Annotated in this window: 54 protein-coding genes and 4 pseudogenes (2 of these 58 only partly in view); 43 read left to right on the top strand and 15 right to left on the bottom strand. The window is 61.7% G+C overall.

The genetic code is table 11. From position 1 onward, the window contains the following. On the top strand, positions 1 to 417 hold the 3' portion of the coding sequence (locus L4923_RS10695; protein WP_239364622.1) for a thiamine phosphate synthase. It extends 189 nt beyond the left edge of the window; only the last 417 of its 606 coding nucleotides appear in the window; its start codon lies beyond the left edge, outside the window; its stop codon occupies positions 415 to 417. Continuing rightward, positions 408 to 1,259 carry a hydroxymethylpyrimidine/phosphomethylpyrimidine kinase gene (locus L4923_RS10690; RefSeq protein ID WP_239364621.1) on the top strand — a complete coding sequence of 284 codons (852 nt, stop codon included), beginning with the start codon at positions 408 to 410 and terminating at the stop codon, positions 1,257 to 1,259. The genes L4923_RS10695 and L4923_RS10690 overlap by 10 nt, the downstream gene beginning before the upstream one ends. Before the next feature lie 2 nt (positions 1,260 to 1,261). Here L4923_RS10690 and L4923_RS10685 read toward each other — a convergent pair whose 3' ends face one another. The 4 genes from L4923_RS10685 to L4923_RS10670 all read right to left on the bottom strand — a co-directional run bounded on the left by L4923_RS10685 (position 1,262) and on the right by L4923_RS10670 (position 4,478). After that, complete coding sequence (locus L4923_RS10685; RefSeq protein WP_239364665.1) at positions 1,262 to 1,957, bottom strand: metallophosphoesterase; 696 nt, start codon at positions 1,955 to 1,957, stop codon at positions 1,262 to 1,264. Between the two features lie 193 nt (positions 1,958 to 2,150). After that, positions 2,151 to 2,369 carry a hypothetical protein gene (locus L4923_RS10680; RefSeq protein ID WP_239364620.1) on the bottom strand — a complete coding sequence of 73 codons (219 nt, stop codon included), beginning with the start codon at positions 2,367 to 2,369 and terminating at the stop codon, positions 2,151 to 2,153. 139 nt (positions 2,370 to 2,508) lie between these two features. Continuing rightward, positions 2,509 to 3,645: an alpha-hydroxy acid oxidase gene (locus tag L4923_RS10675; protein WP_239364619.1), complete on the bottom strand. Its 1,137-nt coding sequence runs from the start codon at positions 3,643 to 3,645 to the stop codon at positions 2,509 to 2,511. Continuing rightward, positions 3,642 to 4,478, bottom strand: a complete 837-nt coding sequence (locus tag L4923_RS10670) for an FCD domain-containing protein (protein ID WP_239364618.1) — start codon at positions 4,476 to 4,478, stop codon at positions 3,642 to 3,644. The genes L4923_RS10675 and L4923_RS10670 overlap by 4 nt, the downstream gene beginning before the upstream one ends. A gap of 204 nt (positions 4,479 to 4,682) precedes the next feature. Here L4923_RS10670 and L4923_RS10665 point away from each other — a divergent pair, with 204 nt between their 5' ends. From L4923_RS10665 to glcF, 6 genes are all read left to right on the top strand, one after another. Continuing rightward, positions 4,683 to 6,005 (top strand): DUF3422 family protein, encoded by a 1,323-nt coding sequence (locus L4923_RS10665; RefSeq protein WP_239364617.1) that lies wholly within the window; start codon positions 4,683 to 4,685, stop codon positions 6,003 to 6,005. A gap of 158 nt (positions 6,006 to 6,163) precedes the next feature. Continuing rightward, positions 6,164 to 7,660, top strand: coding sequence for an FAD-linked oxidase C-terminal domain-containing protein (locus L4923_RS10660; protein WP_239364616.1), 1,497 nt, complete (start codon positions 6,164 to 6,166; stop codon positions 7,658 to 7,660). A 2-nt stretch (positions 7,661 to 7,662) separates the two neighbouring features. Continuing rightward, on the top strand, positions 7,663 to 8,247 hold the full coding sequence (locus L4923_RS10655) for an ASCH domain-containing protein (RefSeq protein ID WP_239364614.1): 585 nt from the start codon (positions 7,663 to 7,665) through the stop codon (positions 8,245 to 8,247). A gap of 74 nt (positions 8,248 to 8,321) precedes the next feature. Next, positions 8,322 to 8,768 carry an endonuclease domain-containing protein gene (locus L4923_RS10650; protein ID WP_239364663.1) on the top strand — a complete coding sequence of 149 codons (447 nt, stop codon included), beginning with the start codon at positions 8,322 to 8,324 and terminating at the stop codon, positions 8,766 to 8,768. Between the two features lie 253 nt (positions 8,769 to 9,021). Continuing rightward, positions 9,022 to 10,224, top strand: coding sequence for a glycolate oxidase subunit GlcE (gene glcE / locus L4923_RS10645; RefSeq protein WP_239364612.1), 1,203 nt, complete (start codon positions 9,022 to 9,024; stop codon positions 10,222 to 10,224). A 2-nt stretch (positions 10,225 to 10,226) separates the two neighbouring features. Continuing rightward, the gene (glcF, locus tag L4923_RS10640; protein WP_239364609.1) at positions 10,227 to 11,546 is read left to right on the top strand and encodes a glycolate oxidase subunit GlcF; all 1,320 of its coding nucleotides are present in this window, start codon (positions 10,227 to 10,229) and stop codon (positions 11,544 to 11,546) included. 36 nt (positions 11,547 to 11,582) lie between these two features. Here the strand turns inward: glcF and L4923_RS10635 are convergent, their stop codons facing one another. Continuing rightward, positions 11,583 to 12,491 (bottom strand): SDR family oxidoreductase, encoded by a 909-nt coding sequence (locus L4923_RS10635; protein WP_239364606.1) that lies wholly within the window; start codon positions 12,489 to 12,491, stop codon positions 11,583 to 11,585. Positions 12,492 to 12,572: 81 nt separating this feature from the next. On the opposite strand from L4923_RS10635, the gene L4923_RS10630 reads away from it, so the two are divergent. The 3 genes and pseudogenes from L4923_RS10630 to L4923_RS31085 form a co-directional block, all read left to right on the top strand. Further along, on the top strand, positions 12,573 to 13,136 hold the full coding sequence (locus tag L4923_RS10630) for a TetR/AcrR family transcriptional regulator (protein WP_239364604.1): 564 nt from the start codon (positions 12,573 to 12,575) through the stop codon (positions 13,134 to 13,136). A gap of 182 nt (positions 13,137 to 13,318) precedes the next feature. Further along, complete coding sequence (locus L4923_RS10625; RefSeq protein ID WP_239364602.1) at positions 13,319 to 14,014, top strand: hypothetical protein; 696 nt, start codon at positions 13,319 to 13,321, stop codon at positions 14,012 to 14,014. Positions 14,015 to 14,156: 142 nt separating this feature from the next. Then, a pseudogene (locus L4923_RS31085) lies at positions 14,157 to 14,282 on the top strand (putative quinol monooxygenase); the annotation flags it as partial. 294 nt (positions 14,283 to 14,576) lie between these two features. Here the strand turns inward: L4923_RS31085 and L4923_RS10615 are convergent. Together L4923_RS10615 and L4923_RS10610 are read right to left on the bottom strand one after the other, a co-directional pair. Then, positions 14,577 to 15,503 (bottom strand): bifunctional 5,10-methylenetetrahydrofolate dehydrogenase/5,10-methenyltetrahydrofolate cyclohydrolase, encoded by a 927-nt coding sequence (locus L4923_RS10615; protein WP_239364599.1) that lies wholly within the window; start codon positions 15,501 to 15,503, stop codon positions 14,577 to 14,579. Between the two features lie 298 nt (positions 15,504 to 15,801). Further along, a complete protein-coding gene (locus L4923_RS10610) occupies positions 15,802 to 16,602 on the bottom strand; it encodes a L,D-transpeptidase (protein WP_239364596.1) in 801 nt (266 codons plus the stop codon). A gap of 226 nt (positions 16,603 to 16,828) precedes the next feature. Here L4923_RS10610 and L4923_RS10605 point away from each other — a divergent pair, with 226 nt between their 5' ends. After that, on the top strand, positions 16,829 to 17,503 hold the full coding sequence (locus tag L4923_RS10605) for a DNA-3-methyladenine glycosylase I (protein WP_239364593.1): 675 nt from the start codon (positions 16,829 to 16,831) through the stop codon (positions 17,501 to 17,503). A gap of 184 nt (positions 17,504 to 17,687) precedes the next feature. Here the strand turns inward: L4923_RS10605 and L4923_RS10600 are convergent, their stop codons facing one another. Both L4923_RS10600 and L4923_RS10595 read right to left on the bottom strand, forming a co-directional pair. Continuing rightward, positions 17,688 to 18,665 carry a DUF389 domain-containing protein gene (locus L4923_RS10600; RefSeq protein ID WP_239364591.1) on the bottom strand — a complete coding sequence of 326 codons (978 nt, stop codon included), beginning with the start codon at positions 18,663 to 18,665 and terminating at the stop codon, positions 17,688 to 17,690. Between the two features lie 112 nt (positions 18,666 to 18,777). Further along, a complete protein-coding gene (locus tag L4923_RS10595) occupies positions 18,778 to 18,981 on the bottom strand; it encodes a hypothetical protein (protein WP_239364589.1) in 204 nt (67 codons plus the stop codon). A 331-nt stretch (positions 18,982 to 19,312) separates the two neighbouring features. On the opposite strand from L4923_RS10595, the gene hisS reads away from it, so the two are divergent. The 5 genes from hisS to L4923_RS10570 all read left to right on the top strand — a co-directional run bounded on the left by hisS (position 19,313) and on the right by L4923_RS10570 (position 24,837). Beyond that, positions 19,313 to 20,812 carry a histidine--tRNA ligase gene (gene hisS, locus L4923_RS10590; RefSeq protein WP_239364587.1) on the top strand — a complete coding sequence of 500 codons (1,500 nt, stop codon included), beginning with the start codon at positions 19,313 to 19,315 and terminating at the stop codon, positions 20,810 to 20,812. Continuing rightward, positions 20,809 to 21,177 carry a VOC family protein gene (locus L4923_RS10585; protein WP_239364585.1) on the top strand — a complete coding sequence of 123 codons (369 nt, stop codon included), beginning with the start codon at positions 20,809 to 20,811 and terminating at the stop codon, positions 21,175 to 21,177. Before hisS ends, L4923_RS10585 begins: the two co-directional genes overlap by 4 nt. Beyond that, entirely contained in the window at positions 21,174 to 22,292 is a 1,119-nt protein-coding gene (locus L4923_RS10580; RefSeq protein ID WP_239364582.1) for an ATP phosphoribosyltransferase regulatory subunit, read from the top strand. Before L4923_RS10585 ends, L4923_RS10580 begins: the two co-directional genes overlap by 4 nt. Further along, a complete protein-coding gene (gene hisG, locus L4923_RS10575) occupies positions 22,289 to 22,990 on the top strand; it encodes an ATP phosphoribosyltransferase (RefSeq protein WP_239364579.1) in 702 nt (233 codons plus the stop codon). The genes L4923_RS10580 and hisG overlap by 4 nt, the downstream gene beginning before the upstream one ends. 98 nt (positions 22,991 to 23,088) lie before the next feature. Next, positions 23,089 to 24,837: an AMP-binding protein gene (locus tag L4923_RS10570; RefSeq protein ID WP_239364577.1), complete on the top strand. Its 1,749-nt coding sequence runs from the start codon at positions 23,089 to 23,091 to the stop codon at positions 24,835 to 24,837. A gap of 228 nt (positions 24,838 to 25,065) precedes the next feature. On the opposite strand, the gene L4923_RS10565 is transcribed toward L4923_RS10570, so the two are convergent. Beyond that, entirely contained in the window at positions 25,066 to 25,503 is a 438-nt protein-coding gene (locus L4923_RS10565; RefSeq protein WP_054309499.1) for an Lrp/AsnC family transcriptional regulator, read from the bottom strand. Between the two features lie 141 nt (positions 25,504 to 25,644). On the opposite strand from L4923_RS10565, the gene rocF reads away from it, so the two are divergent. Genes rocF through L4923_RS10550 form a run of 3 tightly spaced genes read left to right on the top strand, consistent with a single transcriptional unit; the run spans position 25,645 to position 28,048 of the window. After that, positions 25,645 to 26,565, top strand: a complete 921-nt coding sequence (gene rocF / locus L4923_RS10560) for an arginase (RefSeq protein ID WP_239364575.1) — start codon at positions 25,645 to 25,647, stop codon at positions 26,563 to 26,565. Next, entirely contained in the window at positions 26,565 to 27,626 is a 1,062-nt protein-coding gene (locus L4923_RS10555; RefSeq protein WP_486389243.1) for an ornithine cyclodeaminase, read from the top strand. The genes rocF and L4923_RS10555 overlap by 1 nt, the downstream gene beginning before the upstream one ends. A gap of 29 nt (positions 27,627 to 27,655) precedes the next feature. Continuing rightward, complete coding sequence (locus L4923_RS10550; protein ID WP_239364573.1) at positions 27,656 to 28,048, top strand: RidA family protein; 393 nt, start codon at positions 27,656 to 27,658, stop codon at positions 28,046 to 28,048. Here the strand turns inward: L4923_RS10550 and L4923_RS10545 are convergent. Beyond that, a complete protein-coding gene (locus L4923_RS10545; protein WP_239364554.1) occupies positions 28,041 to 28,973 on the bottom strand; it encodes a hydrogen peroxide-inducible genes activator in 933 nt (310 codons plus the stop codon). The two genes, L4923_RS10550 and L4923_RS10545, sit on opposite strands and share 8 nt — an antisense overlap. Positions 28,974 to 29,203: 230 nt before the next feature. On the opposite strand from L4923_RS10545, the gene katG reads away from it, so the two are divergent. Continuing rightward, positions 29,204 to 31,387: a catalase/peroxidase HPI gene (katG, locus tag L4923_RS10540; protein WP_239364547.1), complete on the top strand. Its 2,184-nt coding sequence runs from the start codon at positions 29,204 to 29,206 to the stop codon at positions 31,385 to 31,387. A gap of 104 nt (positions 31,388 to 31,491) precedes the next feature. Here the strand turns inward: katG and L4923_RS10535 are convergent, their stop codons facing one another. Continuing rightward, entirely contained in the window at positions 31,492 to 32,169 is a 678-nt protein-coding gene (locus L4923_RS10535) for an MIP family channel protein (RefSeq protein ID WP_239364535.1), read from the bottom strand. 343 nt (positions 32,170 to 32,512) lie between these two features. On the opposite strand from L4923_RS10535, the gene L4923_RS10530 reads away from it, so the two are divergent. From L4923_RS10530 to L4923_RS10510, 5 genes are all read left to right on the top strand, one after another. Continuing rightward, positions 32,513 to 33,802 (top strand): RsmB/NOP family class I SAM-dependent RNA methyltransferase, encoded by a 1,290-nt coding sequence (locus L4923_RS10530; protein ID WP_239364532.1) that lies wholly within the window; start codon positions 32,513 to 32,515, stop codon positions 33,800 to 33,802. Between the two features lie 199 nt (positions 33,803 to 34,001). Further along, on the top strand, positions 34,002 to 34,460 hold the full coding sequence (locus L4923_RS10525; RefSeq protein ID WP_239364530.1) for a PaaI family thioesterase: 459 nt from the start codon (positions 34,002 to 34,004) through the stop codon (positions 34,458 to 34,460). A gap of 100 nt (positions 34,461 to 34,560) precedes the next feature. Continuing rightward, positions 34,561 to 35,211, top strand: coding sequence for a 5'-methylthioadenosine/S-adenosylhomocysteine nucleosidase (locus L4923_RS10520; RefSeq protein WP_239364528.1), 651 nt, complete (start codon positions 34,561 to 34,563; stop codon positions 35,209 to 35,211). A 54-nt stretch (positions 35,212 to 35,265) separates the two neighbouring features. After that, entirely contained in the window at positions 35,266 to 36,822 is a 1,557-nt protein-coding gene (gene guaA / locus L4923_RS10515) for a glutamine-hydrolyzing GMP synthase (protein ID WP_239364521.1), read from the top strand. 291 nt (positions 36,823 to 37,113) lie between these two features. Continuing rightward, the gene (locus L4923_RS10510; protein ID WP_239364518.1) at positions 37,114 to 38,370 is read left to right on the top strand and encodes a tyrosine-type recombinase/integrase; all 1,257 of its coding nucleotides are present in this window, start codon (positions 37,114 to 37,116) and stop codon (positions 38,368 to 38,370) included. Here L4923_RS10510 and L4923_RS10505 read toward each other — a convergent pair. Beyond that, positions 38,324 to 38,620: a helix-turn-helix transcriptional regulator gene (locus L4923_RS10505; protein WP_239364515.1), complete on the bottom strand. Its 297-nt coding sequence runs from the start codon at positions 38,618 to 38,620 to the stop codon at positions 38,324 to 38,326. The two genes, L4923_RS10510 and L4923_RS10505, sit on opposite strands and share 47 nt — an antisense overlap. An 845-nt stretch (positions 38,621 to 39,465) precedes the next feature. Here L4923_RS10505 and L4923_RS10495 point away from each other — a divergent pair. From L4923_RS10495 to L4923_RS10475, 5 genes and pseudogenes are all read left to right on the top strand, one after another. After that, positions 39,466 to 40,295, top strand: a pseudogene (locus L4923_RS10495) (ISL3 family transposase); the annotation flags it as partial. A 40-nt stretch (positions 40,296 to 40,335) separates the two neighbouring features. Next, complete coding sequence (gene tnpA, locus L4923_RS10490; RefSeq protein ID WP_239364513.1) at positions 40,336 to 40,767, top strand: IS66-like element accessory protein TnpA; 432 nt, start codon at positions 40,336 to 40,338, stop codon at positions 40,765 to 40,767. Continuing rightward, positions 40,764 to 41,120 carry an IS66 family insertion sequence element accessory protein TnpB gene (gene tnpB / locus L4923_RS10485; protein ID WP_239364511.1) on the top strand — a complete coding sequence of 119 codons (357 nt, stop codon included), beginning with the start codon at positions 40,764 to 40,766 and terminating at the stop codon, positions 41,118 to 41,120. Before tnpA ends, tnpB begins: the two co-directional genes overlap by 4 nt. A gap of 48 nt (positions 41,121 to 41,168) precedes the next feature. Next, positions 41,169 to 42,701: an IS66 family transposase gene (gene tnpC, locus L4923_RS10480; protein WP_425530932.1), complete on the top strand. Its 1,533-nt coding sequence runs from the start codon at positions 41,169 to 41,171 to the stop codon at positions 42,699 to 42,701. A gap of 15 nt (positions 42,702 to 42,716) precedes the next feature. Continuing rightward, a pseudogene (locus L4923_RS10475) lies at positions 42,717 to 43,489 on the top strand (ISL3 family transposase); the annotation flags it as partial. 89 nt (positions 43,490 to 43,578) lie between these two features. Here L4923_RS10475 and phnF read toward each other — a convergent pair. Continuing rightward, positions 43,579 to 44,331, bottom strand: coding sequence for a phosphonate metabolism transcriptional regulator PhnF (gene phnF, locus L4923_RS10470; RefSeq protein ID WP_239364508.1), 753 nt, complete (start codon positions 44,329 to 44,331; stop codon positions 43,579 to 43,581). A 230-nt stretch (positions 44,332 to 44,561) separates the two neighbouring features. Between phnF and L4923_RS10465 the strand changes: the two genes are divergently transcribed. From L4923_RS10465 to phnN, 12 genes and pseudogenes are all read left to right on the top strand, one after another. Then, a complete protein-coding gene (locus tag L4923_RS10465; RefSeq protein WP_239364506.1) occupies positions 44,562 to 45,701 on the top strand; it encodes an alpha-D-ribose 1-methylphosphonate 5-triphosphate diphosphatase in 1,140 nt (379 codons plus the stop codon). Then, positions 45,698 to 46,183, top strand: a complete 486-nt coding sequence (phnG, locus tag L4923_RS10460; protein ID WP_275448351.1) for a phosphonate C-P lyase system protein PhnG — start codon at positions 45,698 to 45,700, stop codon at positions 46,181 to 46,183. The genes L4923_RS10465 and phnG overlap by 4 nt, the downstream gene beginning before the upstream one ends. Next, positions 46,180 to 46,773 carry a phosphonate C-P lyase system protein PhnH gene (phnH, locus tag L4923_RS10455; protein WP_239364502.1) on the top strand — a complete coding sequence of 198 codons (594 nt, stop codon included), beginning with the start codon at positions 46,180 to 46,182 and terminating at the stop codon, positions 46,771 to 46,773. The genes phnG and phnH overlap by 4 nt, the downstream gene beginning before the upstream one ends. Next, positions 46,773 to 47,888: a carbon-phosphorus lyase complex subunit gene (locus L4923_RS10450; protein ID WP_239364500.1), complete on the top strand. Its 1,116-nt coding sequence runs from the start codon at positions 46,773 to 46,775 to the stop codon at positions 47,886 to 47,888. The genes phnH and L4923_RS10450 overlap by 1 nt, the downstream gene beginning before the upstream one ends. Then, positions 47,881 to 48,750 carry an alpha-D-ribose 1-methylphosphonate 5-phosphate C-P-lyase PhnJ gene (locus L4923_RS10445; protein WP_239364498.1) on the top strand — a complete coding sequence of 290 codons (870 nt, stop codon included), beginning with the start codon at positions 47,881 to 47,883 and terminating at the stop codon, positions 48,748 to 48,750. The genes L4923_RS10450 and L4923_RS10445 overlap by 8 nt, the downstream gene beginning before the upstream one ends. After that, on the top strand, positions 48,747 to 49,529 hold the full coding sequence (gene phnK, locus L4923_RS10440; RefSeq protein WP_239364496.1) for a phosphonate C-P lyase system protein PhnK: 783 nt from the start codon (positions 48,747 to 48,749) through the stop codon (positions 49,527 to 49,529). The genes L4923_RS10445 and phnK overlap by 4 nt, the downstream gene beginning before the upstream one ends. A gap of 3 nt (positions 49,530 to 49,532) precedes the next feature. Next, positions 49,533 to 50,333, top strand: coding sequence for a phosphonate C-P lyase system protein PhnL (gene phnL, locus L4923_RS10435; protein ID WP_239364494.1), 801 nt, complete (start codon positions 49,533 to 49,535; stop codon positions 50,331 to 50,333). A gap of 106 nt (positions 50,334 to 50,439) precedes the next feature. Further along, entirely contained in the window at positions 50,440 to 51,339 is a 900-nt protein-coding gene (locus L4923_RS10430) for a PhnD/SsuA/transferrin family substrate-binding protein (protein ID WP_239364492.1), read from the top strand. Between the two features lie 5 nt (positions 51,340 to 51,344). Further along, entirely contained in the window at positions 51,345 to 52,145 is an 801-nt protein-coding gene (locus L4923_RS10425) for a phosphonate ABC transporter ATP-binding protein (RefSeq protein ID WP_275448350.1), read from the top strand. After that, a complete protein-coding gene (gene phnE / locus L4923_RS10420; RefSeq protein WP_239364490.1) occupies positions 52,138 to 52,950 on the top strand; it encodes a phosphonate ABC transporter, permease protein PhnE in 813 nt (270 codons plus the stop codon). The genes L4923_RS10425 and phnE overlap by 8 nt, the downstream gene beginning before the upstream one ends. 3 nt (positions 52,951 to 52,953) lie before the next feature. Continuing rightward, positions 52,954 to 53,672 (top strand): annotated as a pseudogene (locus L4923_RS31205) (DUF1045 domain-containing protein). Further along, entirely contained in the window at positions 53,663 to 54,241 is a 579-nt protein-coding gene (gene phnN / locus L4923_RS10410) for a phosphonate metabolism protein/1,5-bisphosphokinase (PRPP-forming) PhnN (protein WP_425530931.1), read from the top strand. The pseudogene L4923_RS31205 and the gene phnN overlap by 10 nt, the downstream one beginning before the upstream one ends. Positions 54,242 to 54,651: 410 nt before the next feature. Here phnN and L4923_RS10405 read toward each other — a convergent pair whose 3' ends face one another. After that, positions 54,652 to 55,731, bottom strand: partial view of a penicillin acylase family protein gene (locus L4923_RS10405; RefSeq protein WP_239364482.1) — the 3' portion only. The gene runs 27 nt beyond the window's last position; only the last 1,080 of its 1,107 coding nucleotides appear in the window; its start codon lies off the right edge, out of view; its stop codon occupies positions 54,652 to 54,654.

Genomic DNA, 55,731 nt, shown 5'->3' with positions numbered 1-55,731 from the left:
CGGCTCGCCATCGATGAGGGCTGCGATTTCGTCCATCTCGGCCAGGAGGACCTGGCCGAGGCCGATCTTGAGGCCATCCGCCGGGGCGGGCTGAGGCTGGGGTTGAGCACGCATGACCACCTCGAGCTGGAAACCGCACTGGCGGCGGAGCCCGATTATGTCGCGCTGGGGCCGGTCTATCCGACCATCCTGAAGGCCATGAAATGGGCGCCGCAAGGCCTCGACCGCATCGCCGAATGGAAGCGCCGGGCTGGTGATACGCCGCTTGTCGCCATCGGCGGATTGACCGTCGAGCGTATCCCGGGTGTCTTCGCCCAAGGCGCCGACAGCGCCGCCGTCGTCACTGACATCACCCGTAATGCCGAGCCGGAAGCCCGCACCCGCGAATGGCTGGCGGCAACCGCACAATGGCGATGATGCCTGACAGGCAGGTCCTGATCGTCGCCGGTTCGGACTCCAGCGGTGGCGCCGGCATCGCGCGTGATGTCGAAACGGTCGCGGCCTTCGGCCTGCGTGCCTGTCTCGCGGTCACTGCTGTCACCGTACAAACCCATGACGCGGTCGAACGGGTCGAGCAGATGCCAGCCGATCTGATCGCCGCGCAGATGCGGGCTGCTTTTGCCTCCAACGCGATCGCCGCGGTCAAGATCGGCATGCTGGGCACTTCAGATGCCATAAATGCCGTCGCCTCCGTTCTGGCCAGCCGCTTGCCGTTGCCGGTGGTGCTCGATCCGGTCCTCGCCTCGACGTCAGGTCGCGCCCTGCTGGCGATGGATGCAGTCGAGGTCCTCAAGCGTCGCTTGATGCCGCTCTGCACGCTCGTCACGCCCAATTTGCCGGAACTGGCGCTGTTGAGCGGCAAACCGGCCGCGGTGGACGAAGCCGGCATCATCGATCAGGCCGGACCGCTGTTGGAAGGCGGCGCGCCGGCCTTGCTGGTCAAGGGGGGGCATGCCGAAGGCGATCGTTCGGTCGACCTTTTTCTACGCATTGGCGCGAAGCCGTCCCGCTTCGAGGCGCCACGTCTCGATGCCCGCTTGCGCGGCACCGGCTGCATGCTCGCCAGCGCCACCGCTGCCGGGCTCGCCCTGGGTGGTGATCTGGAAGCGGCTATCGGCAAGGCCAAGGACCATGTTTTCGAAAAGCTGCGCCGGGCGATGCGGCAAGGGTTCCCCTCTCCCTCAGAGGGAGAAGGGGAGGCCTCGCGATGCGCGATCACTCAAGAGATGGGGCAAGGAAGGCGAGGAGGCCCACTCTAAGCCTACACCGTCTCCGTCAGGATACGCTTGTCGGCACCATCGACGACCAATGCGGTCAGCCGGCCGCTCTGGAAGGCGCCCGTGTCGACATTGACGCGATTCGGCAAGAGCTCGGCCTCCACCTGCGGTGTATGGCCGTGCACGATCACCTTCTCATAGAGTCCCGGATGATCGTGGAAGATGGTGCGGACCCAGATCAGGTCGTCATGCGACTGCCGTTCCAGCGGAATGCCGGGTCGGACGCCAGCATGGCAAAAGAAGAAATCACCGAACGAAACCGAATAGGGCAGGTCGTGCAGGAACTGTTTCTGCGCGGACGGTACGGCGCTGACCAGATTTTTCCAGCCTTGCTCGACCGAGACCGGGTCGGCGAAGTCGATCGCCACACCGTAGGACAGCGCGGTCTCGCGGCCGCCATAGCGCGCGAACAGCCCGTCGGCCGCTGGCATCGCGAGGAAGTCGCGGAAGCCGATATCATGATTGCCGGCCAGCGCGATGATGCGCGCATCGCGCTGTTGCGCGGCAATCAGGAAATCGATGACGCCTTTCGAATCCGGGCCGCGGTCGACATAGTCACCGAGATGAATGATGCGCCAGTCGGCGGGTTTGTCGTGCTCGATCTCGGCCGCGATGGTTCTGTGCATACCGGAAAGCAGGTCGAGGCGGCCATGCACGTCGCCGATGGCGTAAAGGCGCATGCCGTCCGGCGCGTGGGCGTCGATAAAATGGATGCCGTCGGTCAAAGGAGAAGCTGCTTTCAGATCGGTTCGGGAGTGCTGAACTATGATCCCGAACCGAAGGTCAGCGAAGCGAAAAGTCGCGGAACTTTTGGACAAGGATGCGGTAAAAGGGAGATAACTAATCTTGGGCGGGAGGCTTTGTGACGCTTCGTTAGATGACGTTCCGGTTGCCTTCGTCATCTACGAGCACGAGCGCGCTGCCGCGGACTTGGCCGCGGTATTTTTCGAAGAATGCATCGCGGCGTTCACGACCTTTTTTGGTCTTTGGTTTCAAGAAGGCCTGCGCCTTTTCAAACCGCGCTTCGTGATGTGGCGAGCCCGAGTTGGCCATCCAAGCCAGTTTACGGAACACGAACTCGATTCGCCCCATCAGCATGTTTCCATTGTCCGTCGAAACCCTAGCAAATCGGCGTCCGGGAGGCCACTGCTGATCAGAGATATTCGGACCAGGATGCGCCAAAGCAGCAAGATAGCGTTCGGTTCGGTGGTTTGAAGATAGCGGAAGCGCGCTAGCGGTAAAGCATATCCTTGCCGACATCCTTGATATCGCGCTTGCCGCACAGGGCCAGCGTCAGGTCGAGCTCCTTGCGGATGATCTCCAGTGCCAGCGTGACGCCTTTTTTGCCGGCCGCGCCAAGTCCGTAGAGGAATGGCCGACCGATATAGGTGCCCTTGGCGCCGAGACACAAAGCCTTCAAGACATCCTGGCCTGAGCGGATGCCGCCATCCATATGGACTTCTATTTTGTCGCCCACGGTGTCGACGATCTGTTCCAGCACTGCGATGGAGGAGGGCGCGCCGTCGAGCTGGCGGCCGCCATGGTTGGAGATGATGATGGCGTCCGCGCCCGTCTTGGCTGCCAGTGCCGCATCTTCCTTGTCCAGGATGCCCTTCAGGATGAGCTTGCCGCCCCAGCGCTGCCGGATCCATTCCACGTCGTCCCACGACAGGCGCGGATCGAACTGCTCGTTCGTCCAGGACGACAGCGAAGCGAGGTCGCCGACGCCCTTTGCATGGCCGACGATGTTGCGGAAGGTACGGCGCTTGGTGCCGAGCATGCCGAAACACCAACCGGGGCGGATCGCCATGTCGATCAGGTTCGGCAAGGTCAGCTTCGGGGGAGCCGACAGCCCGTTGCGCACATCCTTGTGCCGCTGCGCCAGGATCTGCAGGTCGAGCGTCAACACCAGTGCCGAACATTTGGCCGCCTTGGCGCGGTCGATGAGGTTGAGCACGAAGTCCTTGTCGCGCATCACATAGAGCTGGAACCAGAACGGCTTCTTCGTCACCGAGGCGACGTCCTCGATCGAGCAGATGCTCATGGTCGACAGCGTGAACGGCACGCCGAACTCCTCCGCCGCCTGCGCCGCCAGCATCTCGCCGTCGGCGTGCTGCATGCCGGTCGAGCCGGTCGGCGCCAGTGCCACCGGCATCGAGACATCCTCGCCGATCATGGTCGAGGCCAGCGAGCGGTTGTCCATGTCGACCAGTACGCGCTGACGCAGCTTGATCTTGCCGAAGTCTTCTTCGTTGGCGCGGTAGGTGCTCTCCGTCCAGGCGCCGGAATCGGCATAGTCGAAGAACATCTTGGGCACACGCCGGCGAGCCTGCTGCTTGAGATCGTCGATGGTAAGAAGCATGCTCATTTCGCCTTCCCGCTTTCGGGCGCCGCCGCGCCCGTTTCGTTGCGTTTGCGGCCGGGGGCCTGATCCCCGCCACGTTGTTTCAGTCGAAGCCGCGACACGCGTTGCCAGTCGCCGGTGCGTTCGGCTTCCACCATGGAGCGTTCGACATAGGTGATGTGATCCATCGCCGCCTTGCGCGCTGCCGCCGGGTTGCCGGACTTGACCGCTGCATGGATGGCACGGTGCTGGGCCAACAGTTCGTCGCGCGCGCCGGGCAAGGTGAAGACCAGCAGCCGGTTCTGGAACACGCCTTCCGAGAGCAGGCGGTAGCAGGAACGCAGCGTGTGCAAGAGGATGATGTTGTGCGCACATTCACCGACGGCATTGTGGAATTCGACGTCGATGTCGGCTTCGTGCTGGAAATCGCCCGTGCGGTGCGCCTCGTCCATGCGAGCCATGATGCTGTCGAGCAAGGCGAGGTCGTCCGGCGTGGCGCGCCGGGCCGCATATTCGGCGGCGACCCCCTCGATTTCGCGGCGGTATTCCAGATAGTCGGAGGCAGCTTTACGGTGAGTGGAGATCAGCTCCATCACCGGCTTGGAGAACACCTGGCCGATGACGTCGGCGACATGGGTGCCGCCGCCATGCCGGGTCTGTAGCAGGCCGCGTGTCTCCAGCGCCTTCAGCGCGTCGCGCAGGATCGGCCGCGACACTTCGAACTGGCGGGCAAGGTCGCGTTCGCCCGGCAGCCTGTCGCCTGGACGCAGCACGCCTTCCAGGATCAAGGCCTCGATCTGAGCCACCACCTCGTCGGCGGTGCGCGAATGATCGATGCGGGAAAAGATGTCGCTCAAGGAAGTGCCCGAGAAAATGCTATATCGCCTAGAATAGCGGCAATCCTGGCAACTGGTCAATTAATCTGTCCAATTTGCCGCACTCGCGCAGGTGCATGGCAAAAAGCTGTGGTTGCGGTCAAGGCGCCGGTTTCCATTGTCACGGCTTGGGATTGCTCCTAGAGCTTGGAGAAAGACAGGGTTCAGAACCTTGGGGGAACTGCCGTGTCGGACGACCAGTCCAATCTCGAATTCCGGCCGCGCGCCATCGGCAGCGTGCTGGGTTTTCCCGCGCATGAAGGGCGTCCGAGCGCACTCGGCGAAGTGCATGCCCGTCCTCACCCGCTGGTCGAGACGCCGCGAGTCCTGATCCAGCTCTCCTTCATGACCGAGGGTGGTGCCAGCGTCGACCACGCTGTGCTGTCCGAACTTTCCCGGCGCCTGGGCATCGCCGCCCCCGGCAGCCAGGCGCGCCTCCATGCCATGAAATGGGGCAAGGGCTCGCTGCGCTGGGAGCGCCATACCGAGTTCTCGACCTATCTGTGGGAAGGGCCGCTCGATGAGAGCGGACGCGTTCATGAGGACACGCCGTTCGGCAACGGCTTCTCGCCGCCCGGAACGGTGATTTCCGGCATTCGGCTGGAGATCCGCAAATGGACCGCCGCCAACGAGAAGCTGCTCGACAGTTTCGACCCCACCAGCCTGTGCTTTTCGCTGGTGGAGCGGGGTGCTGCCGCCATCGTCGCCGATTTCCGACAGGACGGCGATGGGCTGACCCGCATCCTGGTGCTCAACCGTGCATTAACGCCGGCCAGCACCGGCGCGCTGTCGCAGCGCCTGCTCGATATCGAAACCTATCGGACGCTGGCCATGCTCGGCTTGCCGCTGGCGCAGTCATTGTCGGCGCGGGTGCGCCGCATCGAAGACAAACTCGCCGTCATCACGCGCGAGATGAAGGCTGCGGAAACCCGCGACAGCCAGACCTTGCTCGCCGATCTCACCGAACTCGCCGCCGAACTGGAAGCGGATGCCGCATCCAGTCTCTACCGCTTCGGCGCCAGCCGCGCCTATGACGGCATCGTCAGCGAGCGCCTGGAGGCTCTGGATGAAGAGGTGGTGCCGGGCTACGACACCTGGGGCGGCTTCCTGCAGCGTCGCGTCGCGCCGGCCATGCGCACTTGCCGCTCGGTCGAGGAACGGCAGGCCAACCTATCGCGCAAGCTGACGCGCGCCACCACGCTGCTGCGTACCTGGGTCGATGTCGAGGTTGAAAGACAGAACCGCGATCTGCTTGCCTCTATGAACAACCGTGCCCGCCTGCAGCTGCGCCTGCAGCAAACCGTGGAAGGCCTGTCGGTGGCTGCAGTGTCCTATTACGTCGTCGGGCTGATCGGCTATCTCGCCAAGGGCGCTTCCCTCTTCGGCCATGCCTTTGCGCCGGAAGTGGTCACGGCTGCGTCCGTGCCGGTTGCGGTCCTGCTGGTCTGGTGGGGCGTGCGCCGGGTGCAACGCCTGCATGGCGAACCCGCAAGCCACGCGGGCGAATAATTTGTAATCATCGATCCTGGCTGCCAGCGTCAGATTGACGCGTGGAAAGAGATGCGCTTGAGCACGTCAGCTTTGGCCGAAAGCACCATTTGCATGCATTGTGCCGAATTGGTAAAAAGCTTTTACCAGTAAGTGTTCTCTAAGCGCAGGGAGACATCATGTCCGGTCTTGCCATGCCGAAGCCGGATGAGGCGACGCTTGGGCGGCGGGCCACCATCGTCGCGGATCTCAGGTCGATCGTGCCGGGCGAAGGCGTCGTCGAAACCGTCAACGAGATGCGGGCCTTTGAAAGTGACGGGCTGACCGCCTATCGCCAGCTCCCTCTCGTCGTGGTTTTGCCGGAGACGGTGGCGCAGGTGTCTCGGGTGCTGAAATATTGCAACGACCGCAACATCCGCGTCGTGCCGCGTGGCGCCGGCACTTCGCTGTCCGGCGGCGCCTTGCCGCTGGAAGATGCGGTTCTGCTGGTGATGAGCCGCTTCAACCGCATCCTCGGCATCGATTATCCCAACCGTACCGTCACCGCGCAGCCGGGCGTCACCAATCTCGGCATCACCCATGCGGTGGAGCAGGAGGGTTTCTATTACGCACCGGATCCTTCCTCGCAGATCGCCTGCTCGATCGGCGGCAATGTCGCGGAGAATTCCGGCGGCGTGCACTGCCTGAAATACGGACTCACCGCCAACAATGTGCTGGGCATCGAAATGGTGCTGATGAATGGCGAGGTGGTGCGGCTTGGCGGCAAGCATCTCGACGCTGAAGGTTATGATCTGCTTGGCCTGATGACCGGTTCGGAGGGGCTTCTCGGTGTCGTCACCGAAGTCACCGTGCGCATCCTGAAGAAACCGGAGACGGCACGCGCGCTGCTGATCGGCTTCCCCACCAGCGAGCAGGGTGGCCAATGCGTTGCTGATATCATCGGCGCGGGCATCATCCCCGGCGGAATGGAGATGATGGACCGGCCGGCGATCCACGCTGCCGAGGATTTCGTGCAGGCCGGCTATCCGCTGGAATGCGAGGCACTGCTGATCGTTGAACTGGATGGACCTGCAGTCGAGGTCGATCACCTGATCGGCGCCGTCGAAGCGATCGCCATCAACAATGGCTCGACCACCTGCATCATTTCGAATTCCGAGGAAGAGCGCCTGCGCTTCTGGGCCGGCCGCAAGGCTGCCTTCCCGGCGGTCGGGCGCATCTCACCGGATTATTACTGCATGGATGGTACCATTCCGCGCAAGGAACTGCCGCGCGTGCTAGCGGGCATGCGCGACCTTTCGCAAACCTATGGCCTGCGCGTCGCCAACGTCTTCCATGCCGGCGACGGCAATCTGCATCCGCTCATCCTCTACGATGCCAACGTGCCCGGCGAACTGGACAAAGCCGAGAAGTTCGGCGCCGACATCCTGCGGCTTTGCGTCGAAGTTGGCGGCGTGCTGACCGGTGAGCATGGCGTCGGCGTCGAGAAGCGCGACCTGATGCCGGAGATGTTCAACGAAGCCGATCTCGACCAGCAGATGCGGGTGAAATGCGCTTTCGATCCCAACCATCTGCTCAATCCCGGCAAGGTGTTTCCGCAACTGCGCCGCTGCGCCGAGCTCGGCCGCATGCATGTACATCGCGGCCAGGTCGCCTTTCCCGACATTCCGAGGTTTTGAGGATGCTGTTCAGGCAGGCCATCCTCGAGGCCGTTGCGCGTGGCGACGTCACTCTGGCGTTCCGGCGCTGGCGACGGCCGACGGTGAAGGCCGGCACCGGTCTGCGCACGGCGGTCGGCATGGTGCGCATCGCTGCGGTCGAGCCGATCGAAGAGCAGGACTTGACCGACGCCGAAGCGAAGGCCGCCGGTTTTGCCGATCGCGCCGCGCTGCTGGCCGATCTACGCTCGGATGGCGATCGCACGCTTTATCGGATCGTTCTGGATGGCATCGAGCCGGATCAGCGCCTTTCCCTGCGCGGCGAGGCCAAGCTTTCCGAAGGGGACTGGCACGATCTGACGGCCCGTTTCGCACGCTGGGACAAGGCGAAGCCGGGCTATTTCCCGTCGATCCTGAGCGCTATCGGCGCCCATCCGGGCAAACCGGCTGGCGAACTCGCGCGGGCTGCCGGTGTCGAGAAGCTGAAGTTTAAGCAGGACGTGCGCAGACTGAAGGAGCTTGGCCTGACGGAAAGCCTTGAGATCGGCTACCGGCTCTCGCCGCGCGGCGAGGCGGTGCTGGAGAAATTGCGGGAGCATCGGCTGTGACCCGCTCGGGCCCTCAGGACTCGGGTTCCTCGCACCCGCAAAGCGGGGGAGAGGTGGCTCGGGCGCAGCCCGAGATGGAGAGGGGGGCTTCACACATTCCACCTCGCCGCTCTCCGAGCCACATCGGAAGGGCTCGAGAGCTGCGGCATGGCGGAAATGTCGCCGAAGCTACCCTTTGGAACGAACTGAAAGCAAAGAAACTCAGAGGTCATAAGTTCAGCAGGCAAGTGCCCCTCGGGCCCTACTATGCGGACTTTGTCTGTCGCCAGGCAAAGTTGGTCATCGAACTCGATGGCAGCCAACACGTTGACAACGATTACGATACGCGTCGTGACGAGTTTATGCGGGCGAATGGCTATTCCGTTCTCAGATTCTGGAGCGCCGATGCGCTGAAGAACATCGGCGCAGTTTGTGAAACCATTCTCGCTGTTCTCGATGGCCGGCTCACCGACGACATCACCAGTGCCGATCTCAAGTTCGTTCTCGCGCGTGTGGAACGGCCTGGAGGAGGGGAGAAATGATGATGAATTTCCCGCTCACCGCATACGAGAACCGTCCCCCTCTCCGTCTCGGGCTGCGCCCGATCCACCTCTCCCCCGCTTTGCGGGGGCGAGGAATCGATGTCGCAACGCCGGCGCCTCTCCAGCTTGGGTTCCTCGCCCCGATGAAATGGGGGAGAGGTGGATCGGGCGCAGCCCGAGACGGAGAGGGGGTCTTCGTGCCGCGCGCTTTGCTCCGGAGTCTGGCCACGAGAAATCCTGGAACCATCGTCGCATGACCACCTTCACCCCAACCTCGCCTGCCGAACTCCTTTCCGCGGTGCAATGGGCGGTTGCCGAGGAGGCGCCGCTGGAGATCGTTGGCCATGGCTCCAAGCGCGCCATCGGCCGTCCCTTGCAGACCGAAAATACGCTCGATCTTTCGAAGCTCACGGGCGTGACCCTCTACGAGCCGGCGGAACTGGTGCTGTCTGCGCGTGCCGGAACGCCGCTGGCGCAGATCGAGAAGCTGCTTGCCGAAAACGGCCAGCAATTGGCCTTCGAGCCGATGGACTATGCCCGGCTGCTCGGCCAGGAGCCCGGCAATGGAACCATCGGCGGCGTGCTTGCTGCTAATCTGTCAGGTCCGCGCCGGCTGAAGGCTGGGGCTGCCCGCGATCATATTCTCGGTATCCACGCCGTTTCGGGGCGCGGCGAGGCGTTCAAATCCGGCGGTCGCGTCGTCAAGAACGTCACCGGTTACGATCTTTCCAAGGCGATGGCGGGCTCTTGGGGGACGCTTGCGGTGTTCACCGATGTCACCTTCAAGGTCTTGCCGGCCGCGGAGACCGAGGTGACACTGGCCGTGCGCGGTCTGCTCGACGACAACGCCGCCGCCGCCATGTCGCTGGCGCTCGGCTCAAGTGCCGAAGTGTCGAGCGCGGCGCATCTGCCGGAGCGTATCGCGGCGCGTGTCGCCGACGGCATGCTGGGCAACGAGGCGGCGACCCTGCTGCGCGTCGAAGGGTTCGGCCCTTCGGTGACCTATCGCATCGGCGCGCTCAAGGAACTGTTGCGCCATGCGGGCCCGCTGCAGGAGATCGCCGGCGAGACATCCGAAGCCATCTGGCGCGATGTTCGCTACTGCGTGCCGTTCGCCGGCTCCGACAAGCCGCTCTGGCGCGTGTCGATGGCGCCCGCCGACGGCCATGCCATGGTGATGGCGCTGCGCATGCAGTCGGCGGTGGAGGTGTTCTACGACTGGCAGGGCGGCCTGATCTGGCTCAGCATGGAAATGGGTGAGCCCGAGGACCAGTTGGTGCGGGCGGCGGTGAAGCACTTTGGCGGCGGTCATGCGACGCTTGTCCGTGCGGCGCCTCCTGTCCGTGCCGCAGTGCCGGTGTTCGAGCCGCAGCCACCGGCGTTGGCGGCGCTTGCTCATCGGCTCAAGGCTGAATTCGACCCCAGTCAGATCCTCAATCCCGGCCGGATGGCATAGCAATGCAGACTTCGTTTACCGCCGAGCAACTCGCCGACCCGCATGTCGCGGAATCGGAGAAGATCCTGCGCAAATGCGTGCATTGCGGCTTCTGCACCGCCACTTGCCCGACCTATGTCACGCTCGGCAACGAGCTCGACAGTCCGCGCGGGCGCATCTACCTGATCAAGGACATGCTGGAGAACGGCCGTCCAGCCGACAAGGAGATCGTCACCCATGTCGATCGCTGCCTATCCTGCCTCGCCTGCATGACGACCTGCCCGTCAGGCGTGAACTACATGCATCTGGTCGATCACGCGCGCGCTCATATCGAGAAGACCTACAAGCGGCCGCTGGCCGACCGCCTGATCCGCTCAGTACTCGCCTTCGTGCTGCCGCATCCGGCGCGGTTTCGAGCCGCACTGAAGCTGGCGCGTCTCGGCAGGCCGTTCGCAAGCTTTTTCGAAAAAAGCAAAACGCTGAAGCCGTTGGCGGCGATGCTGAAGCTGGCGCCCGCCAGCGTTCCGGCGGCTTCGGCATTGGCGAGACCCGGTGCGCGCAGCGCCGCGAAAGCGCAAAGGCGAGGGCGGGTCGCATTGCTCACCGGCTGCGCGCAGCAGGTGCTGGAGCCTGGCATCAACGAGGCGACCGTGTCGCTGCTCAACAGGCTTGGCATCGATGTGGTGATGCCTGAAGGCGAGGGCTGCTGCGGCGCGCTGGTCCATCACATGGGCCGCGAGGAAGCTGCACTTGCCTCGGCCCGGCGCAATGTCGATGCCTGGATGCGTGAGCTCGATGGCGAGGGGCTGGATGCCATCGTCATCACGGCTTCCGGCTGCGGCACCACGATCAAGGACTATGGTTTCATGCTGCGGCTGGACCCGGCCTATGCCGAAAAGGCAGCGAAAGTGTCGGCGCTGGCCAGGGACGTGACCGAGTATCTCACCACGCTCGACCTGCCGGAACCCCCGCGCAGTCCGGGCACGGTCGTGGCCTATCATTCGGCCTGCTCGATGCAGCATGGACAGAAGATCACGCGCCAGCCGAAGGACCTGCTTGCACGGGCCGGTTTCGTGGTGAAGGAGCCGCGCGAGGGCCATCTGTGCTGCGGCTCGGCCGGCACCTACAACATCCTGCAGCCGGAGATCTCCGCCCGCCTGCTCGAGCGCAAGGTCAAGAACATCGCCGCCACCGGCGCCGAAGTGGTGGCCACCGGCAATATCGGTTGCATCACCCAGATCGGTTCTGCAGCGAAACTGCCGGTGGTGCATACGGTGAAGCTGCTCAACTGGGCCTATGGCGGCGAGCGGCCTGTCGAATTGAGCGGACGCAAGGCGGCCTGACGCAAATTCCAGGAAAGATTGCGCCCGACGATCCAATTACCGATAGCCCGTCGCGTCCGCAGGCTTGCCGGGCTCCTCGACCTCGGCAATGTACCGCCATGCGTCGGGCTGGGATCCATCCAGGTCGGTGAAACCGTAGACCTTCGCTAAGCCTCCGCTGGAGAGCGACTGGCCGTTCCAGCGCGCCCGGTTCGGGTCGGCTGCAAGCGCTGCGACGGCACGCCCGACGAAATGCGGCGTTTCCGAAATGATGAAATGCGGCACCTTGGCTGTTGCATCACGCCAGTTCTCCTCCCTGACGCCATAGGTTTCCAGCATGATTTCGGAACGCAGCCATCCGGGTGTCAGCGAGATCGCTGTGGCACCGTGCGGGGCAAGATCCTTGGCGTGCGCCCACCCCATGCGGTTCACCGCTACCTTGGCGAGATCGTAGAAGGGTGAGAGGCGGTAATGCTCGGCATTGTATTCAGCGGTGCCATCGGTCACTTCGACCAGCAGCCCGCCGGGGTTCTCGATCAGCAATGGCAGCGCGTGGTGCGCAGTGATGAGATGCGTGTCGATGGCCAGATGCAGCATGCGCAGACCTTTCGCGAGGTCGTGCTCCCACACCGGCTTGTTCCATTCGACATAGTTTTCGCCGCCCCAGATGTCGTTGACCAGGATATCGAGGCGGCCTTGCTCCGCGCGGATGCGCCTTACAAGCGCGGCAACTTCATCCGAAACGAGATGATCGACTTGGACGGCGATGCCTCTTCCGCCAGCCGCGCTGACAAGGTCTGCCGTCTCCTCGATCGTTTCAGGCCTGTTGTATTCGGATTGATGACGCCGCGTCGTGCGCCCGGTGACGTAGACGCTGGCGCCAGCGGCACCGAGTTCGACCGCGATGCCTCGGCCGGCACCGCGTGTTGCGCCTGCGACGAGCGCGACTTTTCCAGCAAGTGTCATTGAAACCTCCTGGGCTTTTGCCTTTGATAGCGATGAGATATAATATATAAACGAATATTCATTTATTAATCGGAAATCAAGATGCCTCGACCCAAGACGCTCTCTGACGAGAAAGTACTGGAGATCGCGCTCGGACTGATCCACGAGCGGGGGCCCGAAGCGCTGACTTTCGAGAGCTTGGCGCGTGCCTGCGGTCTATCGGCGGCGACGCTCGTGCAGCGCTTCAAATCGAAGGCCGCGCTGAAGCAGGCGGCATTGCTTGCCGCCTGGGACCGGCTGGACACGCGGACCGAAGAGCTTGGCGCGGCGGCTGCCAAAACACCGGAGGGGGCGGTCGAGATGCTGGTCGCTCTGTCGCACGGCTATGGCGGCATCGAAGCTTACGCCGAGGGTTTGCTGGTACTGCGCGAAGATTTGCGCGACCCGGTGCTGCGGGCACGCGGCGCAGCCTGGCGCAAGCGCCTGTCGGCGGCTCTTGATGCGTGTTTTGCCGATACCGTTGAAGCGCCGGACGGCATCGGCTTGCTGATGGCCTCGCAGTGGCAGGGTTCGCTGTTGTGGTGGGGGTTCGATCCGCGGGGACGTGTCGAGGATTTCGTCGAAAGCAGCCTGCGCCAGTTCGTTGCAGCGCTGGCACCGCGCTAATCCATTACAGGTCGACTTTGGGACAGTCTGGCCGACAGTGTGGCTCAATGTGCCGCGATGGACATGGAATATCCTGAACTGCTGGCTTGGAGAAACATATGACCAGCATTCTTCCTTCAACACACGCTTCCTTTCTCGAAAACCTCACAAGCAAACTGATGCGGGACGGCCGTTTCGAGGCGTTGCTTGCCGGCGGCTCCATGGTTCACGGCGGGCTGGATGAGCACTCCGACATCGATCTCGTACTTGTGGTCAGGGACGAGCTTTACGCTCAAGTAATGGCGGAACGGCGCGATATTGCCGGCAGCCTTGGAGATCTGCTCGCGGCTTTTACCGGTGAGCATGTCGGAGAGCCGCGTTTGATCATTTGCCTGTACGGACCGCAGCTTCTTCATGTCGACCTGAAATTCGTCGTCCTCTCCAGCCTCGAGAAACTCGTGGAACGACCCCGGATTCTCTGGGCTCGGGACGAGGATAAAATCTCTATGACATTGGATGCTGCAACCATCGCCTGGCCCGATTGTTCGCCCGAATGGTTCGAAGAGCGCGCCTGGGTCTGGCTGCACTACGGCGCGACGAAGTTGCAGCGTGGCGAACTGTTCGAGGCGCTGGGGATGATCGCCTTCTTTCGCGAGAACATTCTCGGCCCGATGCTGAATCGCAGAGCCGGTCGCCCGCAACGCGGCGTTCGCAGGATCGAGCAGGATGGTGCGGCGGTTTCTTCGCTTCTGCCGGTGGTTGCAGTGCACGACAGGCAATCGGTGGCGAACGCGCTGACAAGTGCGCTGCGGCTGTATGTCGAGTTGCGCGACGACCAGCCACCGAAGGTGCTGACGGCCGGCATGCCCGGCCTTCTGTTGCCGTTCTTGACCATTTGATCCCGGCGTCGAAGAAGCGTCCGTCTTGCCTGGGCTGGCGGACGCGGCCGCGCGCTTTGATTACCCCCGGGGTTATTGTTGCTGCCGGACGATCTGCCATTCTTAAGCCTGTCGGGGATCACCCGACGGCAAGGAGCAGCAAATGGCCATCACTTATATCATCGGCTTTCGCGTCCGCTCGCAGCATCGAGAGCGATTCACGACCCTGCTCGATGGGGTCCTCGATGCGATGCGCCATGAAGAGATGTTCATCTCGGCTACCTTGCATCAGGATCCGGAAGATCCGCTGCGGTTTTTATTGCACGAGACTTGGGTCGAGCATCAGGACGTGCTCGACGTGCAACTGAAAGCGCCCCTATCGGGAGGAATGGCACGCTGCGCTGGACGAGGTTCTGGAAGGGCCGCGCGACATCCAAGTCTGGCAGCCGCTGAGGAGCGACAGCCGCGGGACCTTCGGCCTCGTCTAGAGCGTTTCCGTTTTCCACGGAACGCTCTAAGGGTTTGTTTTCGCCGCATTTTTGTAACGCCAAGTGATTCCACTTGGCTACAAAATGCTCTAGCCCTATTCCGCGGCGATCTGGCCAGGCTGTTCGCCGACGGCGTAGCTGGCGCGGTAGAGCTCGCGCTGGCGGTTGAGCGCCACCATGGTGTTGCGCAGCAGGATCGAAACGGTGATCGGGCCGACGCCACCCGGCACCGGCGTGATCCAGGACGCGACGTCCTTGACGCTTTCGGTGTCGACGTCGCCGACGATGCGGGTGGTGCCGTCCGGCAGCGTCTCGGAATTGATGCCGATGTCGATGACGGCGGCACCCGGCTTCACCATGTCGGCCTTGATCAGGCGCGGCTTGCCGACCGCCACGAACAGCGCATCGGCCCGGCGCGCATGCACCGCCAGCGAACGCGTCATGTGGTGGCAGACGGTGACGGTGGCGCCTTCGCTCATCAGCAGGAAAGCGATCGGCTTGCCGACGATCTCGGAATGGCCGACGACCACGACTTCGAGCCCCTTCAGATCGAGCCCGGTTTCCTTGAGCAGTTCGACCGAGGCGGCCGCCGTACAAGGGGCCAGGTCGAGCTGGTTGTAGACGATGTTGCCGATCGAGGCCGGATGCATGCCCTCGACGTCTTTTAGCGGATGCACCGCGCTCTGCAGCGCCTTGACCGGGATGTGCTTGGGCACCGGGCGCTGGATAATGATGCCGGTAACGCGTGGATCAGCATTCATGCCGTGAATCGCGGCCTCGAGCTCGCGCGCGGTGACGTCGGCCGGGAACCGGCGTTCTTCGAAATCGATGCCGGCCTGGGCTGCCTTGGCGCGCTGGTTGCGCACATAGACGTCGACAGCGTCGACGTCGCCGACGGTGATCGAGACCAGCTTCGCCGGGAAGCCTTCGGCACGCGCTTCTTCGGCGGCGATGCGGACGCTTTCGATGATGCGTTTGGCGACTGGGCCACCCTTCAGGTAGCGGCTGTCGGTGGTGGACATGGGCAAACTTCCGGATTCTGACGCTTCAAAGTGCCAGGGCGTCCTTTGCGCGTCCCGATTGGATGCGCGGCGCTCTGCGTTTGCGGGCGACATAGCAGGAGAATGCCGCCGTTGGGAGGCTGAATCCGTCCTGCCTTAGTCGATTATGGCCTCTGGCGGTCAAAAATCGGTCAAAAGGCAAAACAGAAAGGGCAGCGCGGTTTAACCGGCTGCCCTTTCCGGACTGGCCATGTCCCCACAAGGCCCGTCCCCCGTTATCTCATCGGCCGGCAAGCAAGGCCGACTCAGCGCGAAAACTTTACATCACGACGACCGTCGTGCCTACCTTGACCCGGTCATAGAGGTCGACAACATCTTCGTTGCGCATGCGGATGCAGCCGGAGGAGACGGCGCCGCCGATGGTCCAGGGTTGGTTCGTGCCGTGGATGCGGTAGAGTGTCGAGCCGAGATAGAGCGCGCGGGCGCCGAGCGGGTTCTCGATGCCGCCGGCCAGGAAGGTCGGCAGGTAGCGGCCCTTGGCCTTTTCACGTGCGATCATTTCGCTCGGCGGGCGCCAATCCGGCCACTCGCGCTTCTGGCTGACCTTGTGGGTACCGGCCCATTCGAAGCCCGGCTTGCCGGTGCCGACGCCGTAGCGGCGTGCCTTGCCGCCTTCCCCCACCAGATAGAGGAAGTTCTGCGTGGTATCGATGACGATGGTGCCCGGCTTTTCCTTGCCGTCGAAGGCAACCTCCTGCGGCAGATAGATCGGGTTGATCTGCGGCCGCGCCGCCTTTCGCCTCATCTGCTGGCCCGGCACGGCAGCGGTACGGATACGGTCGGTTCCTGCCTGCGGCTGGCGATACTGAACACGCGGCTGGCCGTAATATTGTCCCTGTGGAGCAACCTGACGGTAACGCACCTGCGGCTGAACTGCGTAGCCACGGCTCGAGCGCACCACGCCCGGCGCGCGTCCGAGCTGCGTGACCCAAGGCGCCGAAAGATCGGGGCTCACCATCACCGGCGGGCGCTCGGCATAACGGTCATTGGCAAGGGCAGGGGTGGCAATCGCCGCCAGCGCGCCGATCGCGCCGAACAAGGGCAGAAACAGCTTTCTCATGGTTGTTCGCATGGGACTCTCAACTCGATCGTCGTACCGCGCAGGAAACGGGTGTTCCTCGCGGCTTCGATCGGCATGTTGTCCGCAGCCGGCAAGCGAATGGTGAATCGCGACGCTTAAAATGCCGCTTTGTCAGTAAACCTTTTGGTGTGGTTACCGGCCGGTTCAGGAATCTGGTAAAGCCGCGGTAAAGCACGTCTTCCAGGCGTTAACGAATGGATCCCAGATGAACGACAACAATGGTTTGATCACCGGTGCAGACGGGATCACCCGGTGTGCCTGGCACGGCAACCTGCCCGACTACCAGCATTATCATGACCATGAATGGGGTCGGCCGGTAACCAGCGACCGCAGGCTGTTCGAGAAGATCTGCCTCGAAGGATTCCAGTCGGGACTGTCCTGGCTGACCATCCTGCGCAAGCGCGAGGCCTTCCGCGAAGCGTTCGAAGGCTTCGATTTCGACAAGGTTGCGCGGTTCACCGATGCCGATGTCGAGCGTTTGCTGACCAATGCCGGCATCATCCGGCATCGCGGCAAGATCGTCTCCACCATCAACAACGCCAAGCGAGCACAGGAACTGGTGAAGGAAGCGGGATCGCTTGCCGCCTGGTTCTGGAAATTCGAACCGGAGCCCGATCAGCGGCCAGAGGTGGTCGACATCGCCCATCTGCGCGCCAATCCGACCACGGCCGTGTCGACGCGCATCTCGAAGGAATTGAAGAAGCGCGGCTGGACATTCGTCGGTCCGACCACCGTCTATGCCTTCATGCAGGCTATGGGCATGGTCAATGACCACATCGAGGGCTGTTTCTGCCGTTCCGAAGTGGAGGCGGAGCGGGCGCGGCTCACGCGACCTGCCTCGAGCGTTTCCGTTTTTCACGGAAACGCGGAAACGCTCTAAGTTTTTGTTTTCGTCGCATTTTTGTAACGCCAAGTGATTCCGCTCGGCTACAAAATGCTCTAGAACAATTCCAGCAAAATGCGCAGCGGTTTGCGGCCGGAATTGCGTCAAACAAGAAGAGGGGCATCGAGGGCCATTCCGTTTCGTCGGTATGCTCTGGATGCCACGGCCGCTCGGGAGCTCCTCAGCTGCGCCGTTTCGCTGCCCGCTTGACTTGCCGGCGTCGGGCTTCTCTCACCAGGCTTTTCCGCGGATGATGCAGCGTGCGTTGCTGCACCATGAGCGTGGCCGTGCCAGCTATGATCATGCCGACAATATTGACCGCAAGCTGCACCAGCGCAGCCCAGGCTTCATCCCAAGCCCCCACTGCGAGCGTGAGCGCTATCGTTCCGACAGCCGGGACGGTGGTGATGGAAATGAAGACGCCGACCAGGGCGGATGACTTGGCTGCCGTCAGCGAGAGCACGCCGGCACAGCCCGCCAGCAGCGCTATGATGAACGACCACGCGTCCGGCTTGACGATGAACTGGGTCTGCGGCCCTGTGGTCGCGGCGGCAAAATCGACAAAACCGGCCGCATAGGCGCCCGCCCAGCCAAGCCAGGCGATGGCGGCGGCCAGCGCAAAGCCGCCCAGCAGCGTGATGGTCGCAGGGCGCAGCAGCGACCAGCGGCGTCGGGCAATCGCCAGGCAGATCGCCGCTACCGGCGCGAAGTCCGGTCCGACCACCATGGCTCCGATGATGAGGATGGGCTGGTCGACGTAGCGGCCGATGCTGGCGATAAGCGTGGCCAGAACCAGGAAAGTCAGGAACGACCATGAGAGATCGGCATCTTCCCGTGCTTGATCCTCGATCTCGTCCCATATCACGGCGTCGGCCGGATGGCCGCCTGCCGCGGCTTCCGCCCGGTCGGCCGCCTCGGAAACCACCGTCACACTGTCATGCAGCGATATCGAGCCGGTTTTTTCGATGCCGAGGGAGCGCAGCGCATCGACGATGGCATTAACGGTTTCCCGTGCCACATCGAAAAGCAGCACATCGCCTTTGCCTTCCAGTGCTGCACCGCGCAGGACCACCAGATTGGCCGTGGTTGGGTCGGCCTCGATTGCCTTGATGGCGGCTTCGCAGCTTTGGCGTGGGGTAAGCACGCGGACCTGAAGCATCGGCAATGCTCTCTTATCGACGAATCGCGAGGTTCATCCGGGCTAAACCCGCGGTGCATGGATGCCTCACCCCGCCAATGCTGTCCAGCTTGGCCGCACTCCTACGCCGGACTCAGCCGCGCGATAGCATCAGGCCGATGACGATCGCGGTGATCGTGGCGAGGGCCGGATAGATGACCAGCAGGCCGGTGATCAGGACGTCGCCGATACCGGAACTTTTGCGTTCGGCGGTCGGTACCTCGAAGGGGCCGGCTTGCTGGCTGATGGCGGACGCGGCGACTTCGGGGCGGCGCAGCGGTATCACCTGCGCGGTCATGACCGGTTCGTCCAGAAGCTCGATTTTCCGCGCCGTTGCCATTTTCAGTGCAAGCCATTGGTTTCAAGGGGCTTATCGGCGAGGATTATGTCGGCACCATGCCGCGATAATGGCCAAATTGGAGCGTTTTCAGCGCATTTGGCCGCAATGGTTGACGAGTGGTTAGCCAGGCTGCTTTTCGGCGATTTGCCGTGGCGAAAACCACTACCAGGGTGCAAAAATGTTGTCTCCGGCAAACGCTTGCCGCACCTGCCTGCATCGGCTAGGACAACCGCGCCGCGAAAGCGGCAGTTTTCGACATGCCTGCACCATCGACAGCGAGTTCACGACCATGGCCGACAAACCGGAAAAGATGAAGGCGCGGCTGCCGCGCGGCCTTGTCGACCGCAGCGCCGAGGACATCCGCGCCGTCGAGAAGATGATGGCGACCATCCGTTCGGTCTACGAGCTCTACGGTTTCGAGCCGGTCGACCAGCCGCTGATCGAATACACTGATGCGCTCGGCAAGTTCCTGCCGGATCAGGACCGTCCGAATGAAGGGGTCTTCTCTTTCCAGGACGACGACGAGCAGTGGCTGTCGCTGCGCTATGACCTGACCGCACCGACGGCGCGTTTCGTCGCCGAGAATTACGAGCGCCTGCCGAAGCCTTATCGCAGCTATCGGTCGGGCTGGGTCTTCCGCAATGAAAAGCCTGGCCCCGGCCGTTTCCGCCAGTTCATGCAGTTCGACGCCGACACGATCGGCACGCCGGGCGTTGCAGCGGATGCCGAGATGGCCATGATGATGGCCGATGTGATGGAAGCGCTGGGCATCAAGCGCGGCGACTACGCCGTCCGCGTCAACAACCGCAAGGTGCTCGACGGGGTGCTGGAAGCGATCGGTCTTGGCGGCGACGACAATGCCGGCCGCCGGCTCACCGTGCTGCGCGCTATCGACAAGCTCGACAAGGTCGGGCCGGACGGCGTGCGCGCACTGCTTGGCAAAGGGCGCCTCGACGAGAGCGGCGACTTCACCAAGGGCGCCGGACTGGATGATGCACAGGCCGACCGCGTGCTGCTTTTGACCGCGCCAGGCACCGGCGATCTTGCCGACACGCTGGCCAAGATGCGTGCTGCCGTCGCAGGCTCGGAACGCGGCGCCGAAGGCGTGCAGGAGTTGCAGGATATCGGCGCCATGGTCGCGGCTGCCGGTTATCTCGACGAACGGGTGAAGATCGATCCTTCCGTCGTGCGTGGCCTCGAATATTACACCGGCCCGGTCTATGAGGCCGAGTTGCTGGCCGAGATTCCCAATGACGAAGGCAAGATCGTGCGTTTCGGTTCGGTCGGCGGTGGCGGACGTTACGACGGTCTGGTTTCGCGCTTCCGCGGCGAGCCGGTGCCGGCGACGGGCTTCTCCATTGGCGTCTCGCGCCTGATGACGGCGCTGAAGAACCTCGGCAAGCTCGACACGTCGGATGTGGTGCAGCCGGTGGTCGTGCTGGTCATGGACAAGGACACGGAAAGCCTCGGCCGCTACCAGAAGATGGTGTCCGAACTGCGCCAGGCAGGCATCCGCGCCGAACTTTATCTCGGCGGTGCCGGCATGAAGGCGCAGCTGAAATATGCCGACCGGCGCGGTTCGCCGATCGCCGTCATCCAGGGTTCGAGCGAACGTGATGCCGGCGAGGTGCAGCTCAAGGATCTGATCGAAGGCGCCAGGCAGGCGGCGGCGATCGCCGATCATGCCGAATACAAGGAAGCACGGCCGGGCCAGGTCACGGTGAAGGAAGCCGATCTGGTCGCAGAGGTGAAGAAGATCCTGGCCGCGCAGGCCGCCGAGCGCCAATGACCCTGCTTGCCATCGATCACGTCCAGCTTGCCATGCCGGCCGGGCGCGAGTCCGATGCGCGCGCATTCTACGCCGGCATACTGGGCCTGACTGAAGTGGCGAAGCCCGAGGATCTTGCCAGGCGGGGCGGCTGCTGGTTCGAAAGCGCTGCGGTCAAGGTGCATCTCGGCGTCGATCCCGATTTTCATGCCGCCGCAAAGGCGCACCCGGCCTTCCTGGTTGACGATGTGAAGCGGCTGGAAATGGCTGCGGCGCAGGCCGGCTACCGGACGGCAGCCGATGCGCCGCTCGAAGGTTATGAGCGTATCCATGTCTATGATCCGTTCGGCAATCGCATCGAGCTGATGCAGAAGGTGACGCCATGAGAGGGCCTCCTGCCTTTGCGGGCGATGTTGTGAAGCTGCTGGAACAGCGTGGCGTCGGCCTTGTCGACGTCGCCGTGCTGCAGCCTGCGGATCCGTTCCTCGACATGGCCGGCGAGGACCTGCGCCGTCGCATCTTCCTGACCGAAAGCGAGACCGGGCAGACGCTTTGCCTGCGTCCCGAGTTCACCATTCCGGTTTGCCTCGACCATATCGCCAGCCAGGCGGGTACGCCGCGCCGCTACGGCTATCTCGGCGAGGTCTTCCGCCAGCGCCGCGAGGGCGGCAACGAGTTCTTCCAGGCCGGCATCGAGGATCTCGGCGATGGCGACACTGCCGCCGCCGATGCCCGCAGCGTCGCCGACGCCTATGCATTGCTGTCATTGGTGCTGCCGAAGCGTGCGCTTTCGGTCACGCTTGGCGACCAGGCGATTTTCGAGGCCGTGCTGGCAGCACTTGGCCTGCCGCGCGGCTGGCGTATGCGGCTCGCCCGCGCCTTCGGCTCGAAGGCGATGCTGGAGACTGCACTTGCCGATCTCGCCAATCCGCCGCGCAATGGCCAATTGCCGTCGCCGGTCGCCACGCTGGCGCTGGATGCCGACCTCGACGCCCTGACGACGCATATCGCGGCCGACATGGAAAAACTCGGCTTTTCCGCTTCCGCCAGCCGGACTCCGGCCGATATCGCGCGCCGGCTGATCGAGAAGGCGCAACTGCGTTCGGTGAGGCTCTCAGACGAGGCTTTCGCCGCCCTGAAGACCTTTCTCGCTATCCATGTGCCGTTGTTTCAGGCGGCCGAGTCCTTGCAGGCTTTCGCTTCCGATGCAGGGCTGTCGCTTGGCTCCGCCCTCGACACCTTTGCCGCGCGTGCCGAAGCGGTCGCGGGTCATGGCCTGACGGGCGATGCGGTCCATTATGATGCGGCTTTCGGCCGTCCGCTCGATTATTATACGGGTCTCGTCTTCGAGATCGCATCCGGTGATGGCGAACGCCCGCTGGTTGGTGGCGGACGCTATGACCGCCTGCTGACGCTGCTCGGCGCCAAGGGCCAGATTCCGGGCGTCGGCTTCTCGGTCTGGCTTGACCGCATCGAGGCGTTGCGAGGTGACGCATCATGACCGTGACGCTGGCGATCCCCTCCAAGGGCCGGTTGAAGGAACAGGCGTTGGAAGTGCTGGCCAAGGCCGGTCTTGCCGTCAGCCTGCCGGAAGACGACCGCAAATATCACGCCCGCATTGCCGATCGCGACGACATCGAAGTGGCTTTCCTGTCAGCATCCGAGATCGCTGGCGAGATCGGGCAGGGGGCCGTCGACCTCGGCATCACCGGCGAGGATCTGCTGCGCGAGAACCTGGCGGACTGGCAGTCGCGTGCCGAGATCGCCGCACGGCTCGGCTTCGGCCATGCCGATGTCGTCGTGGCCGTGCCCGATATCTGGTTCGACGTCGACACCATGGCCGATCTCGACGACGTCGCCGCCGATTTCCGCCAGCGCCATGGCCGCCGGCTGCGCATTGCCACCAAATATTGGCGGCTGACACAACAGTTCTTCACCGCCAAGCACGGCATCCAGGTCTACCGCATCGTCGAAAGCCTGGGCGCGACCGAGGGCGCGCCGGCGGCGGGTTCCGCCGACATCATCGTCGACATCACCACGACCGGTTCGACGCTGAAAGCGAACCATTTGAAGATCCTTTCGGACGGCATCGTGCTGAAATCGCAAGCCTGCCTCGTTGCCTCGAAAAAGGAGCGCAAGCCGGCAGATACAGCCCTTGTCGCGGAGATCGCCGCAAAGGTCGCCGCTTCGGTTGGCTAAACACTTGCTCGTTCACCACTTATACCATCAGACTTTTGGCCTTATTTTCGGATCGGTGGCCGGCTGATAGCCTTCTGTTGCTAGCGCAGGAGGAGGCCATGGCGATCAATCCGGACGAACTGAAAGGCACGCGACCGTCGAATAGTGTTCGGGCGGGTGCCGTCTTCATTGCCCCGAAGGAGGGGCTGTCGCATGTCTCAGGCGAGCGCCTGCCACCACTGCTCGACAAGACCATTCCGCAACTGCTGGCCGACACGGTCCGCGCTCATGGGCCACGCGACGCGGCGGTATTCTCCAGCCAGGACAAGCGCTTTTCCTGGGACGAACTGGCGAGCGCGGTCGACGACTTCGCCGCAGGGCTGACCAAACTTGGGCTGGTGAAGGGCGACCGCGTCGGTATCTGGTCGCCGAACCGCTGGGAGTGGCTGGTGACGCAATACGCCACCGCACGCGTCGGCCTTATCCTCGTCAACATCAATCCGGCCTACCGGCTCGCCGAACTCGAATATGCGCTGAACAAGGTCGGCTGCAAGGCGCTGGTCACGGCGGCGCAGTTCAAGACCTCCGACTATCTCGGCATGATCCGCGCGCTGGCGCCCGAGATCGATAGCGCCGAACCTGGCAAACTCGTTGCCAAGAAATTGCCGGCGCTGAAAACGGTCATCCGCATGGGCGAGGAGGTGTCGCTCGGCATGTTCAATTTCGGCGACGTGCTTGCCATGGGCGCGGGTACGGATCGCGCAGCGCTCGATCGCATCAGCGCGACCCTGACGCCCGACGATGCCATCAACATCCAGTTCACCAGTGGCACCACCGGTGCGCCGAAAGGCGCCACGCTGACGCATGCCAACATCGTCAACAACGGCAATTTCGTCACGGCCGCCATCCGGTTGACCTCGAAGGACCGGCTTTGCATTCCCGTGCCCTTCTATCACTGCTTCGGCATGTCGATGGGTTCGATGGGCTGCGTGTCGAAGGGGGCCACTATGGTTTTCCCGGGTGAGGGCTTCGATCCCGGCGTGACGCTGAAGGCGATATCCGACGAGCGTTGCACCGGGCTCTACGGTGTGCCGACCATGTTCGTCGCCATGCTCGATCATCCCGATTTCAAGAGCTTCGACCTGTCGTCGCTGCGCACCGGCATCATGGCCGGCTCGCCTTGCCCGATCGAGGTGATGAAGAAGGTCATCGCGCTGATGAACATGTCGGAGGTGACGATCGCCTATGGCATGACCGAAACCAGTCCCGTCTCCTTTCAGAGCGGCGTCGACGACCCGCTCGAAAAGCGCGTTTCGACGGTCGGGCGCATCCACCCGCATGTCGAGGTTAAGGTGGTGGATGCCGAGGGCGCGACCGTGCCGGTTGGCGAACGCGGTGAGTTGTGCACACGTGGCTATTCGGTGATGAAGGGTTACTGGGAGGACCAGGAAAAGACCGACGAGGCGATCGACGCGGACGGCTGGATGCATACGGGCGATCTCGCCACCATCGACGAGCAAGGTTTCTGCAACATTGTTGGTCGGGTGAAGGACATGGTCATCCGTGGGGGCGAGAATGTCTATCCGCGCGAGGTCGAGGAGTTCCTCTACCGGCACCCAAAGGTCAAGGAAGTGCAGGTGTTCGGTGTGCCGGACGCCAAATATGGCGAGGAGATCGCCGCCTGGATCGTGCTGAAGCCGGGCGAGACGATGAGCGAGGAAGACGTGAAGGCTTTCTGCGCCGGCCAGATCTCGCACTACAAGGTGCCGCGCTATATCCGCTTCAAGGACAGCTTGCCGATGACGGTGACCGGCAAGGCGCAGAAGTTCGTCATGCGCGACGCCATGGTCGAGGAATTGGGGCTTTAGCACGCACGTCCTTTTGCGTCGGCAAGGCTTGTTTCCATGCGTCCTTCGAGGCTCGCTTCGCGAGCACCTCAGGATGAGGGAGGTTGGGGCGCGCTCCTCTCATGCTGGACCGTTTTCAGCACGAAGAGGCCTTGCACAACCTACCTCATCCTGAGGTGCGAGCCCGCCGAGCGGTGAAAATGCAGACAAAATACCATGCGGGCGAGCCTCGAAGGACGCACCTCCGTCCTAAAGCCGCGCCCGCGTCGAGCGCGGCGTCGCGAGCAGCAGCGTCGTTTCGGAACCGGTGATGGCTGGAATGAGCCGTACCTTGCGCAGCACGGCATCGAGTTGCGTCAGCGTTTCCGTGTTCAATTCGACGACAAGATCCCAGCGGCCATTGGTGGTGTGAATGGCCGAGATTTCGGGGAAGCCGCCCAGCGCTCGCACCACACGGTCGGCAGCATGGCCTTCGACTTCGATCATCATGATGCCGCGCACGCGCTGTTCGAGCGCGTCCGCCCGTAGGATCACGGTATAGCCGAGGATCTCACCCTGCCGCTCCAGCCGTTCGATGCGGGCGCGCACCGTCGCACGCGACACACCGAGATCAACGGCGAGATCGGAGATGGAGCGGCGGCCGTCATGCCTCAGCAGGGTCACCAGTTTCTCGTCGAGTGAATCCATGCCGGAATATCCGTGATTGACCATAATGGCATTCAATATCGCCGTAATGATAAGGCAATGGACGATATCTGCCAAATCAGTTTGTTCATTCCGCCAGTCGATTGGGCTTAACTCAGCAGCAATAGACAGGGAAGGAACATCATGCGTTGCAGGATATTGGGTGCGCCGGAGCAGGATGGCGCCGGCCGCCTCGGATGCGAGATGGGACCGAGTGCGCTCCGCACTGCCGGACTCGTCCCGGCCTTGACCGAGCTTGGGCACCAGGTCGAGGATCTTGGCACGGTGCAGCCGGCCGAGGCACGGTCGATCGCCCACGGCAATGCAGCGCTGAAGAAGCTGCCGGAGATTGTCGCATGGACGGCTGCCATCGCCGAGGCAGCCTATCAGGCCAGCAAGGACGCCATGCCGATCTTCCTCGGTGGCGATCATGCCATCTCCGCCGGCACGCTGGCTGGCGTTGCCCGTCGCGCCGCCGAGACCGGCCGTCCGCTGTTTGTCCTCTGGCTTGACGCACATCCCGATTTCCACACGCTCGACACCACAGGCAGCGGCAATCTGCATGGCGTACCGCTTGCCTATGCCTGCGGCCTGCCGGGTTTTGCCGGCGTCTTCCCCGACCTTCCCGTGCGGGTCGACCCGACGCGCGTATGCACGCTTGGTCTGCGCAGCGTGGACACAGCCGAGCGCCAGGCGCTCAACGAAGCCGGCGTGACCGTGCACGATATGCGCGCCATCGATGAACATGGCATCGCGCCCTTGCTGCGCGCCTTCCTCGCGCGTGTCGCGCAGGAGAACGGCCTTCTGCATGTCAGCCTCGACGTCGATTTCCTCGACCCGTCGATCGCCCCGGCAGTCGGCACCACGGTGCCGGGTGGCGCGACCTTGCGCGAGGCGCATCTGGTCATGGAGATGCTGTCCGACAGCGGCCTGGTCACCAGCCTCGATCTCGTCGAGCTCAATCCCTTCCTCGATGAGCGCGGCCGCACCGCCACCTTGATGGTCGACCTAACGGCCAGCCTGATGGGTCGCCGTATCATGGACCGTCCAACGAGGAGCTTCTGATCATGCAGGCTAAACTGAACATCGTTCCGTTCGTGAGCGTCGATTCCATGATGAAGCTGGTGCTTGCCATCGGCGTCGAGCGCTTCCTGACCGAGCTTGCCACCTATATCGAGGAAGACTTCCGCCGCTGGGAACTGTTCGACAAGACGCCGCGCGTCGCCTCGCACAGCCATGACGGCGTCATCGAGCTGATGCCGACCAGCGATGGCCATCTCTACGGCTTCAAATATGTCAACGGCCACCCGAAGAACACGCGCGAGGGCCTGCAGACGGTGACCGCTTTTGGTGTTCTGGCCGATGTCGGCTCGGGCTATCCGATGCTGCTCACCGAAATGACCATCCTGACGGCGTTGCGCACCGCAGCCACCTCGGCGCTCGTTGCCAAGTACCTGGCGCCGAAGGGTGCCCGCACCATGACCATCATCGGCAATGGCGCGCAGTCGGAGTTCCAGGCCATCGCCTTCAAGGCCATCACCGGCATCGACAGGCTGCGGCTCTACGACATCGATCCGTCGGCCTCGCGGCGTTGCGCCAAGAACCTCGCCGGGATGGGCTTCGACATCACCATCTGCGCCTCCGGCCAGGAAGCGGTAGAGGGGGCTGAGGTCATCACCACGGTGACGGCCGACAAGCAGTATGCGACGATCCTGACCGACAACATGGTCGGCTCGGGCGTGCACATCAACGCGGTCGGCGGCGACTGTCCAGGCAAGACGGAGCTTCATCGCGACATCCTGCTGCGCTCCGACATCTTCGTTGAGTTCCCGCCGCAGACGCGCATCGAGGGCGAGATCCAGCAGCTGGATGGCGATCATCCGGTGACAGAGCTGTGGCAGGTGATGACGGGCAAGGCTGCGGGGCGCACCAGCGACAAGCAGATCACGCTGTTCGATTCGGTCGGCTTTGCCACCGAGGACTTCTCGGCGCTGCGTTATGTGCGCGACCAGCTACAGGCCACCGGCCTCTATGAGGAACTCGACCTGCTTGCCGATCCCGACGAACCGCGTGACCTCTTCGGCATGCTGCTCAGGGCCAGTGCGAAGGAGGGCGTAATCGCCTAGTTTCAGCGGGAAGAAACAGGAGATTGCTGATGGCGCTCGAATTCATCAACCCGGATGATCTGCCGGTTCCGGAGATGTACACACAGGTTGTTGTCGCGACGGGGTCCAGGATGGTCTTCGTCTCGGGTCAGCAGCCCGAAGGCCGAGACGGCAAGCTCGTCGGCCATGGTGATTTTGCCGCGCAAGCGCGGCTGACATTCAGCAATCTCGGCCGAGCGCTGCGAGCGGCAGGCGCGCGGCCCGAGCAGGTCTGCAAGATCACGATCTACATCGTCGACTATGACCGTGATGAACACGTTCCGATCATTGAGGAAGCGCAGATTTCGCTGTTTGGGGATCACAAGCCGGCGAATGTGATCGTCGGGGTGGCGGTCATGTCCCCAGGCTATCTCATCGAAGTCGACGCGATAGCGGTTATTTGACGAGAGTGTTGGGGGCCAGGGCGTGTGCCGGCGCGGCCGGCACGCCTTTCAACATCTCGGCCAGTGCCTTGCACTCGGCCTGACGGTGCCCGTTGCGGCGCCAGGCCAGCGCGACGATGCGCGAGGGCATCGGTTCGGCGAAAGGTACGACGCGAAGGTCGGGCAGCGCCGCGGTCGGCGCTACCGCCATTTCAGGCACAAGCGTCACACCAAAGCCGTGCCCGACCATCTGCAGCAGCGTGGTCAGACTGGTCGCGCCGTAATTCGCCATGGCGGTCGGCCGCACGCTGCCGCAGAGCTGCAGCGCCTGCTCGCGCAGGCAATGACCTTCCTCGAGCAGCATCAGCCTTTCCAGCACCGGGCTTTCCGGCGGCACGGGCGGTGCCACGAGGTCGGGCTCCGCCCGCGGCACCGCCAGGAAGAAGCGGTCCTCGAACAAGGCTTCGGCCGTCAGCCCCGGCTGGTCGAGCGGCAGCGCCGCGATGAAGGCGTCCAGACTGCCGAGCGCGGTTTCCTCGGCCAGTGTGTCTGTCACCGCCTCGCGCAATTCGAGCCGCAATTCGGGATAGCGCTGCCGCAGTTGCGGCAGGATCGAAGGTAGCAGATAGGGTGCCACTGTCGGGATGATGCCAAGCCGGAAGCGGCCTTCCAGAGCACTGCGTCCGGTCGTGGCCGCCTCTTCCACGTCTCGCGCGGCGGCGAGTGCGCGCGTTATCAACGGCAGCAAGGTGAGCGCTTCCGGCGTCAAGATCGCATTGCGGCCGGAGCGGTCGAACAGCTTGCAGCCGAGCTTTTCCTCCATGTCGGCGATCTGGGCGGACAGCGCCGGCTGGCTGATTCCGCACAGCACGGCTGCGCGCCCGAAGTGCAGCGTCTGCACCAACGTCTCGAAATACTGCATCTGTCGCAGTGTGAGTTTTATCATAAGAAAAACCTATCGGAAAAAACACAAAAGGCAATTTGCTTTTATAGAATGGACCCCTTAGGCTACCTTCGTTCCACAATTCGGCGGGCGCCTGGCGGCAGCTCTTCGGCAACCCACCCATTCACGAGGGAGGCAGCCATTTTAGCCTCTCTCCACATCAAGTCTGCCGTGTCTCTCGCCAAAATGGCAGGGACTTGGCCTCGTTTTGAAGATCAGGATTGGAGACAGAAATGGACGCAAAGACCGACGATAAAAGCGCAGGCAAATGTCCGTTCAGCGGCCGTGGGCCGACGAATCGCGACTGGTGGCCGGAACAGCTGGACGTTCAGGTTCTGCACAACAATTCTAGCCTGTCCGACCCGATGGGCGAGGCCTTCGACTACGCCAAGGAATTCGAGAGCCTCGATCTCGATGCCGTGATCAAGGACCTGCATGCCTTGATGACGGATTCGCAGGATTGGTGGCCGGCCGACTTCGGTCATTATGGCGGCATGTTCATCCGCATGGCCTGGCACAGCGCCGGCACCTATCGCATCACCGACGGTCGCGGTGGCGCCGGCGCTGGCCAGCAGCGTTTTGCTCCGCTGAACTCCTGGCCGGATAACGCCAACCTTGACAAGGCACGCCGCCTGCTGTGGCCGATCAAGCAGAAATATGGCCGCAAGCTCTCCTGGGCCGACCTTTTGATCCTGACCGGCAACGTCGCGCTGGAATCGATGGGCTTCAAGACATTCGGCTTTGCCGGCGGTCGTGCCGACGTCTGGGAGCCGGAAGAGCTGTATTGGGGGCCCGAAGGCACTTGGCTCGGCGATGAGCGCTACAGCGGCGAACGCCAGCTCTCCGAGCCGCTCGGCGCCGTGCAGATGGGCCTGATCTATGTCAATCCGGAAGGCCCGAACGGCAATCCCGACCCGATCGCGGCAGCCAGGGATATCCGCGAGACGTTCTTCCGCATGGCTATGAACGACGAAGAAACTGTCGCGCTGATCGCGGGCGGCCACAGCTTCGGCAAGACCCATGGCGCTGGTGATCCGTCGCTGATCGGGCCGGCTCCGGAAGGTGGCGCGATCGAAGATCAGGGTCTGGGCTGGAAGAGCAAGTACGGCACCGGCGTTGGTGCCGACTCCATCACCGGCGGCCCGGAAGTGACCTGGACGCAGACGCCGACGCAGTGGAGCAACCTCTTCTTCAAGAATCTGTTCGAAAACGAGTGGGAACTGACGACAAGCCCCGCCGGCGCCAAGCAGTGGAAAGCAAAGAACGCGGAAGCTTCGATCCCGGATGCCTACGATCCGTCGAAGAAGCATGTGCCGACCATGCTGACGACCGACTTGTCGCTACGTTTCGACGCGGAATACGAGAAGATCTCGCGCCGTTTCTATGAGAATCCGGATCAGTTCGCCGACGCTTTCGCCCGTGCCTGGTTCAAGCTCACTCACCGCGACATGGGCCCGCGCGTCCGCTATCTCGGCCCCCTGGTGCCGCAGGAGACGCTGATCTGGCAGGATCCGGTTCCCGCCGTCGATCATGCGCTGGTCAATGAGCAGGACATCGCGGCACTGAAGGCGAAGGTCCTCGGCTCCGGCCTGACCGTCTCGCAACTGGTCTCGACTGCCTGGGCATCGGCGTCGACCTTCCGCGGCTCGGACAAGCGCGGTGGTGCCAATGGCGCCCGTATTCGCCTTGCGCCGCAGAAGGATTGGGAAGTCAACCAGCCGGCCGAACTGCAAGTCGTGCTTGGCAAGCTCGAAGCAATCCGCAACGAGTTCAACGCCTCGGCCACCGGCGGCAAGAAAGTATCGTTGGCTGACCTGATCGTGCTTGGCGGCGGTGCGGCGGTCGAAAGGGCGGCTCGCGACGCCGGAGTCGACGTGACCGTGCCGTTCACGCCGGGCCGCACTGACGCTTCGCAGGATCAGACTGACGTGCAGTCCTTTGCTCCGCTCGAGCCGCGCGCCGACGGTTTCCGCAACTACATCAGCAAGAAGCACCAGTTCATGAAGCCGGAGGAAGCTCTGGTGGATCGGGCGCAACTGCTGCGGTTGACGGGACCGGAACTCACGGTGCTCGTCGGCGGCCTGCGTGTTCTCGGCGCGAATGCCGGTGGTTCCAAGCATGGCGTATTCACCGACAGGCCCGGCACGCTGACGAACGACTTCTTCGTCAACCTGCTCGACATGGCGACCGAGTGGCAGCCAGCGGGCGACGGCGTTTATGAAGGCCGCGACCGCAAGACCAAGGCTCCCAAGTGGACTGGCACGCGCGTCGACCTGATCTTCGGTTCGCATTCGCAACTGCGGGCCTTTGCCGAAGTCTATGGCAGCGCAGATTCCAAGGAGAAATTCGCGAAGGACTTCGTGGTAGCCTGGAACAAGGTGATGAACGCCGACCGCTTCGATCTCGTCCGAGCTTAGGCTGGATGAAAAACAAAACAGGCGCGGAGCGATCCGCGCCTGTTTTTTGTTGTCGGGAGATTGGTACGGCGCCCTGTTGGGGTGCCGTATCTGGGTTGTTCCGCTTAGTCCTTCTCGAACATGCCGGTCTTGGCGACGATGCCGGCAATGGCGCCGCCGAGCAGCGGAGCGACGATGAACAGCCAGAGCTGGCTGATGGCCGCGCCGCCGGTGAACAGCGCCGGGCCGATCGAACGGGCCGGGTTAAGCGAAGTTCCGGTCACCGGGATGATGGCGAAGTGCAGGGCCGAAAGCGTCAGGCCGATGACCAGGCCGGCAAAAGCCGTCGTGTGTTTGCCGCTGGTGACACCGAGAATGACCGTCACGAAGGTGAAGGTGCCGATCAGCTCCCACAGGAACGCTGAGCTCATGCCCCATTTCGTTTCGTCCCAGCCGTTCGCGCCGAAGCCGCCGGTGTGGCCGCCGACCTGACCCGAAACGATGATCCACAGCGCCAGCGAAGCAATGATGGCACCGATGATCTGGGCTATCCAATAGGGGATCACATCCTTGGCCGGCAGACGGCCGGCCAGGAAAACGCCCAGCGTGACCGCCGGGTTAAGATGCGCGCCGGAAATCGGTCCGATCGCATAGGCGGCAGCGATAAGGCCGATGCCGAAAGCAAGGCCGATGCCTTCCTGCCCAAGCGGCAAGGCGCCGCCGAAACCGCCGGTCACCACAGAAGCAGTGCCGATGAAAACCAACAGAAATGTACCTAAAACTTCAGCCAAGTAAGATTTCATAGTCCCTCTCCTCGAAAGGGCCTTGCCAAGCTCCTGGCAAGAGCCGCGAATCGCAAGCAGAGCGTAATCTTTGACTGACGCGTTTGAAAGCGGCGGATATTGCGCCAGTGATCCGGTTCCGACATTTATTTTTTTGCTTGAGTAAGGCTTCTGAGCGGATGTCCCAATCAAAGGCGTCACTGGGTAATAGTTTGCTTCTAATGCAGCTCTGAACTCCACATTCGATTCGACACTTGGCTCGTACTGAGAGTGCGAATGTCAAATTCACTCCTCAGCTCGACAGCTTGTGCATTCGAGCCCCGCCCATTACAGCAGGGGCGAAATCAATCTATGCGGCGGACGAATGCGACTGGGCGGAAGGCTGGCGGCAGCCATCGAAGTTTTGGAAGACATCAATCGCCGGCATCGCCCGGCGGCGGATGCCCTGCGCGACTGGGGTCTCTCACACCGCTTTGCCGGTGGTGGCGATCGTGCCGCAATCGGCAACATCGTCTATGATGCCTTGCGCCGTAAGCGGAGCGCTGGCTGGCTCCTGGGCGACGAGACGCCGCGCGCCACCGGTTTCGGCGCGCTGCTTCTGGAATGGGGTCAGACCGCACAGTCGCTGAATGCCGCGCTCGAAGGCGACAAATTTGCACCGCCTCTGCTGAGCAATGCCGAATTGGCGACTGTTGCCGGGCGCAAGCTGGCTGACGCGCCGGATGAGGTGCGCGCCGATAGCCCCGACTGGTGTGTGCCGCTGTTGAAGGAAGCTTTCGGCGAGGCCTGGGTGGAGGAGGGGGCAGCGCTTGCCGCCCGCCCGCCGCTCGATCTGCGCACGAACACCCTGCAAGCTACTCGTGCCAAGGTGCTGGCTGAACTCGCCGAGACGGGCGCCGAACCGGCGCATCTCGCCAGCCAGGGCATTCGCATCGCACCGATCGCCGGCGACGGCCGGCACCCCAATGTCCAGGCCGAGCCCGCCTTTCAGAAGGGCTGGTTCGAGGTGCAGGACGAGGGCTCGCAGATTGCCGCGGAGCTCGCCGATGCCAAGCCCGGCATGCAGGTGCTGGATTATTGCGCCGGCGCCGGCGGCAAGTCGCTGGCACTCTCGGCGGCCATGGAGAATAAGGGCCAGGTCTTCGCGCATGATGCGGAGAAGCAGCGCCTGGCGCCGATCTTCGACCGCATGCGCCGTTCCGAAAACCGCAACATCCAGGTCGTCGCGCGCGAACAGGAATTGGCGCCTTTGACTGGTCATATGGATATCGTGCTGGTCGATGCACCGTGCACGGGCTCCGGCACGTGGCGGCGCCGGCCGGATGCCAAATGGCGACTGACCAGCCGTCAGCTCGATACGCGCAAGGCCGAACAGTCGGCTATCCTCGACGTGGCCAAGGGCTTCGTGAAACCTGGCGGCCTGCTCGTCTACATCACCTGTTCGGTTTTTCCGGAGGAGAACGGCGGGCAGGTGTCAAACTTCCTGGCGCGCCACAAGGGTTTTGCGCCGGTCGACCATGCCGCGCTTTGGCAGGCGCGTTTCCCGGGTCATGACGCCGCGGCGCGCCTCGGTCCGCAATTCGGCATCTCGCTGTCGCCGGCGCTAAGCGGCACTGACGGCTTCTATTTCTGCGCCCTGCGCAAGGTTGCATGACGGGCTGGCCCATGCTGCAATGCAGCATGGGCATTGCCTGGATGCCGGCTCTGCGCTAAGCCGGCTACAGCATGATCCCGAAAAGTTGCAGACTTTTCGGAAAAGATCATGCGATAGGCCTATAGCATGATCCCGAAAGTCACGGGCTTTTTGGGCAATGAGCGGATAGCAGTTCGCTGACATCCTGGGGGCAGACGCCATGGCAGCCAAGATCGTACCAGCCCCGAACTATGAGGAGCGCGTTCGAACCTCGTTCTCGCGCCAGCAGGCCATGGCCACGATCGGCGCGGAGCTGACGCTGGTCACCCCGGGCATCATCGAGATCGAGATGCCCTATTCGGCAGCACTCACCCAACAGCATGGCTTCCTGCACGCCGGCGTAATTTCGACGGCGCTGGATTCGGCCTGCGGTTACGCCGCTTATTCGCTGATGCCTGAAAATTCCGGCGTGCTGACCATAGAGTTCAAGGTGAACCTCCTGGCCCCGGGCAAGGGCGAGCGTTTCCTGTTCCGCGGCTCTGTCACCAAGCCTGGCCGCACCATCATCGTCGCCGACGGTCAGGCCTATGCCTTCGCCGCCGACGGCGAGGCCAAGCTGATCGCCACCATGACCGGCACCATGATGACGGTGACCGGCCGCGAAGGCATTGAGGGATGAGCGGTCTGTTCGCGAAATGACGTCGTCGCGCAACTGACACGACGAGACATTACGCAGTCCGGAACTATGCGTAGTTTCCCGCCATGAGGGGATTGACCCGATGAGCCTCAGCTCCGCAGACCTGCTTGTCGATCTCGCCGGTAACAAGGTGCTGTTCGTGATGGCGGCCGATGCCGAATATGGGCCCCATCTGCAGCGCCTGTTCAAACCGTTGATGACCGGTGTCGGCCCGGTGGAAGCCGGGGTGCGGCTGGGCGCCGAGTTTGCGCGGCTGCAGGTCGCTGACCGTCTGCCGGATCTTGTCGTCTCGCTGGGCTCCGCCGGGTCGCGCCGGCTGGAGCAGACTGGCATCTATCAGGCGATCTCGGTCTCCTATCGCGACATGGATGCATCCGCGCTCGGCTTCGAGAAAGGCGTGACGCCATTCCTTGATCTGCCGGCGGCCTTGCCGCTCGGCCACCGCATCGCCGGCATCGAAGGCGCGACTTTGTCCACCGGTGCCAACATCGTTTCAGGTGCAGCCTACGATGCCGTTGCCGAGGACATGGTCGACATGGAGACTTTCGCGGTTCTGCGCGCCTGCCAGCTGTTCTCTTTGCCCTTGATTGCGCTGCGCGGCATATCCGATGGCGCGGCGGAGCTGAAGCATGCCGGCGACTGGACCGAGTATCTTCACGTCATCGACGAAAAGCTCGCCGCTGCCGTCGGATCGCTCGCCGCATCGCTTGCCGCCGGCAGCCTGCGACTTTGACACCGTGACAATCCTTCCATTGCGTCGAATCGGTTCTTTCTTTAAAGGCTCGCCATGACGACACATCCCCACACCGTTCTCATCATCGACTTCGGCAGCCAGGTCACGCAGCTGATCGCCAGGCGCTTGCGTGAAGCCGGCGTTTATTGCGAAATCGTACCGTTTCAGTCGGCCGACGAAGGCTTCAAGCGGATCAGGCCCAAGGCGGTCATCCTGTCGGGCAGCCCGCATTCCACCGTCGATATCGGCAGCCCGCGCGCGCCGGACGCGGTTTTCACGGCTGGCATCCCGGTGCTCGGTATCTGCTACGGCGAACAGACCATGTGCGCACAGCTTGGCGGCAAGGTCGAAAGCGGCCATCACCGTGAATTCGGCCGTGCCTTCCTCGAGGTCGAACAGGATTGCGCATTGTTCGATGGCGTCTGGGCAAAAGGTACCCGCCATCAGGTTTGGATGAGCCACGGCGACCGCGTCACCGCTATCCCCGCCGGCTTCAAGGTTGTCGGCACCTCCACCGGCGCGCCGTTCGCGGCGATCGCCGATGAAGATCGCAAGTTCTATGCCGTGCAGTTCCACCCCGAAGTGGTGCATACGCCGGACGGCGCCAAGCTGTTGCGCAATTTCGTGCACAAGATTGCCGGTATCCAGGGCGACTGGACCATGAAGGCTTATCGCGAGCACGCCGTCGAGGCGATCCGCAAGCAGGTTGGCAAGGGCAAGGTGATCTGCGCGCTCTCCGGCGGTGTCGATTCTTCCGTGGCCGCGCTGCTGATCCACGAGGCGGTCGGAGACCAGCTCACCTGTATCCTGGTCGACCATGGCCTGATGCGCAAGAACGAGGCGGCCGACGTCGTCGCCATGTTCCGCGAGCACTACAACCTGCCGCTTATCTTGGTTGATGCCTCGGATCGCTTCATTTCTGCGCTGGAAGGCGAGAGCGACCCGGAAAAGAAACGCAAGACCATTGGCCGCCTGTTCATCGAGGTGTTCGAGGAAGAGGCCAAGAAACTCGGCGGCGCCGATTTCCTGGCGCAGGGTACGCTTTATCCGGACGTTATCGAGAGCGTGTCGTTTACCGGCGCTACCTCTTCCACCATCAAATCGCACCACAATGTCGGCGGCTTGCCCGAGCGCATGAACATGCAGCTCGTCGAGCCGCTGCGCGAACTGTTCAAGGATGAGGTCCGCGTGCTTGGCCGCGAGCTTGGCCTGCCCGACAGCTTCATCGGTCGCCATCCTTTCCCGGGACCGGGCCTGGCCATCCGATGCCCGGGTGGCATCACCCGTGAAAAGCTGGAAATCCTGCGCGAGGCCGATGCGATCTATCTCGACGAGATCCGCAAGGCCGGCCTCTACGACGCAATCTGGCAGGCCTTCGCGGTGCTGCTGCCGGTGCAGACGGTGGGCGTGATGGGCGACGGCCGCACCTATGAGTTCGTCTGCGCCCTGCGTGCCGTCACTTCGGTGGACGGCATGACCGCCGATTTCTACCACTACGACATGGAATTCCTCGGCCGCGCCGCCACCCGTATCATCAACGAGGTGCGCGGCATCAACCGTGTCGTCTACGACGTGACCTCGAAGCCGCCGGGCACGATCGAGTGGGAATGATTCAGGCCCATCCGAAAGCCGCCGAAATTGCGCCAGAATTCGACATAAGATACTGAAAACAAAAATAAAAACGGTCATCGACATTCGGTGGCTATCGGCACTTAGAGTTTGGCTCTGGCGGCCCGCCTGACGGACCTCCGTGATATTGCGGGGACGCATTTTTCAAAGTACCGTCACGGTTAATGAGGCTCGCGACGGTACTTTTTTCGTTTTAACACATTGAAGATAAAAGGAAATATCTGCCACGAGCCCCAAAATTGTGCTGACGGTACTTTTCAGGAGGCAGTAGGGATGCTGACGGACGCCGCCCTCAAGGCATTGAAACCAAAAGATAAAATATACAAAATTGCGGACCGCGACGGCATGTATGTGCGCGTCATGCCGAGTGGTGCGATCTCGTTTCGCCTGGACTACAGGCTCAACGGCCGTCGGGAGACCGTCTATCTGGGGAGGTACGGACGCGATGGAATCTCGCTTGCCCGGGCCCGAGAGAAATGCATCGACGCAAGGCGCGCCGTAGCCGAAGGACGGTCGCCCGCGATAGAGAAGCAGCGCGAGAAGCGCCGCTTGAAAGAGGCAAAGAGCTTTGGCGAGTTCGGAGAGAAGTGGCTCACCGCCGCGCCAATGGCCGACAGCACGCGCGCCATGCGACGTTCTATTTTCGAGCGCGAGCTTCTGCCGGTCTGGCGCAATCGTCTGCTCACGGAAATCACTCCTGACGATCTAAGAGCCCACTGCGGCAAAATCGTTGAACGCGGCGCTCCGGCGACGGCTATCCACGTGCGAGACATTCTGAAGCAAATCTACGGATTCGCGATCCTGCACGGCGAGAAGGTCAGCAACCCGGCTGACGAAGTGGGGCCGGCATCGATTGCCACCTTCGTGCCGAAGGATCGCTCTCTCTCGCCCCCTGAAATTCGAGTGATGCTGAAGGAGCTCGAGCATATCGCCACCCTTCCCACGATCCGTTTGGGAATGCGGCTCTACCTGCTCACGATGGTGCGCAAGAGCGAGTTGCAGGACGCGGTGTGGGACGAAGTTGACTTCGAGAATGCTGTTTGGACGATTCCGAAGGAACGGATGAAGCGATCAAAAGCGCATAACGTCTACCTATCGCGCCAGGTGCTCGACATCATGATCGCCCTGAAAACCTGTGCGGGAAACTCAAAATACCTTCTGCCGTCGCGGTACGACGCAGATGCTCCAATGTCGCGCGCCACCTTCAACCGGGTTACCTACGCGGTTGTCGAACGGGCGAAGGCGGAAGGTTTGCCCTTGGAGCCGTTTACGGTTCACGACCTGCGGCGGACTGGGTCGACTCTGCTGAACGAACTCGGCTTCAACAGCGACTGGATCGAAAAGTGCCTGGCGCATGAGGACGGGCGCTCGTCGCGCGGCGTCTATAACAAAGCCGAGTATGAGGTGCAGCGCCGGCACATGATGCAAGAGTGGTCGGACATCTTGGACGCGTGGGTCGACGGCAAGAAGTACGTGCCAACGCTCATCCCGCCGTCGATGCCGATCCTGGCGCCCGATCCTGCTCTTTGACCGGGCGGGCTCGACGTTGTTTCACGTCGGGGCCGGGCGCGCGGGAAATGGGTTTTGAGCGACGGGCCGCAAGCCATGCCTGAACCTCGCCCAGATCCCAAACCACGCATCGTGGGGTCAAAGCGAAGCGTTGCGGAAATTCCCCCCGCTGTTCCATTTCGTAGATAGTGCTGTCGGCAAGCGGCACCATCTCGCGAAGCTGTTGCCGCCGGATCGTTCTTCTGATGGGTGTATTCGCCGTAGCGTTCATGTTGCATCTCCTCATGATGTGCGGGTGAGGAGATAGAAAACAATAGATCCGGAAAGGTGGAAGTCTTCACGTCGATCAATCGTGAATTAGCGGGCTGCGGCGTGCATATCGGACGGAACGTTCTCCGCAAACCAGGGGTCGCACAGGTGCTTGGATCACAGAAAGTGGGATTTGCTGAAGCCCCGGATTTCAGCCGCCGCGCGGGTTTTTGTAAACACGGCTCCCTTCAAAATCCAGTTCCGAGAGGAGTGCCGGTTCGACCCCAGCCACCCGCACCACCAGTTATCTCAAGAGAAGCAGACGGCCCACAGGGTTCGGATCTCGTCCGGCTCAGGACGTAAGTTCTTCCGGCCAGGGCTGAGCAATCTGCTCCAGCATTGGAATATTGACTTTGGCGTAATGTGCGGTCATATCGAGCGAAACGGTGACGCAGCATCGTGCCAACAGCTTCAGGCATGGCTCCCGAGCGTAGCATAGAGGTCGCTGCGGAGTGGCGCAGCAGGCTAGCTGCTCCCCCAACTTTCCGCAGGCCCCGGCAATCGACCTCGATCTTGCGGCCTACACCGGTTCGTGCGGCAGCCTGGTGGACGACTTGGCAAGGTGAAGCCGACAGACGTGGGGCTCAGGTCCAAGATCAATCCGCGCTCGCGCTAAAGGCTTATCGTACCTCCGGGTGTCAAAGTCCTCGGTTGCGCTGCACGAAGGCCTGTCGCGCCTCATCGGCTTGGAACCGAGCTGGCTCGTCATTCAACTCGATGACGATACGGGGTCAAACTTCGGGTCAGACTCAATCTCGCTGCATGTGAAGGCTGAAGTCGCGATTTTTCCAAGGGAGAAACAGCGCGATGGAACGGAGAGCTGGGTCAACGAAACTGGCGCCGGCAGGCTTCGTCGTCGAGCGTGCGGAGATCGACACGGATTGCGTATTTCTTGACGTGCGCGCTACGGCGGTTTCGGCAACGTGCCCGTGCTGCGGGACCAGTCCACTCCGGACCCAGAGTCGATATTTGCGGCAAGCCGCCGATTTGCCGATCGCCGGTCGGCGGGTTTTCCTGCGGGTGACGGTTCGCCGTTTCTGGTGCGACGCCGTTCTTTGCCGCCGCCGCATTTTTGCCGAGCGGTTTGGCGCCGATATTCTGGCTCCGTTATCGCGAAGGACCGGACGTCTTGAGACGATCGTTCATCACTTGGGGCTCGCGCTTGGCGGCAGGCCGGCTGCGGCTTTTGCCGATCGCCTCATGATGCCGGTGAGCAACGATACGCTGTTGCGTGTCGTGCGCCGCAGGACTGAACAGTCGCGTGATGAGCGCTCGCCATCATCGGCATTGACGACTTTGCATTCCGGCGCGGTCAGCGATACGGGACGATTGTCTGCGATCTCGAACGCCGCAGGCCGGTGACATTGCTGCCTGATCGCGAGCAGGCGACATCGCAGGCATGGCTCATGGGCCATCCGTCCATCACGACCGTCGCGCGTGACCGAGGTGGTGGATATGGTGAGGCGATCGCCAAGGCGTTGCCACATGCCGATCAGGTGGCCGACCGCTGGCATCTAATGGAAAACGCCAGCCGAGCCTTTCTCGACGCGGTTGGCAAATCCATGCGGCAGATCAGAAGGGCCGTCGGCAGCACAATCGTAAGCGTTGTCCCGACCGCACCTTCTTTGCTGGGAGCTGAGAGCTCACTGTGACGATCCTGATTTGGAGGATCGTTTTGTGTCTGGACTTGACCATAGACTTGAGCCGGAGGGCGCGGTGCGGCGCTTCGAGGTGATAACCGGTGCGATGGGCCGGCGGCGCTGGAGTGCCGATGACCGGGCGCGGATTCTTGAGGAGACGCTTGTTCCCGGAGCCGTCGTGTCCGAGGTCGCACGCCAGCATGGACTGACACCGCAGCAGTTGTTCACATGGCGCCGGGAGGCGCGCAAGGCCGCGGAAGCGCCGGCGTTCGTGCCCGCGATCGTCGCACCTGAGCCTGTTCTCGCAGAGGAGGCGCCTGCTGCGCCACCGCGTCGAAAGCGGCGCCCTCAACACCGGCGCGTGGCGGCCATTGAGATCGATGTTGCCGGCGTGAGGGTGACGATCGAGAACGGGGCCTCTCCGGCTACAATAGCCGCGGTCCTCGGCGTGTTGAAGGCAGGCTCGTGATTGGCCCGACCGGCGCGGTTCGCGTGATGGTGGCGACGAAGCCAGTGGACTTCCGCAAGGGGGCGGAAGGGCTGGCGGCGTTGGTTCGAGAGAGCATTGGCGCCGATCCATTCTCCGGCACGGTCTATGTATTTAGGGCGCGGCGCGCCGACCGGATCAAGCTGGTTTACTTCGATGGGACGGGCGTCTGCCTGTTCTCCAAGAGGCTGGAAGACGGCAAGTTCCAGTGGCCCGCCATTGCCGACGGCGTCGTGCGACTCACCGCTGCACAGCTCTCGGCCCTGTTGGAAGGTCTGGACTGGCGCCGGGTGCATGAGCGGCGCGAAACAAAGGTTCCGGTTGCGGCGAGCTGACCCGCTTCGTGCTGGTAACTCTCTGTAATCTATGCTTGAATCGGCTTCGTGAGCGACGCGGCCGAACCTGTGACAAACGATCCAATTGCACTTCGGGCGATGCTCGAGGCGGAGCGCGCCGAGAACGAGCGCCTGCGCCAGATCATCAAAGAATTGCAGCGCCATCGCTTCGGCCGCCGGGCCGAAAGCCTGCCGGTCGATCAACTGCTGCTGGGGCTCGAGGAGGCCGAACAGGTCGAGGCAGAGGGCTTTGCCAGTGAGGAGGTCGCCGATTCTGCAAAACGGGCCGAGCGAGCTCGAAAGCGACGCACCAACCGCGGTTCGTTACCGGGCCACCTGCCGCGCTTCGAGCAGGTCGTAGACATCCACGACAAGACCTGCCCCTGCTGCCGTGGTGCGCTGCATGCCATCGGTCAAGATGTATCCGAACGCCTCGATGTCGTGCCCGCCCAGTTCCGCGTGATCGTGACGCGTCGCCCGAAATACGCCTGCCGGAACTGCGAGGAAGTGGTGGTGCAGGCTCCTGCGCCCGCCCGGCTCGTGGAGGGTGGCATGCCGACTGAAGCCACAGTCGCCCATGTCCTTGTCTCGAAGTACGCCGATCACCTTCCGCTCTACCGCCAGGCCCAGATCTATGCCCGACAGGGCGTAAACCTGGACCGATCGACCTTGGCCGACTGGGTCGGCAAGGCCGCCTTTATCCTGCGGCCCATACATGAGCGGCTGTTCGAGCGCCTGAAAGCGTCAGACAAGCTCTTCGCCGACGAGACCAGGGCGCCGGTACTCGACCCGGGTCGTGGCCGGACCAAAACCGGCCAGCTCTTCGCATATGCCCGGGACGATAGGCCCTGGGGCGGATCGGACCCGCCCGGGGTTGCTTATCTCTATGCACCGGACCGCAAGGCCGAGCAGACTGTCCGGCATCTTCAGGGCTTCGTGGGCACGCTGCAGGTCGATGGCTACGCAGGCTACAAAGTCTTGGCCGATCGAAACGCAGTGAGCCTGGCATTCTGCTGGAGCCATGTCCGGCGCAAGTTTTACGAGCTCGCCCAATCAGGCCTGGCGCCGATCGCCACAGAGGCTCTCGCGCGCATCGCATCGCTCTACAATATCGAAGGCGAAATCCGCGGCCTCCCGGCCGACGAACGTCACACAGCCCGGCAGACCAGAAGCCGGGCCATCGTCGTCGCGCTGGAGCCGTGGCTCAGGGAGAAGCTCGGCCTCGTCAGCCAGAAGAGCAAGCTCGCCGAGGCTATCCGCTATGCCCTCTCTCGCTGGCAGGGCCTCACCCGCTTCCTCGACGATGGCCGCATCGAGATCGACTCCAATGTGGTCGAGCGCGCGATCCGACCGATCGCTCTCAATCGTAAGAACGCGCTCTTCGCAGGATCCGATGGCGGCGGTGAGCATTGGGCTGTCATCGCTTCAGTGATCGAGACCTGCAAGCTCAACCAGGTCGAGCCCTTCACCTACCTCACCGACGTGCTCACCAAGATCGTCAAAGGCCATCCAAACAGCCAGATCGATGATCTTCTGCCTTGGGCCTATAGGGCCACCCCCGAGCTTAAGGCCGTGGCCTGAGAACGCCGCTTACGCACAATCATAGATCCGAAGCTTCTCACCTACGCCGAACGACTACAGTATGAGGGATATCAGCGCCGGCAGGAAACCAACGAGGCCATTCTGGAATTGTCGAAGCAGGGCATTCCGATTAAGCAGATTGTCAAGCGGACCGGACATAGCCGCAAGCTCGTCCGTAGCGTCCTACGCGGCCAGCGCTGCGATGTGTTCCGTGTCCGACAAAGCTCGCTCGAGGAATGGCTCCCCTGGCTGGACAGCCGTTGGGGACAAGGCGCGCGCAATGCTCGGCGCTCTGGCGCGAAATGCGCGAGAAGGGCTTCCGCGGCCAGATCGGCGTCGTCTTTGAATGGGCGCGGCGACGACGGCTGGCCGAAAAGACCGATCAAAGCGCACTTGCCCGCACGCCTTCGGCACGAAGCATCGCCAGGCTCATGACACTGGCGCGCGACGACCTGTCTAAATCCGACGCCCTGCTGGTCGCGGCAATCGAGAGCAATGTGCCTGACCTGACCATAGCGCGAACGTTGATCGACGACTTTCAGGCGATGATCCGATCAAAGGCGGTCGCCAAATTGGACGCTTGGCTCGACCACGCTAAGGCAAGTCTCGTCGGCTCCTTTGCAAACGGGGTCGAAAAGGACATTGCCGCGGTCCGTAATGCCATCACATCCCCATGGTCGAACGGCCAGACCGAAGGCCAGATCACCAAGCTCAAACTCATCAAGCGGCAAATGTACGGCCGCGCCAAGATCGATCTGCTCCAGGCGCGCCTCATCGGTGCAATTTAGCCTGTGGCCGCAGCGAGAATGCGTCAGAGCCAAACTTCGCCGCCGATTGACACGATTATCCTGGACGAGCAGCTTTATAGGCCGCGACCTCAGTCAAACCGAACCACCAGTTCCATATGCTGTGGCGCTATCCGTGTGTGCGACACGACTATAGGCATGTCCTTATCGTCCACATTGATGTTTGTGATGAAGATCACCGGATGAAACCTGGGCATCGACAGGAGTTCAGCGTCCTTTTTTGACAGCGCGATCGCCGAGATGCGCGATTCCCTACGTTGATAGTCGTTGACTCCAAGCTGGCTCCAGGACTCGGTGAAGCTGCCCGTCTGCTCAATGAGCTGTTCGATTCCTTCGAAACGGGGAAGCGGGAAGTAGCTGGAAGCAATGCTCACCACGATGTCGTCGACAACTGTCAGCGTTTCGACCTTCCTGACGAAGCGGTTGCGGGCGACTTTCAGATCCTTGGACAGGTCTGCGGTTACGCGCATCCGCTGTGAACCCGCGAAGCGGCGCTCCCCGACCCTATCAAGGTCTCGCAACGCCGCGGTTAGTCGCGTCTTTGATCCAAGGTGGTGACGAACCTTCCGTTCCTTTACGAAAGTTCCCCGCCCTTGTTCGATCCTGACCAGCTCGCGGTCACGCAATACAGTCATCGCGCGCCTGATCGTGTTTCGATGAACGTCATAACTTTCCGCCAGATCGAACTCCGTGGGAAGACGTTCTCCCGGCTTGAGACGGCCAGTCCTGATGTCCCGCTCTAAGCCTTCGGCGACAATACGCCATAGCGTAGACGCGCCTCGTCTGTCGTTCAGAGTAGCCATTTCTGAAGGAGCCGTCGCCATTTCAGTCGCTCGCCAAGTACATTTGGTACGTTTTCATTAACATTTGCGAGCAGTTTCTGCGAGCGCGCAAACAAGCCCAGATAGGAACGATTCCAAGACTCATTCCTAGATTGTTGCCCAGCCGTCATTGAACTGACAGCCAAGCGTCATCAAGCGTCCCTAGCTCATGATCAGCGGCGTCAACAGCCACCACAACCGTGATGAAAATTCCAGGAGCGGGCATTCAATCAATGCCGAAGCAGGGTGAGAACGTGGACACAGTGATTACAAACGCCCGTATCGTGACGGGCGTCGCAGTCTATCAAGGATCGGCACTTATTCGGGATGGCATCATCGCCGACATTGATCGATCGATATCCGCAGCCTCCGACGTGATCGACTTCGAAGGGGATTACCTGCTGCCTGGTCTCGTGGACATTCACACGGACCATATGGAGAGACAGATCATGCCGCGCGCCGGTGTATTCTGGAATCCCGTGAACGCCGTCGCTACCCATGACGTTGTGCTTTGTGCCGGTGGCGCGACTACCGTATTCGATTCGCTCTTCGTCGGTGCGGTGGGCAACCCGGATCGCATCAAGGTACTGCCGCTGTTTGTTCAGGGGCTGAGCGATGCGGCTGGCGCCGGGCTCCTTAGAATCGACCACCTGTTGCACCTGCGATGCGACGCACAGCAACAAAATATGATCGATCTGCTTACCCCCCACCTCAGCAATCCTGCATTGCGGTTCATCACCATCGCTGACGACAGCGCCCGCCGTGATCCCGAACGATTTAGAAAATTGGAGCGTCGGAAGGGCGTACCGGATCATGTGATCGATGCCGAGATCGCCGCCCTTTCTCAAACAACAGACTTCACGGAAGAGAACCGCCGCAAACTCGTTGAGCTTTGCAGGTTTCATGGCATCCGTTTGGCGAGCCATGACGACACCACCGCAGCGCATATAGCTGAGGGCAAGGAATTCGGGCTCGATATTTCAGAATTCCCGATCACGCTGGAATCCGCGCGGGCCGCTCGCGCGGCGAAGATGACGACGATCATCGGCGCGCCAAACATCGTCGCCGGCAAATCGCACATCGGCAATGTGTCAGGCCAATTGCTGGCCGACGAAGGCCTCATCGATGTCGTCTGCTCCGATTATATCCCATCCAGTCTTCTTCACGCGTTATGGCGGCTTGCCTTTCATCAGAAGGGCATCGACCTCCCGACGGCGATCGCGATGGGAAGCAAACGGCCTGCGGAGTTGTTCGGACTGGACGACCGTGGCGAAATTGCTGTCGGCCGCCGCGCTGACATTCTCCGTGTTACCGAGATCAACTCGGCCCCGATCGTGCGCAATGTGTGGGTCTCCGGGGAGCAGGTTCTATGAGCGACACTCCAGTCCTTCCCGCCACGGATTGTCATGCAGCCGCTTCGCGGCCGCAATGGATGACACTTCTGGCCGAAACCCCACCAGCAGAGATCGAACGCCATTGGAAAGTGTTGCCACGCCCGACCTTCACCTGGATTCGCCGGCCTGAGCTCGGCTCCGCCATGGTCCGTGGGCGGGCAAGTGGCACGGGCGCACAATTTAACCTTGGCGACGTCACCGTGACGCGATGCACCTTACAACTGAGCACCGGAGAAATAGGGGTTTCATACGTGATGGGGCGCAACAAGCGTCATGCCGCTCTCTCCGCCCTGTTCGACGCAATGCTGCAACGCGAGAAATCGACCGGTGAGACCATCGTGTGCGGCGCCATTGCCGCCATGATGGAATTGCGGGACCGGCGGCGGCGGCAGATCCTGGACGACACCCGGAGCAGCAAGGTCGACTTTACAATGCTGTCGCCTGGCGGAGCTGAACAATGAACGCCAGCGTCATCTCAACCCAGTTCGCAGACCCGATCCATGATGCCCAGCAGGCTTTCAGAGGGCTTCTTGCGGCGACATCGCGGCCAGGCACCATCGTTACCATTCCGCTGCCAATCGCTTCGCCTGCTCCGCTGTCCCCCACGCTCGCCGCCATCGGCCTCACCCTGCTCGACGATGCCACCCCGGTCTGGCTCGATCCAATTCTCATTCAAGAACCGATAAGGCAGTATCTGCTTTTCAACACGGGCGCCCGCGTCGTCACTCAACCCGATTCCGCCGCATTCGCGTTCTTCGCCAAGGCCCGGAACCTGCCGGATTTCCGTGTCTTCCCTAGGGGAACCCCTTCCTACCCGGACCGTTCGGCCACCTTGGTTGTGCAGGTCCCGTTGCTGGCTGGAGGCCGGCCGGTTTCCCTGAGGGGCCCGGGCATTGAGAGCGTTGTTTCTGTCGAGCCGGCCGGTCTGCCAGACGGGTTCTGGGACCGATGGAACGAGAACGCCGCGAACTATCCAATCGGCATAGACATGATCTTGGCGGACGCCTGCTCGATCATGAGCCTTCCCCGCACAGTCAAAGCGAGTTTCTAATGATCACGTCCATCAAGGGAGGCGAGAAGGCGATCGACGCCTCCCACCAATTGCTCTCAAAGCGACGTCGCGGCGACCCAAACGTCGCCCAACTCTCCGTGGAGCAGATCCGCGAGCAGCTCTCCCTTGCGGTCGACAGGGTAATGAACGAGGGATCGCTCTACGATCCGACGCTCGCGGCCCTGGCCATCAAGCAGGCGGAAGGCGACCTGATCGAGGCCATATATTTGCTCCGGGCCTATCGGAGCACCATTCCGCGGTTCGGCTTCACCCTGCCTCTCGACACTGCATCAATGATCGTTCGACGGCGGATATCAACCACGCACAAGGATGTTCCCGGCGGGCAGTTCCTTGGCCCGACATACGATTACACCCACAGGCTTATCGATTTTGCCCTGCTTGACGGTTGTGATGACGAGGATGGACTGCCGCTACCTGACAGCGATCAAGTGGAAGATTTGCATCTTCATCACGATGCGGGCTTCATCAGCCGTACCGGCCTTGTTGAGGAGGAACTGCCCGACGACAGCCAGGAGGTCGCGGACATCACGCGATCTCCTCTGACGTTTCCCTCAACGCGGGATCAGAGGCTCCAAAACCTGGTTCGTGGCGACGAGGGCTTTCTGATGGCGCTCTGCTATTCCACGATGCGCGGTTACGGGAGAAACCATCCTTACGTGGCAGAGATGCGCCACGGCGACGTCTCGGTCGTGATGGAAATTCCGGAGATCGATCTTGAAGCCGGCATTGGGACAGTGCAGATAACCGAGTGCCGGACGATACATCTGACGGTTGGCAAGTCCGAGACGCCGCCGCGATATACCAGAGGCTACGGTCTCCTGTTCGGGCACAGCGAACGAAAGGCATTGTCAGTCGCTGTCGTCGACCGCGCCCTTCGGGGCGCTGAATTCGGCGAGGAACGACGTTATCCTGCCCAGGATGAGGAGTTTGTCCTCTCACACTCGGACAGCGTGGCCGCGTCCGGACTGGTCCAGCACCTGAAGCTCCCTCACTACGTGGACTTCCAGGCCGAGCAACAGTTGCTCCGCCGACTTCGCGAAGATTACGACAAGCGCGCCAGCGAAGCCTTAGCGAAAGAGAACGACGATGCTTGATGACCTCGCGCTGAACGGGGAAGCCGAGGAATACAGCTACGGATTTCTCGATGAACAAACAAAGCGGATGATCCGCAGGGCGATACTCAAGGCAGTATCGATCCCTGGCTATCAGGTTCCCTTCGGAGACCGTGAGATTCCACTGCCGCCGGGATGGGGAACCGGAGGCATCCAGGTTACGGCCAGCATCATCGGCAAGACAGACTGCCTCAAGGTGATCGACCAAGGAGCCGATGACACCACGAACGCAGTGTCCATCCGGCGTTTCTTCGCTCGCGTAGCGCGTGTGAACACGACCGAGAGCACGGGCGAGGCGACGATCGTGCAGAGTCGCCACAGGATTCCCGAGCGTCCGCTGCAGGATGACCAGATTCTCGTCATGCAGGTTCCTCAGCCCGAGCCGCTTCGTCGGCTGGTGACTTCAGAGGTAGAGACCCGCAAGCTGCATGCCTTTGCGCGATACGGATTGATGCAGGTCCGCCTGTACGAGGACATTGCGCGCTATGGAAACATCGTGATGTCGCATGACTACCCCGTTCGCGTACACGACCGTTATCTTGCCTCACCTTCTCCGGTACCCAAGTTCGACAATCCGAAACTCCATCGCAGCCGGGCCTTGACTATCTTCGGCGCTGGTCGCGAGCGCCGCATCTATGCGATACCGCCTTTCACCGATGTCCGAAGCATCGACTTCGACGATCATCCGTTCGAAAGGCAGAAATGGCAGTCGTGCTGTGCACGATGCGGCGCCGAGGACAGCTACCTTGATGAGATGCTGCTGGACGATGCAGGAAACACTCAATTCGTCTGCTCGGACACCTCCTATTGTAACGACCGCCTTTCGGAAGGAGCGTCCCGATGAGCGATGTTGTGAAACCGGTCTTGCAGGTCAATGGCCTCACCAAGGTTTTCGATCGCAGGCTCGCCTGCCAGGACATTTCCTTCACGCTTCATCGCGGCGAGGTCTTAGGAATCGTTGGAGAAAGCGGGTCGGGAAAATCAACCCTCCTGAAATGCCTTGCCGGCCTTATGCCGCCCGATGCCGGCAACATAACCCTGAGCCTTCCCGATCGTGAGGAGTGCGATCTATGGCGACTTGAGGAAGCGGAGCGAGAGCGGCTGCTACCGACTATTCTGGCCATTATCCATCAGAATGCCCGGGACGGCTTACGGCTCGACGTGAGCGCCGGCGGCAACATCTCGGAGCCGCTGATGACGAACGGCCACCGGCATTACGGGACCTTGCGATCCGTTGCGATGGAATGGCTGAAGAATGTCGAGATCGATCCGGCACGCGTCGATGATCTTCCCCAGACCTTCTCGGGCGGAATGCAGCAACGACTGCAGATCGCCAGAGGGCTTGTCACCCATCCGCAACTTGTCTTGATGGACGAGCCGACCGGCGGTCTTGACGTCTCGGTCCAGGCGAAGCTCCTCGATCTTCTGCGCAGGCTTGTCCGCGAGTTCAATCTCGCCGTGGTGATCGTGACCCATGATCTCGGCGTAGCTCGGCTCTTGTCGGACCGCCTCATGGTGATGCAGTCGGGTCGCGTCATCGAGACCGGCTTGAGCGACCGTGTCCTGGAAGATCCGCGCCAGCCCTACACCCAGCTTCTCGTTTCCTCGGTTCTTCAGGTCTGAGCAATGCCAGTTCTACACGTCTCAAACATAGGCAAGCAATTCGTCATGCACCTGCGCGGCGGCATCCGGATACCCGCCATCTCCAACCTCTCGTTCAGTGTCGAGCGAGGTGAGTGTGTCGTCCTCAATGGACCTTCGGGCGCGGGCAAGAGTTCCGTGCTCAAGATGGTCTACGGTACCTACGAAACCGAGAACGGCGGCATCCTCGTTCGTCACGGTGACCGAATCATAGACATCGCGTCGGCCGATCCATTGGTGATGAAGCAGGTCCGCCGGACGACAGTCGGTTATGTAAGCCAGTTCCTGCGTGTCGTTCCGCGCATTTCGGCCCGGGACCTGGTCGCCGAACCGCTCCTGGCGGAGGGTGAACACCATGACGTGGCGATCTCCCGGGCCGAGGCCCTCCTTGATCGGTTGAATGTGCCAGAATCCTTGTGGGCTCTGCCCCCGGCGACTTTCTCAGGCGGTGAGCAGCAGCGGGTCAACATCGCACGCGGTTTCATCACCCAACACCCTTTGTTGCTTCTCGACGAACCCAGCGCATCGCTGGATGCGCGCAACCGTCAAATTGTGATCGAGCTCATCAACAAGAAAAAGGCAGCAGGCGTCACCATGCTTTGCATTTTTCATGATGCCGAGATGCGGGAAGCCGTCGCCGATCGCTTCATCGAGGTCTCGCCGCTTTTATCGGGACAGAACGGATCCGAGCCGTCATCTGATGCGAGCAAGACGCCGATGCCGCCTAGTTCGAGAGCGCAGTCTACCCAGAAGCGCCGAGGGTATCTATCGGGCATTCGTACCTGAAGTGTAGCTCTGTCGTCATCAGCAATACACGGGCTTGTTACACGAAGATCATCATCTTCGATCCGAAGACGCACTCTTCGGCAAACAAACACACAAGGGCATCAACATGGAACTTTCCTTTCTCCGCAATATAGCTGCCGCGATCGGCATCGGCTTGCTCGGCCTTGCGCCAGCGACCGGCATCGCATCGGCCGAAACCATCCGCCTTGCCGCCACTGACATCGACGGGCTCGAAGAGCTGCAGAGGCAGTTCGGCCAGTTCAAGCAAATTCTGTCGGAAACTACCGGGATCGATATTGAGTTCTTCCCGGTGAACAACAGGACCGTTGCAGGCGAAGCGCTCCGTTCCGGCAAGGTCGACATGGCTCTCGTAGGCCCGTCGGAGTACACGATCTTCCAGAGCCGCACGAGGATCGCGCCTGTCGTTGCTTTCTCCCGGGCCGACTACTACTCGGCGATCATCGTTCGACAGGACAGCGGAATTCATACACTCGCCGACCTTAGGGGAAAGCGCATGGCTTTTGCTGCGGTCGGATCGACGTCGGCTCACATTGGCCCATCGCTGTTGCTGGCGGCAGCCGGCCTCGATCCTACAAAGGACGTCGAGCCCGTGCATCTGTCCAACATGGTGGGTTACACGGCCTTGAAGCGTGGGGACGTTGCCGCTTGGGGCATGGCGGGTTTCGTATACATGCGCTTGCGTGACGAAGACCCCGAGGTCAATTCAGGCACCTTCCGCGTTATTGCCCGCGGTCCCGATCTGCCGAACGACGTCATCGTGGCGGGCGAGCATGTCGACGAGGAGGTGATCGAGCGCTTCAGGGAAGCCTTCCGCAATCCCGAAACGGCCGCCAAGCTGAAGGAAGCGCTGCTTGTGACCACCGAGGGCGCTGATCGCTACACGCTGAGTGCGTTCCTGCCCAACGTGCAGGATAAAGACTACGATTACATGCGTCAGGGCTTTGTCGCTATCGGCCAGCCACAGTTTTCAAAGCCACTGAACTGATCGCCATGCTCTCCAGACTCGACCTCAAAAGCCAGCAGTCGACTATCGGTTCGGGACAGCGGTCTCCCGATTTCGATCTCGAAATTTCCGATCTTTCAAAACGGTTCGGAACCAACACTATCCTGCGTGGCATCAGTATGTCCGTCGAGTCTGGCTCTATCGTCTCACTCATAGGGGCGAACGGCGCTGGCAAGTCGACCTTGCTACGCAGCTGCATTCGATTGATCGAGCCGGACTCCGGCTCGATTACGGTTCAGGGCAAGCAACTCGTTGGAGCCGCACATCGGGACCTTGTTTTCGTCAGGTCAAAGATCGGTTTTATATTCCAGAAGCATAACCTGTCCTCACGCCTATCCGCCCTGAGCAATGTCATCCACGGCGCCCAGTCTCGCCGAGGCGGGCCGCGCACCTGGATACAGGCCTTCGCGCCGAAAGAGCTACGTGAGGAAGCCATGGACATGCTCGCTGCCGTCGGCCTCAGTCATAAAGCTCTGTCCCGGGCGGATCAGTTGTCCGGCGGACAGTCGCAACGTGTGGCGATCGCGCGCGCGCTCATGCAGCGACCGCGTATCATCCTTGCCGACGAGCCGGTGGCGAGCCTGGATCCCTCTTCCGGCTTCGAAGTCATGGAGCTCCTGATCCGTCTCGCTCGTGAGCACAAGGCGACAGTCATGTTCACGACACACAATCTCAAGCATGCCGAAGAATATGCCGACAGGGTCATCGCCTTGAAGGGCGGTCTGATCGCTTTTGACCAGCATGCATCCCAGTTTTCAGCTGCGTCGGTGAAAGACCTCTATGTCTGATATTTCTCCACCCCGCACCCTGCCCGCTCGCTTCGAACGCGCGTCACCTTTGCGCTTCGTCCTTCTGGTGGCGTGTGCTGCAGCCATTATATCATCCATCCATGGATCGCAGATTTCGATCTCGGCGCTTGTCGATGGGCTCCCTCAGATAGGGCGGCTGGTAGGTGATATGTTCCCGCCTGACATTAGCCGCCTCCCGGTGATCCTGCTGCGACTTCTCGAGACCTTCCAGATGGCGCTCGCAGGAACGTTCATCGGAATCATCCTTAGCTTGCCGATCGCGGTTCTTGCCACACGAGATTTCTCACCACATCCGGTCGTACGCTTCCTCACCAAGGGGCTCGTGTCGTTTTGCCGGACCATCCCCGATCTCATCTGGGCGCTGATTTTCGTGGTTGCGGTGGGCCTGGGACCTTTCGCAGGTACGCTCGCTATCATCGTAGACACAATCGGGTTCTGCGGCCGGTTCTTCGCCGAGGCGATGGAGGATGTCGAAAAGGGGCCTCAGGAAGCACTGACGGCTCTCGGCGCTTCCCGTACCGACATTATCGCCTCCGCCGTGGTGCCGGGCGCCATGCCCGCCATGATCGCCACCGGACTCTTCAGCCTGGAGAAGGCGACACGAGGATCGGTCGTGCTGGGTATTGTCGGTGCCGGCGGTATCGGCGTCGAACTTCAGGTGGCATTGGACCTCTTCAACTACGCCCAGGCAGCCACCATCATCTTTGTGATTTTCGTTCTGGTCCTGGCCGTCGAGCAGGTCGGCAGTGCGCTGCGCGCGCGCATTCTCGTCTCTGGAAAATAGTCAATGCCAACCGAGGGATCAAATGGGCCGCGTTATGCCCTTTACTACACGACACCGGCTGACCATCCGTTGACGCGGACAGCGTCGGAATGGCTCGGAAGGGATGCATTCGCGAAGGGGATGACGGAGCAAGCCGCGGTCAGGGTTTTCAGCGCTGTGACCTTAGACCCACGCCGGTATGGCTTCCACGCAACGTTGAAGGCGCCGTTCCGATTGAAGGCCGGAGCGACCCGGAATGAGCTTCGCGAGGCGATCGGGGAATTCGCGACAAAGCGGTTTCCGTGTCCTCTGGGCCCTATGAAGATCGCGATCCTTGGCAACTTCCTCGCTCTCATTCCCAAGGAGCAGACCCCGGCACATGCGGGCTTTGCATCGTCTGTTGTCACCCAGTTCGCCCGTTTTCGCGCTCCGATGAATGCAATGGAGATGCAACGCCGACTCCAGTCGAAGCTGGATGAAACGGAGACGACCAATCTTGTCCGTTGGGGATATCCTACGTTTTCGACAGGTTCCGTTTCCATATGACGCTGACTGGGCACATCGACGAGCCTGCCCGGACTGAAATTGCGACGAAACTGCATTCGATCTTCGATCCTCTTCTCGATGAAGATTTCCAGATCGACGCGTTGACGCTGTTTGAGCAAAAAGCGCCGAATTTCAACTTCGTCGTGGCCGAGAGCTTTCCGCTCCGATCACGGTATCCCACAGAGCAATGCCAATGAGCGGAACGGTCGTATTTGTAGTCGGCCCGAGCGGGGCCGGCAAGGATACTGTGCTGGGATACGCGAAGAATGTTCTCCAGGGTGACGAGAGATTCAGGTTCGTTCGACGAACGATTACAAGGCCGGCGGGTGGGAATGAGGATCATGAATCTGTTTTGCCCAACGACTTCCTCCGGATTGTCAGAGAAGGCGGGTTCGCACTCCATTGGAACGCGCATGGCCTGGCATATGGACTACCAATCATCGTCGACGAGTGGCTCGCTGCTGGACGGGTCGTTATCGCAAACGGGTCGCGGGGAGCGTTGAACGACGCGCGTTCCCGATTTCAGAACTTGGTCGTTCTCAACATCACCGCTTCGCTAGAGGTTCTCGTGCACCGCGTCACAGAGCGGGGCCGGGAAACGGAGCGTGCAATAAAGGCACGCCTTAATCGAGGACAGGAGTTTGCTGTCGGGGGCGATGACGTTATTTCGATCGACAATTCAGGGCCGATTGATCACGCCGGTCAGGAAACCGTCCGCCACTTGCTCAGGGTAAAAGACGCTGCAGGCAAGCGATGTTCATCCTGACGTGTCTAATTATCAAATTATATGCCGCGTAACACATTGATATCATTGCAAGACAGTTCTTAAGGTTTAATGGAAAGTCATTTGACCGCTTCTGGTCACGAAACGCTGCGGCTGTGCAACGTGGACCCAGGATCACAGGAAGTTGTAGCCTTGTTCGACTGAGGAGATAATCCGCTCCAGGTTCCATGCTGCCGCTCAAGAGCAGAGGCGGGCAGCTCGCAAACTCTGGATTGTGTTTCGGCGTGCAATTTTACGCGCCATAGTGGCCGACTTTTACGCCGCCGCCTGGCCGGATTTTGCTCCGCCGTTGACATGGACCTGTTGGCGGGCGGTGCGGGGCTGTAGTCTGGCTCCTGGTGGATGCCGCCGGGAGCGGCGGCATCCACCAATAAACAAGTATAAGCTCAAGTTTAATTAGAAACCCGATACCGAATCAAATGCGGATCGGACTCGATTTCACTTTCGTTGAATCGCCAGTTGATGATGTGACCTGATGAGTAGGCCCGGGTCATATCGGATGAATGCTTCGACTCCGGATTGTTCGAAAGCGAATATACTATCATTCCACGGCTTGCTACATGGTTTTCGGAATACTCTGCAAAGTAGACTAGACTGGTGCTTCCCGCCGCTGCGTATCCGTCTCTGTGGGGCTTGAGCCCGATTGGGTTAAACACGCCGTCTGCGTTTGCGCTCCCCCGCTGACCGATCCGCTCGTCTTTGAACAAGGTGAACTGAACGTCGCCCAGTCTGGCATCCAATGGGATGTTCTTTTCCTTGAGTTTCTTTACCGCCGCAACAAGGGCATTAAGTACGTTGGGATCATCCGTCGCAAGCTGCCGCGGCGTGTTGACGGGATCGGCTGGGTTAAATGGAATGCGGAACACGACACCACCCAACTCTCTGAACTCTCGGAATAGATGCGCCCCGCGAGCATTGATGACGAAAGTCCTGTTCCAGCCGGAGAGGGCGTCGCATGCTGGCTTTAGATCGACAGCGTCTACCGGTGACGCTATATTCGCCCTGCACAGGGCTATGAGGTCGTCGGTGATGAGTTCGCCGATTTTCGACCGTGTGCGGAGGAAAATCTTCTGAGCGTTGTCCAGATCGAACTTGTTTCCCGGAAGGGTTCCGGCCAATCGATCTTGAAGCATCGTAAGGCCAATACGAGCGCGTGGCGTAAGTTCGGCTTTCTCTTCGCCGAACACGCGCGCCTTGCCCAAAATCGGCTCGTCCGGAACCGACATCCACGGTCCGTTGTTGGAATTTGCGACGTATGGCACACCGATCCGGGTCACGCCCTTTGTCGGACTGAAAATGCCGGGTCTGGCAGCGTCGGGGTCGGAACCCCATTCGCAGTCGGAACGCGATCCATCCAGAACATCCACCGTCCCGCAGCGCTGCAGCATCTCATCCGTGACATGCGGAATGTTGCCGATATCGGCCAGCAGCGTCTCCTTGGCGTCGACCGCGATCGTGTTGTTGTCCTGGAC

Origin of the sequence: Terribium retamae, assembly GCF_022347545.1 — a bacterium.
Taxonomy (GTDB): domain Bacteria; phylum Pseudomonadota; class Alphaproteobacteria; order Rhizobiales; family Rhizobiaceae; genus Mesorhizobium; species Mesorhizobium retamae.
The sequence above is the reverse complement of the archived record's forward strand: the minus strand, read 5'-3'. Positions and strand labels throughout refer to the sequence as shown.

Excerpts from the sequence above, each read along its gene's own strand:
- phnN (WP_425530931.1), top strand. The coding sequence starts at position 53,663 with ATGCCAATGAGCGGAACGGTCGTATTTGTAGTCGGCCCGAGCGGGGCC.
- L4923_RS10465 (WP_239364506.1), top strand. The coding sequence starts at position 44,562 with ATGCCGAAGCAGGGTGAGAACGTGGACACAGTGATTACAAACGCCCGT.
- rocF (WP_239364575.1), top strand. The coding sequence starts at position 25,645 with ATGCGTTGCAGGATATTGGGTGCGCCGGAGCAGGATGGCGCCGGCCGC.
- L4923_RS10630 (WP_239364604.1), top strand. The coding sequence starts at position 12,573 with ATGCCTCGACCCAAGACGCTCTCTGACGAGAAAGTACTGGAGATCGCG.
- L4923_RS10535 (WP_239364535.1), bottom strand. The coding sequence starts at position 32,169 with ATGAAATCTTACTTGGCTGAAGTTTTAGGTACATTTCTGTTGGTTTTC.
- L4923_RS10445 (WP_239364498.1), top strand. The coding sequence starts at position 47,881 with ATGCTTGATGACCTCGCGCTGAACGGGGAAGCCGAGGAATACAGCTAC.
- L4923_RS10570 (WP_239364577.1), top strand. The coding sequence starts at position 23,089 with ATGGCGATCAATCCGGACGAACTGAAAGGCACGCGACCGTCGAATAGT.
- L4923_RS10430 (WP_239364492.1), top strand. The coding sequence starts at position 50,440 with ATGGAACTTTCCTTTCTCCGCAATATAGCTGCCGCGATCGGCATCGGC.
- L4923_RS10530 (WP_239364532.1), top strand. The coding sequence starts at position 32,513 with ATGCGACTGGGCGGAAGGCTGGCGGCAGCCATCGAAGTTTTGGAAGAC.
- L4923_RS10655 (WP_239364614.1), top strand. The coding sequence starts at position 7,663 with ATGCTGTTCAGGCAGGCCATCCTCGAGGCCGTTGCGCGTGGCGACGTC.
- L4923_RS10635 (WP_239364606.1), bottom strand. The coding sequence starts at position 12,491 with ATGACACTTGCTGGAAAAGTCGCGCTCGTCGCAGGCGCAACACGCGGT.
- L4923_RS10565 (WP_054309499.1), bottom strand. The coding sequence starts at position 25,503 with ATGGATTCACTCGACGAGAAACTGGTGACCCTGCTGAGGCATGACGGC.
- katG (WP_239364547.1), top strand. The coding sequence starts at position 29,204 with ATGGACGCAAAGACCGACGATAAAAGCGCAGGCAAATGTCCGTTCAGC.
- L4923_RS10610 (WP_239364596.1), bottom strand. The coding sequence starts at position 16,602 with ATGAGAAAGCTGTTTCTGCCCTTGTTCGGCGCGATCGGCGCGCTGGCG.
- L4923_RS10550 (WP_239364573.1), top strand. The coding sequence starts at position 27,656 with ATGGCGCTCGAATTCATCAACCCGGATGATCTGCCGGTTCCGGAGATG.
- hisS (WP_239364587.1), top strand. The coding sequence starts at position 19,313 with ATGGCCGACAAACCGGAAAAGATGAAGGCGCGGCTGCCGCGCGGCCTT.
- L4923_RS10650 (WP_239364663.1), top strand. The coding sequence starts at position 8,322 with ATGGAGAGGGGGGCTTCACACATTCCACCTCGCCGCTCTCCGAGCCAC.
- L4923_RS10675 (WP_239364619.1), bottom strand. The coding sequence starts at position 3,645 with ATGAGCATGCTTCTTACCATCGACGATCTCAAGCAGCAGGCTCGCCGG.
- phnG (WP_275448351.1), top strand. The coding sequence starts at position 45,698 with ATGAGCGACACTCCAGTCCTTCCCGCCACGGATTGTCATGCAGCCGCT.
- hisG (WP_239364579.1), top strand. The coding sequence starts at position 22,289 with ATGACCGTGACGCTGGCGATCCCCTCCAAGGGCCGGTTGAAGGAACAG.
- phnH (WP_239364502.1), top strand. The coding sequence starts at position 46,180 with ATGAACGCCAGCGTCATCTCAACCCAGTTCGCAGACCCGATCCATGAT.
- L4923_RS10425 (WP_275448350.1), top strand. The coding sequence starts at position 51,345 with ATGCTCTCCAGACTCGACCTCAAAAGCCAGCAGTCGACTATCGGTTCG.
- L4923_RS10520 (WP_239364528.1), top strand. The coding sequence starts at position 34,561 with ATGAGCCTCAGCTCCGCAGACCTGCTTGTCGATCTCGCCGGTAACAAG.
- L4923_RS10545 (WP_239364554.1), bottom strand. The coding sequence starts at position 28,973 with ATGATAAAACTCACACTGCGACAGATGCAGTATTTCGAGACGTTGGTG.
- phnL (WP_239364494.1), top strand. The coding sequence starts at position 49,533 with ATGCCAGTTCTACACGTCTCAAACATAGGCAAGCAATTCGTCATGCAC.
- L4923_RS10685 (WP_239364665.1), bottom strand. The coding sequence starts at position 1,957 with ATGCGCCTTTACGCCATCGGCGACGTGCATGGCCGCCTCGACCTGCTT.
- glcF (WP_239364609.1), top strand. The coding sequence starts at position 10,227 with ATGCAGACTTCGTTTACCGCCGAGCAACTCGCCGACCCGCATGTCGCG.
- guaA (WP_239364521.1), top strand. The coding sequence starts at position 35,266 with ATGACGACACATCCCCACACCGTTCTCATCATCGACTTCGGCAGCCAG.
- L4923_RS10690 (WP_239364621.1), top strand. The coding sequence starts at position 408 with ATGGCGATGATGCCTGACAGGCAGGTCCTGATCGTCGCCGGTTCGGAC.
- phnE (WP_239364490.1), top strand. The coding sequence starts at position 52,138 with ATGTCTGATATTTCTCCACCCCGCACCCTGCCCGCTCGCTTCGAACGC.
- L4923_RS10660 (WP_239364616.1), top strand. The coding sequence starts at position 6,164 with ATGTCCGGTCTTGCCATGCCGAAGCCGGATGAGGCGACGCTTGGGCGG.
- L4923_RS10680 (WP_239364620.1), bottom strand. The coding sequence starts at position 2,369 with ATGGGGCGAATCGAGTTCGTGTTCCGTAAACTGGCTTGGATGGCCAAC.
- L4923_RS10450 (WP_239364500.1), top strand. The coding sequence starts at position 46,773 with ATGATCACGTCCATCAAGGGAGGCGAGAAGGCGATCGACGCCTCCCAC.
- L4923_RS10615 (WP_239364599.1), bottom strand. The coding sequence starts at position 15,503 with ATGTCCACCACCGACAGCCGCTACCTGAAGGGTGGCCCAGTCGCCAAA.
- L4923_RS10505 (WP_239364515.1), bottom strand. The coding sequence starts at position 38,620 with ATGAACGCTACGGCGAATACACCCATCAGAAGAACGATCCGGCGGCAA.
- glcE (WP_239364612.1), top strand. The coding sequence starts at position 9,022 with ATGACCACCTTCACCCCAACCTCGCCTGCCGAACTCCTTTCCGCGGTG.
- phnF (WP_239364508.1), bottom strand. The coding sequence starts at position 44,331 with ATGGCGACGGCTCCTTCAGAAATGGCTACTCTGAACGACAGACGAGGC.
- L4923_RS10525 (WP_239364530.1), top strand. The coding sequence starts at position 34,002 with ATGGCAGCCAAGATCGTACCAGCCCCGAACTATGAGGAGCGCGTTCGA.
- L4923_RS10580 (WP_239364582.1), top strand. The coding sequence starts at position 21,174 with ATGAGAGGGCCTCCTGCCTTTGCGGGCGATGTTGTGAAGCTGCTGGAA.
- L4923_RS10600 (WP_239364591.1), bottom strand. The coding sequence starts at position 18,665 with ATGCTTCAGGTCCGCGTGCTTACCCCACGCCAAAGCTGCGAAGCCGCC.
- L4923_RS10595 (WP_239364589.1), bottom strand. The coding sequence starts at position 18,981 with ATGACCGCGCAGGTGATACCGCTGCGCCGCCCCGAAGTCGCCGCGTCC.
- L4923_RS10510 (WP_239364518.1), top strand. The coding sequence starts at position 37,114 with ATGCTGACGGACGCCGCCCTCAAGGCATTGAAACCAAAAGATAAAATA.
- L4923_RS10605 (WP_239364593.1), top strand. The coding sequence starts at position 16,829 with ATGAACGACAACAATGGTTTGATCACCGGTGCAGACGGGATCACCCGG.
- L4923_RS10585 (WP_239364585.1), top strand. The coding sequence starts at position 20,809 with ATGACCCTGCTTGCCATCGATCACGTCCAGCTTGCCATGCCGGCCGGG.
- phnK (WP_239364496.1), top strand. The coding sequence starts at position 48,747 with ATGAGCGATGTTGTGAAACCGGTCTTGCAGGTCAATGGCCTCACCAAG.